The sequence below is a fragment of the Patescibacteria group bacterium genome (assembly GCA_041664365.1).
GTDB lineage: Bacteria > Patescibacteriota > Patescibacteriia > UM-FILTER-42-10 > UM-FILTER-42-10 > JAHJEX01.
Genome location: JBAYKW010000006.1, coordinates 1 through 57,671 on the forward strand (window position 1 = coordinate 1; position 57,671 = coordinate 57,671).

The 57,671-nt window shown below is 43.9% G+C and carries 53 protein-coding genes and 2 tRNA genes; 29 read left to right on the plus strand and 26 right to left on the minus strand.

Annotated elements, in window-relative coordinates; genetic code table 11:
- Window positions 1–100: 100 nt before the first annotated feature.
- From WCW66_04345 to recA, 5 genes are all read left to right on the plus strand, one after another.
- A complete protein-coding gene (locus WCW66_04345; GenBank protein ID MFA6391949.1) occupies window positions 101–3,541 on the plus strand; it encodes a DNA-directed RNA polymerase subunit beta in 3,441 nt (1,146 codons plus the stop codon).
- 49 nt (window positions 3,542–3,590) lie between these two features.
- Window positions 3,591–7,457, plus strand: a complete 3,867-nt coding sequence (rpoC, locus tag WCW66_04350; protein ID MFA6391950.1) for a DNA-directed RNA polymerase subunit beta' — start codon at window positions 3,591–3,593, stop codon at window positions 7,455–7,457.
- A gap of 137 nt (window positions 7,458–7,594) precedes the next feature.
- Window positions 7,595–9,853 (plus strand): DNA translocase FtsK 4TM domain-containing protein, encoded by a 2,259-nt coding sequence (locus WCW66_04355; GenBank protein MFA6391951.1) that lies wholly within the window; start codon window positions 7,595–7,597, stop codon window positions 9,851–9,853.
- A 5-nt stretch (window positions 9,854–9,858) separates the two neighbouring features.
- Window positions 9,859–10,548 (plus strand): helix-turn-helix domain-containing protein, encoded by a 690-nt coding sequence (locus tag WCW66_04360; protein ID MFA6391952.1) that lies wholly within the window; start codon window positions 9,859–9,861, stop codon window positions 10,546–10,548.
- Between the two features lie 32 nt (window positions 10,549–10,580).
- A complete protein-coding gene (gene recA, locus WCW66_04365; protein MFA6391953.1) occupies window positions 10,581–11,600 on the plus strand; it encodes a recombinase RecA in 1,020 nt (339 codons plus the stop codon).
- A gap of 58 nt (window positions 11,601–11,658) precedes the next feature.
- On the opposite strand, the gene efp is transcribed toward recA, so the two are convergent.
- From efp to WCW66_04390, 5 genes are all read right to left on the minus strand, one after another.
- On the minus strand, window positions 11,659–12,219 hold the full coding sequence (efp, locus tag WCW66_04370) for an elongation factor P (GenBank protein ID MFA6391954.1): 561 nt from the start codon (window positions 12,217–12,219) through the stop codon (window positions 11,659–11,661).
- A gap of 22 nt (window positions 12,220–12,241) precedes the next feature.
- A complete protein-coding gene (gene rpsR, locus WCW66_04375; protein ID MFA6391955.1) occupies window positions 12,242–12,481 on the minus strand; it encodes a 30S ribosomal protein S18 in 240 nt (79 codons plus the stop codon).
- Between the two features lie 12 nt (window positions 12,482–12,493).
- Complete coding sequence (locus WCW66_04380) at window positions 12,494–12,925, minus strand: single-stranded DNA-binding protein (GenBank protein ID MFA6391956.1); 432 nt, start codon at window positions 12,923–12,925, stop codon at window positions 12,494–12,496.
- Between the two features lie 21 nt (window positions 12,926–12,946).
- Window positions 12,947–13,552 (minus strand): 30S ribosomal protein S6, encoded by a 606-nt coding sequence (gene rpsF / locus WCW66_04385; protein ID MFA6391957.1) that lies wholly within the window; start codon window positions 13,550–13,552, stop codon window positions 12,947–12,949.
- Window positions 13,553–13,692: 140 nt separating this feature from the next.
- Entirely contained in the window at window positions 13,693–13,998 is a 306-nt protein-coding gene (locus tag WCW66_04390) for a hypothetical protein (protein MFA6391958.1), read from the minus strand.
- On the opposite strand from WCW66_04390, the gene WCW66_04395 reads away from it, so the two are divergent.
- The 3 genes from WCW66_04395 to WCW66_04405 all read left to right on the plus strand — a co-directional run bounded on the left by WCW66_04395 (window position 13,997) and on the right by WCW66_04405 (window position 16,724).
- Entirely contained in the window at window positions 13,997–14,530 is a 534-nt protein-coding gene (locus WCW66_04395) for a hypothetical protein (protein ID MFA6391959.1), read from the plus strand. The genes WCW66_04390 and WCW66_04395 overlap by 2 nt on opposite strands.
- An 89-nt stretch (window positions 14,531–14,619) precedes the next feature.
- Window positions 14,620–15,114 (plus strand): hypothetical protein, encoded by a 495-nt coding sequence (locus tag WCW66_04400; GenBank protein MFA6391960.1) that lies wholly within the window; start codon window positions 14,620–14,622, stop codon window positions 15,112–15,114.
- Between the two features lie 302 nt (window positions 15,115–15,416).
- The gene (locus tag WCW66_04405) at window positions 15,417–16,724 is read left to right on the plus strand and encodes a PQQ-dependent sugar dehydrogenase (GenBank protein MFA6391961.1); all 1,308 of its coding nucleotides are present in this window, start codon (window positions 15,417–15,419) and stop codon (window positions 16,722–16,724) included.
- Window positions 16,725–17,064: 340 nt separating this feature from the next.
- Here WCW66_04405 and WCW66_04410 read toward each other — a convergent pair whose 3' ends face one another.
- The 5 genes from WCW66_04410 to WCW66_04430 all read right to left on the minus strand — a co-directional run bounded on the left by WCW66_04410 (window position 17,065) and on the right by WCW66_04430 (window position 20,906).
- On the minus strand, window positions 17,065–17,286 hold the full coding sequence (locus WCW66_04410; GenBank protein MFA6391962.1) for a hypothetical protein: 222 nt from the start codon (window positions 17,284–17,286) through the stop codon (window positions 17,065–17,067).
- Window positions 17,287–17,372: 86 nt separating this feature from the next.
- Window positions 17,373–19,094, minus strand: coding sequence for an ATP-binding protein (locus tag WCW66_04415; GenBank protein ID MFA6391963.1), 1,722 nt, complete (start codon window positions 19,092–19,094; stop codon window positions 17,373–17,375).
- Window positions 19,081–20,133: a DNA (cytosine-5-)-methyltransferase gene (gene dcm, locus WCW66_04420; GenBank protein ID MFA6391964.1), complete on the minus strand. Its 1,053-nt coding sequence runs from the start codon at window positions 20,131–20,133 to the stop codon at window positions 19,081–19,083. Before dcm ends, WCW66_04415 begins: the two co-directional genes overlap by 14 nt.
- 97 nt (window positions 20,134–20,230) lie before the next feature.
- Window positions 20,231–20,644, minus strand: coding sequence for a hypothetical protein (locus WCW66_04425; protein MFA6391965.1), 414 nt, complete (start codon window positions 20,642–20,644; stop codon window positions 20,231–20,233).
- On the minus strand, window positions 20,637–20,906 hold the full coding sequence (locus WCW66_04430) for a hypothetical protein (protein ID MFA6391966.1): 270 nt from the start codon (window positions 20,904–20,906) through the stop codon (window positions 20,637–20,639). Before WCW66_04430 ends, WCW66_04425 begins: the two co-directional genes overlap by 8 nt.
- Before the next feature lie 264 nt (window positions 20,907–21,170).
- Between WCW66_04430 and WCW66_04435 the strand changes: the two genes are divergently transcribed.
- Window positions 21,171–21,935: a MerR family transcriptional regulator gene (locus tag WCW66_04435; protein MFA6391967.1), complete on the plus strand. Its 765-nt coding sequence runs from the start codon at window positions 21,171–21,173 to the stop codon at window positions 21,933–21,935.
- Between the two features lie 125 nt (window positions 21,936–22,060).
- On the opposite strand, the gene WCW66_04440 is transcribed toward WCW66_04435, so the two are convergent.
- From WCW66_04440 to WCW66_04450, 3 genes are all read right to left on the minus strand, one after another.
- Window positions 22,061–22,384, minus strand: a complete 324-nt coding sequence (locus WCW66_04440; protein ID MFA6391968.1) for a hypothetical protein — start codon at window positions 22,382–22,384, stop codon at window positions 22,061–22,063.
- Between the two features lie 131 nt (window positions 22,385–22,515).
- Complete coding sequence (locus WCW66_04445; GenBank protein MFA6391969.1) at window positions 22,516–23,451, minus strand: Fic family protein; 936 nt, start codon at window positions 23,449–23,451, stop codon at window positions 22,516–22,518.
- A 342-nt stretch (window positions 23,452–23,793) separates the two neighbouring features.
- Entirely contained in the window at window positions 23,794–24,102 is a 309-nt protein-coding gene (locus tag WCW66_04450) for a hypothetical protein (protein MFA6391970.1), read from the minus strand.
- Window positions 24,103–24,401: 299 nt separating this feature from the next.
- Here WCW66_04450 and WCW66_04455 point away from each other — a divergent pair, with 299 nt between their 5' ends.
- The 5 genes from WCW66_04455 to WCW66_04475 all read left to right on the plus strand — a co-directional run bounded on the left by WCW66_04455 (window position 24,402) and on the right by WCW66_04475 (window position 26,151).
- Complete coding sequence (locus WCW66_04455) at window positions 24,402–24,674, plus strand: hypothetical protein (protein ID MFA6391971.1); 273 nt, start codon at window positions 24,402–24,404, stop codon at window positions 24,672–24,674.
- Window positions 24,675–24,857: 183 nt separating this feature from the next.
- Entirely contained in the window at window positions 24,858–25,118 is a 261-nt protein-coding gene (locus WCW66_04460) for a hypothetical protein (protein ID MFA6391972.1), read from the plus strand.
- Window positions 25,119–25,175: 57 nt separating this feature from the next.
- Window positions 25,176–25,385: a hypothetical protein gene (locus WCW66_04465; GenBank protein MFA6391973.1), complete on the plus strand. Its 210-nt coding sequence runs from the start codon at window positions 25,176–25,178 to the stop codon at window positions 25,383–25,385.
- Between the two features lie 33 nt (window positions 25,386–25,418).
- Entirely contained in the window at window positions 25,419–25,625 is a 207-nt protein-coding gene (locus WCW66_04470; protein ID MFA6391974.1) for a hypothetical protein, read from the plus strand.
- Between the two features lie 136 nt (window positions 25,626–25,761).
- Window positions 25,762–26,151 (plus strand): hypothetical protein, encoded by a 390-nt coding sequence (locus WCW66_04475; GenBank protein ID MFA6391975.1) that lies wholly within the window; start codon window positions 25,762–25,764, stop codon window positions 26,149–26,151.
- Between the two features lie 55 nt (window positions 26,152–26,206).
- On the opposite strand, the gene WCW66_04480 is transcribed toward WCW66_04475, so the two are convergent.
- Both WCW66_04480 and WCW66_04485 read right to left on the minus strand, forming a co-directional pair.
- Window positions 26,207–26,572, minus strand: coding sequence for a DUF1048 domain-containing protein (locus WCW66_04480; GenBank protein ID MFA6391976.1), 366 nt, complete (start codon window positions 26,570–26,572; stop codon window positions 26,207–26,209).
- The gene (locus WCW66_04485) at window positions 26,565–26,876 is read right to left on the minus strand and encodes a PadR family transcriptional regulator (GenBank protein MFA6391977.1); all 312 of its coding nucleotides are present in this window, start codon (window positions 26,874–26,876) and stop codon (window positions 26,565–26,567) included. The genes WCW66_04480 and WCW66_04485 overlap by 8 nt, the downstream gene beginning before the upstream one ends.
- A 631-nt stretch (window positions 26,877–27,507) precedes the next feature.
- Here WCW66_04485 and WCW66_04490 point away from each other — a divergent pair.
- The 3 genes from WCW66_04490 (at window position 27,508) to WCW66_04500 (ending at window position 29,546) form a co-directional block, all read left to right on the plus strand.
- The gene (locus tag WCW66_04490) at window positions 27,508–28,038 is read left to right on the plus strand and encodes a hypothetical protein (GenBank protein ID MFA6391978.1); all 531 of its coding nucleotides are present in this window, start codon (window positions 27,508–27,510) and stop codon (window positions 28,036–28,038) included.
- 398 nt (window positions 28,039–28,436) lie between these two features.
- Entirely contained in the window at window positions 28,437–28,907 is a 471-nt protein-coding gene (locus WCW66_04495; GenBank protein ID MFA6391979.1) for a hypothetical protein, read from the plus strand.
- A gap of 252 nt (window positions 28,908–29,159) precedes the next feature.
- Complete coding sequence (locus WCW66_04500; GenBank protein MFA6391980.1) at window positions 29,160–29,546, plus strand: hypothetical protein; 387 nt, start codon at window positions 29,160–29,162, stop codon at window positions 29,544–29,546.
- 120 nt (window positions 29,547–29,666) lie between these two features.
- Here WCW66_04500 and WCW66_04505 read toward each other — a convergent pair whose 3' ends face one another.
- From WCW66_04505 to WCW66_04525, 5 genes are all read right to left on the minus strand, one after another.
- Complete coding sequence (locus WCW66_04505) at window positions 29,667–30,161, minus strand: GNAT family N-acetyltransferase (GenBank protein MFA6391981.1); 495 nt, start codon at window positions 30,159–30,161, stop codon at window positions 29,667–29,669.
- Between the two features lie 11 nt (window positions 30,162–30,172).
- Window positions 30,173–30,856: a serine protease gene (locus WCW66_04510; GenBank protein MFA6391982.1), complete on the minus strand. Its 684-nt coding sequence runs from the start codon at window positions 30,854–30,856 to the stop codon at window positions 30,173–30,175.
- A gap of 22 nt (window positions 30,857–30,878) precedes the next feature.
- A complete protein-coding gene (locus WCW66_04515) occupies window positions 30,879–31,151 on the minus strand; it encodes a hypothetical protein (protein MFA6391983.1) in 273 nt (90 codons plus the stop codon).
- Between the two features lie 30 nt (window positions 31,152–31,181).
- Window positions 31,182–32,273 (minus strand): hypothetical protein, encoded by a 1,092-nt coding sequence (locus WCW66_04520; GenBank protein MFA6391984.1) that lies wholly within the window; start codon window positions 32,271–32,273, stop codon window positions 31,182–31,184.
- 304 nt (window positions 32,274–32,577) lie between these two features.
- On the minus strand, window positions 32,578–33,627 hold the full coding sequence (locus WCW66_04525) for a hypothetical protein (GenBank protein ID MFA6391985.1): 1,050 nt from the start codon (window positions 33,625–33,627) through the stop codon (window positions 32,578–32,580).
- Between the two features lie 535 nt (window positions 33,628–34,162).
- Here WCW66_04525 and uvrC point away from each other — a divergent pair.
- Window positions 34,163–35,926, plus strand: coding sequence for an excinuclease ABC subunit UvrC (uvrC, locus tag WCW66_04530; GenBank protein ID MFA6391986.1), 1,764 nt, complete (start codon window positions 34,163–34,165; stop codon window positions 35,924–35,926).
- A 52-nt stretch (window positions 35,927–35,978) separates the two neighbouring features.
- The gene (locus tag WCW66_04535) at window positions 35,979–36,125 is read left to right on the plus strand and encodes a hypothetical protein (GenBank protein MFA6391987.1); all 147 of its coding nucleotides are present in this window, start codon (window positions 35,979–35,981) and stop codon (window positions 36,123–36,125) included.
- Between the two features lie 55 nt (window positions 36,126–36,180).
- Here WCW66_04535 and WCW66_04540 read toward each other — a convergent pair whose 3' ends face one another.
- Entirely contained in the window at window positions 36,181–38,289 is a 2,109-nt protein-coding gene (locus WCW66_04540) for a UvrD-helicase domain-containing protein (GenBank protein ID MFA6391988.1), read from the minus strand.
- Between the two features lie 162 nt (window positions 38,290–38,451).
- On the opposite strand from WCW66_04540, the gene secG reads away from it, so the two are divergent.
- The 6 genes from secG to WCW66_04570 all read left to right on the plus strand — a co-directional run bounded on the left by secG (window position 38,452) and on the right by WCW66_04570 (window position 47,553).
- On the plus strand, window positions 38,452–38,667 hold the full coding sequence (gene secG / locus WCW66_04545; protein MFA6391989.1) for a preprotein translocase subunit SecG: 216 nt from the start codon (window positions 38,452–38,454) through the stop codon (window positions 38,665–38,667).
- Between the two features lie 60 nt (window positions 38,668–38,727).
- A complete protein-coding gene (locus WCW66_04550; protein ID MFA6391990.1) occupies window positions 38,728–40,638 on the plus strand; it encodes an ABC transporter substrate-binding protein in 1,911 nt (636 codons plus the stop codon).
- A gap of 264 nt (window positions 40,639–40,902) precedes the next feature.
- Window positions 40,903–40,989, plus strand: a tRNA-Leu gene (locus WCW66_04555).
- Window positions 40,990–41,058: 69 nt separating this feature from the next.
- Window positions 41,059–41,173 (plus strand) — tRNA-OTHER (locus WCW66_04560).
- A 48-nt stretch (window positions 41,174–41,221) separates the two neighbouring features.
- Window positions 41,222–42,997: a ribonuclease J gene (locus WCW66_04565; protein MFA6391991.1), complete on the plus strand. Its 1,776-nt coding sequence runs from the start codon at window positions 41,222–41,224 to the stop codon at window positions 42,995–42,997.
- A 194-nt stretch (window positions 42,998–43,191) separates the two neighbouring features.
- On the plus strand, window positions 43,192–47,553 hold the full coding sequence (locus WCW66_04570) for an FG-GAP-like repeat-containing protein (protein ID MFA6391992.1): 4,362 nt from the start codon (window positions 43,192–43,194) through the stop codon (window positions 47,551–47,553).
- 143 nt (window positions 47,554–47,696) lie between these two features.
- Here WCW66_04570 and WCW66_04575 read toward each other — a convergent pair whose 3' ends face one another.
- Complete coding sequence (locus WCW66_04575; GenBank protein MFA6391993.1) at window positions 47,697–48,143, minus strand: hypothetical protein; 447 nt, start codon at window positions 48,141–48,143, stop codon at window positions 47,697–47,699.
- Between the two features lie 271 nt (window positions 48,144–48,414).
- On the opposite strand from WCW66_04575, the gene trpS reads away from it, so the two are divergent.
- Window positions 48,415–49,404 (plus strand): tryptophan--tRNA ligase, encoded by a 990-nt coding sequence (gene trpS / locus WCW66_04580; GenBank protein ID MFA6391994.1) that lies wholly within the window; start codon window positions 48,415–48,417, stop codon window positions 49,402–49,404.
- A 74-nt stretch (window positions 49,405–49,478) separates the two neighbouring features.
- On the opposite strand, the gene murI is transcribed toward trpS, so the two are convergent.
- From murI to WCW66_04595, 3 genes are read right to left on the minus strand one after another with little or no spacing between them, the layout of a single operon-like run.
- Window positions 49,479–50,288 carry a glutamate racemase gene (gene murI, locus WCW66_04585; protein MFA6391995.1) on the minus strand — a complete coding sequence of 270 codons (810 nt, stop codon included), beginning with the start codon at window positions 50,286–50,288 and terminating at the stop codon, window positions 49,479–49,481.
- A gap of 12 nt (window positions 50,289–50,300) precedes the next feature.
- Window positions 50,301–51,788, minus strand: a complete 1,488-nt coding sequence (locus WCW66_04590; protein ID MFA6391996.1) for a phosphomannomutase/phosphoglucomutase — start codon at window positions 51,786–51,788, stop codon at window positions 50,301–50,303.
- Window positions 51,789–51,836: 48 nt separating this feature from the next.
- Window positions 51,837–53,042 (minus strand): polymer-forming cytoskeletal protein, encoded by a 1,206-nt coding sequence (locus tag WCW66_04595; GenBank protein MFA6391997.1) that lies wholly within the window; start codon window positions 53,040–53,042, stop codon window positions 51,837–51,839.
- A 216-nt stretch (window positions 53,043–53,258) separates the two neighbouring features.
- Between WCW66_04595 and glyA the strand changes: the two genes are divergently transcribed.
- Window positions 53,259–54,554 (plus strand): serine hydroxymethyltransferase, encoded by a 1,296-nt coding sequence (glyA, locus tag WCW66_04600; protein MFA6391998.1) that lies wholly within the window; start codon window positions 53,259–53,261, stop codon window positions 54,552–54,554.
- Window positions 54,555–54,710: 156 nt separating this feature from the next.
- A complete protein-coding gene (locus WCW66_04605; protein MFA6391999.1) occupies window positions 54,711–55,535 on the plus strand; it encodes a bifunctional 5,10-methylenetetrahydrofolate dehydrogenase/5,10-methenyltetrahydrofolate cyclohydrolase in 825 nt (274 codons plus the stop codon).
- On the opposite strand, the gene WCW66_04610 is transcribed toward WCW66_04605, so the two are convergent.
- Window positions 55,519–55,977 carry a putative toxin-antitoxin system toxin component, PIN family gene (locus WCW66_04610; GenBank protein MFA6392000.1) on the minus strand — a complete coding sequence of 153 codons (459 nt, stop codon included), beginning with the start codon at window positions 55,975–55,977 and terminating at the stop codon, window positions 55,519–55,521. The two genes, WCW66_04605 and WCW66_04610, sit on opposite strands and share 17 nt — an antisense overlap.
- Before the next feature lie 197 nt (window positions 55,978–56,174).
- Here WCW66_04610 and ychF point away from each other — a divergent pair, with 197 nt between their 5' ends.
- On the plus strand, window positions 56,175–57,239 hold the full coding sequence (gene ychF / locus WCW66_04615; protein MFA6392001.1) for a redox-regulated ATPase YchF: 1,065 nt from the start codon (window positions 56,175–56,177) through the stop codon (window positions 57,237–57,239).
- The last annotated feature ends 432 nt before the right edge of the window (window positions 57,240–57,671 follow it).

Sequence of the window (57,671 nt, forward strand, 5' to 3'; positions counted from 1 at the left end):
AATAGCTGTTAGTATCTATTTATCAACAATCTAATAAAAACACGACTGGAATAGTCTTAACGATTCTTCCTCGCAAACAAATAATGAGGAAGTTGTTTTAATGGCCGACAACCAAAGATCCATAAGTCGCAAGTATTTTAAGAAATTTGACCAACCTGTACCACTGCAGGACCTAATCGACATCCAAACGATGTCGTATTCTTGGTTTATGAAAGAAGGGTTAAAGGAGCTTTTTGATGAAATCTCCCCGATTGAAGATTTTACCGGCCGGGAACTGGAACTTTATTTCACCGACCACTATCTGGACGAACCGCGTTTTGATGAAAAGACTGCCAACGCCAAGAATCTTACTTACGAAGCAGCATTAAGAGTAACAGCGCGCCTGGTTAACAAAAGAACCGGCGAGATTAAGGAACAGGAAGTATACTTAGGTGATTTTCCACTCATGACCGAGCGCGGGACTTTTATTGTCAATGGAATTGAAAGAGTAGTAGTCAGCCAGCTGATCCGTTCAGCCGGCGTTTTCTTTACATCAGAAATTGTTAAGGGCAGAAGACTTTATGGAGCGAAAATTATCCCGAACCGCGGTGCTTGGCTCGAGATTGAAACAGATTCTAATAATGTTATCCATGTAAAAATTGATCGGAAACGTAAAGTCCCGGTAACTGCATTGCTCCGTGCTTTCGGATATTCAAGTAATGAAGAGATTAAGGATATTTTTAAAGAAATCGATACAAACCCGGATATTCGGTACATCGACGCGACAATTGCGAAAGACATTTCCCGATCGGAAGCGGAAGGTTTGAAAGAAGTTTATAAAAGAATCAGGCCGGGAGATTTGGCGACGGTAGATAATGCCAGGTCACTGATCCATTCTATGTTTTTTAACTTTGACCGTTACGATTTCGGAAAAGTTGGACGCTACAAATTGAATCAACGTTTTGAATTTGATTTTCCGCTGACCAAAGAAAACCGTATTTTAAAAAGAGAAGATCTGATCGCAATCGTTAAAGAAATTGTCAGGTTGAATACATCGCAGGAAGAGGCGGATGATATTGATCATCTTGGTAACCGACGTGTCAGAGCAATCGGTGAATTAGTACAGAATAAATTCAGAGTCGGTCTGGCCAGAATGGAAAGAATCGTCAAAGATCGTATGAGCACCAAAGATGTTTTGACCCTGACCCCGAACCAGCTGATTAATGCGCGTCCGGTGATTGGCGCGGTCAAAGAGTTTTTTATGTCTTCACAGCTTTCACAGTTCATGGACCAGACCAATCCTCTGGCCGAACTGGAACACAAGAGAAGATTATCAGCGATGGGTCCAGGCGGACTGTCCAGAGAGCGAGCGGGATTTGATGTTCGTGACGTACATCGTACTCACTACGGCCGTATCTGCCCGATCTCCACACCAGAAGGACCAAATATCGGATTGGTCGGACATTTAACTACTTATGCAAGGGTAAATGAATTCGGATTTATTGAAACTCCATTCAGAAGAGTCCTGCATGATATTCCAAATAAAGTAAGTGTTACTGAAGGCAAAACAACCAGAGAAGATGTGGTAGATAAAAGCGGTAAGGTTGTAATGAAAAAAGGTGAAGTGATTGATGCCAAGAAAGCCAAGGATCTGGAAAAAACGGATGTTGAAATTGTACCAATTATTCCGGTTGTTACGAATGAAATAAATTATGTAGATGCTTTTGAAGGAGAGCGCCGGGTTACGGTTGCGGCAACTTGTCCGATTGATGAAAACGGCCATTTTATAAATGAAAGAGCGGAAGTAAGAAAACTCGGACAGCCGACAGTTGAATATGTCCACAATATTGACTATATGGATGTGGCGCCAAATCAGATTATCAGTGTTGCCACAGCTTTGATTCCATTCCTTGAGCATGATGACGCGGTTAGAGCACTGATGGGAACAAACATGCAACGTCAGGCAGTATCCTGTGTCCGACCGGAAGCTCCGCTTGTCGGAACCGGTGTTGAGTCGCAGGCTGCTAAGGATTCCGGTCAGGTAATAATTACCAAAAAAGCCGGCATGGTGGCTTCAGTTTCCGGTGCGGAAATTCAAATATTGGAAGACGACGGCAATCTGAAAATGTATGAACTGGGGAAATTTGTCAGATCAAACGCGTCCACCTGCATGAACCAGAAACCGATTGTTGAAAAAGGTCAGAAGGTAAAGGTGGGAGATGTGATTGCCGACGGAGCGTCAACCGACCGTGGCGAATTGGCTCTTGGTCAGAATATCCTGGTTGCTTATATGCCTTGGGAAGGTGGGAATTATGAAGATGCTATTTTAATATCAGAAAGACTGGTCAGAAATGACCGTTATACTTCGATTCACATTGAAGACTATACAATCGATGTCCGGGATACAAAACTCGGAGCAGAAGTTATCACCAGGGATATTCCAAACGTTTCGGAAGAGAAATTAAAAGACCTGGACGAAGAAGGAATTATTCGAGTTGGGGCTAACCTATCATCCGGTGATATATTGGTCGGAAAAATTACACCAAAAGGTGAAACGGAATTATCAGCTGAAGAAAAGTTACTGAGAGCAATCTTCGGTGAAAAAGCCAAGGATGTTAAGGACAGCTCGCTCTATTTGGAACATGGTGAACACGGAAAAGTTGTTGGAATTAAAATATTTTCCAGAGACAAAGGTGACAAACTGCCGTCCGGTGTGATTAAGAGCATTCAAGTTTCGGTCGCTCAGCTGAGAAAAGTGCAGGTGGGAGATAAGATGGCCGGTCGTCATGGAAACAAAGGCGTTATTTCCAGAATTGTGGCAGTGGAAGACATGCCGTTCCTGGAAGACGGAACTCCGGTAGATATTATGTTGAATCCGCTCGGCGTAGCATCCCGTATGAACCTGGGACAGATTTTAGAAACTCATTTAGGACTGGCTGCAAAGACACTTGGTTATTATGTTGCTACTCCGGCTCTGGATGGAATTGATGAAGAAGATATCCGCAAAGAATTAGAAAAAGCAGGGTTCCCAAGAGAAGGAAAAATGGTTTTATACGACGGTAGAACCGGCAAACGTTTTGATAAAGAAGTAACCGTCGGTTATACCTACATGTTAAAACTGAATCATTTGGTTGAAGATAAAATCCACCAACGTTCAATCGGACCGTACTCACTCGTTACTCAGCAGCCACTAGGCGGTAAAGCGCAATTCGGCGGACAGCGTTTCGGAGAAATGGAAGTATGGGCACTCGAAGCATACGGCGCTGCTAATATGCTCCAGGAAATGTTGACGATTAAGTCTGACGACGTGCCAGGACGTTCCAAAGCTTATGAAGCGGTAATTAAGGGTGAACCGATTAGAAACCTGAATGTCCCTGAATCCTTCAATGTCTTGGTCAGGGAACTGAAAGGGCTTTGCTTGGATGTCGATTTGATTACACTGGATGATCCGAAAGGTGAAAAGGGTTCTGCGAAGGAAGAATTAGTAAAAGATGAAAGTGGAGAGCCGGAGGAAGAAAAGAAAGAAGAGGATAATAAAGAAAAAGAAGAAGAAAAGGAATAAAACGGGTAATTAGTAATTAGTAATTGGTAGTCCGTCCAACTATAAAAATATGATTCAAGAGAAAGAAACAAAACTAGAGTTTAACGCCATTCGTTTGAAGCTTGCTTCCCCGGATGAGTTGCATGATTGGTCACACGGTGAAGTGCTCAAACCGGAGACCATTAATTATCGCACTCAAAAACCGGAAAAAGATGGTTTGTTTTGTGAAAAGATTTTTGGTCCTTCCAAAGACTGGGAATGTTACTGCGGAAAATATAAAAGGATCAGATATAAAGGTATAGTCTGCGACAAGTGCGGAGTGGAAGTCACACGCTCAATAGTGCGTAGAGAACGCATGGGTCATATTGATTTGGCGGTTTCCGTTTCACATATTTGGTTTTTAAGAGGAGTCCCGTCCAAGATTGGTTTGGTACTGGATCTTTCAGTACAGAATTTAGAGAAGGTAATTTATTTTGCCAGTTTTATTATTACAAAAGTTAATGACGATCTGCGGCAGGAAACAATTTTGCAGATAGATTCTGAATACAAGAGCAAGAAGAAAATAATCGAGGCGGATTTTAACCGCAGAGCAAATGAATCCAAACAGCTGGAGGCAAAGTTAATTGCTGAAAATAAAGATACCAAAGCGCAGGCTAAGCTGATCAAGGAAGTTGAGCAGGAGCTGATTAACAACGCGGTTAATCGTGACGAAAAAATCAGAGACCTGCAGGAAGCGGTTGACCTTGCCCGTAAAGAACTGAAAGAACTGAAACCATTGCAGATTATTTCTGAAAATAAGTATCAGGATCTTTCCCTGAAATACGGACATGTTTTTGAGGCAGGTATTGGTGCAGAAACCATCAGAAGACTGCTGGAAGATATAGATCTGGATAAATTAATTGTTGCACTAGAAATTGAAACAGAAGAAAGCAGTAAAAATCAGAGAAGGCGCGTGGTCAGAAGGACGAAGCTGATCAAGAACATGAAGAAAAATAATATCCGTCCGGAATGGATGATTTTGACGACAATCCCGGTGATTCCTCCGGACCTCCGGCCGATGGTGCAATTAGACGGCGGAAGATTTGCCGCATCCGATCTCAATGATCTATACAGAAGGGTGATTAACAGAAATAATCGTTTGAAGAGACTATTAGATTTGAATGCCCCGGAAGTTATTACCAGAAATGAAAAAAGAATGCTCCAGGAAGCGGTGGATGCTTTGATTGATAATAATGCCCGTCACGGAAAGACCGTTACCGCATCAACCGGACAGAGACGCCAGCTGAAATCTTTAGCGGATATGTTAAAAGGTAAACAAGGACGATTCCGACAGAACCTTTTAGGTAAGCGTGTCGATTATTCCGGTCGTTCAGTAATCGTAGTCGGTCCTCATTTGAAACTGTATCAGTGTGGTATTCCGAAAAAGATGGCTTTGGAACTTTTCAAACCCTTTGTCATCAGCCAACTGATTAAAAGAGAATACGTTCATAATGTCAGAAGTGCCAATAGGTATATTGAATCCGGACGCGACGAAGTTTGGGATATTCTGGAAGAAGTTACAAAAAATAACCACGTTTTATTAAATCGCGCGCCGACATTGCACAGACTCGGTATCCAGGCTTTCCAGCCGGTATTGATCGAAGGCAATGCTATTCAGTTACATCCACTCGTCTGTCCTCCATTTAACGCGGACTTTGACGGAGACCAGATGGCTGTGCATGTGCCTTTAACCCAAAAAGCAAAAGCGGAAGCAAAGGATAAAATGCTTGCGACTCACAATATTTTGAAGCCGGCAACCGGTGAACCGGTGATTACCCCTTCACAGGATATTGTTTTGGGCTGTTATTATATGACTACCATGCTGGATGAAGACAAGCCGGCCAAGAAATTTTTCTCCGCTGAATTTGAAGCGATACTTGCTTTTGAATCTGATTCGATAGAAATGCAAACCAAGATCGGATTATTGAAAGACGGCAAACGAATTGATACAACTGTCGGCCGGATTATTTTCAATCAAATTTTCTCCGATGACGTGCCTTATCAGAATAAGGTCATGGACAAGCGGAATATTAAAGAAATTATTCAGAAAGCCTTGAACAAAGACGGTTCGGAAGTTACATCCGTATTGCTTGATGATATCAAGGAAATGAGTCTGAAGTATCTGACCCTCTCCGGTTTAAGCTGGGGCATGGGTGATACACCGATTCCGGCCGGAAAAAAAGAGGCTATCGAAGCAGCAGAAAAGAAAATTGATGAAATTCACGGTCAATATGAAATGGGCCTTCTGACCAAAGAGGAACGCTATGCCAAATCGATTGATGTATGGGCCAGCACCAAGAATGAAGTTCAGGAAATAAGTAAAAATGCTTTAGACCCGCTCGGTTCTGTTTTCGCCATGATTGATTCCGGTGCTCGTGGATCTTGGGGACAGATTACCCAGATGATGGGTATGAAAGGATTAGTTACAAACCCAGCCGGTGAAACTATCGAACTGCCGGTCAAAGGAAGCTTTAAGGAAGGTTTCGATGTACTGGAATATTTTATTTCAACTCATGGTACCAGAAAAGGACTTTCCGATACAGCACTCAGAACGGCTAATGCCGGGTATCTGACCAGACGTCTGGTGGATGTCGCTCAGGATGTTGTTGTCCGTGATGAAGACTGTGGAGATACCGATGGTTATGTTATGACCAAAGAACAAAGTGAAGAAATAGGTGAAGATCTGGCCAAACGTGTTTTGGGCCGGGTCAGTTTGGATGATATTATGTCCGGTAAAAAAGTTATCGTGAAAAAAGGCGATCTGGTTACAGAAAAAGAATACGAAAAACTCAAAGAGATTGATCTCCAAGAAGCCAGAGTACGTTCCATAATAAATTGTAAGAGTGTCCGTGGAGTCTGCAGAAAATGTTACGGATATGATTTGGGTTATAATAAACTGGTAGAATTGGGCGAAGCAGTCGGAATCATCGCTGCACAGAGTATTGGTGAACCGGGAACTCAGCTGACCATGAGAACCTTCCATACGGGAGGCGTTGCCGGTCAGGATATTACCCAAGGTTTGCCAAGAGTTGAAGAACTGTTTGAAGCACGGCCGGTTAAAAAAGCGGCGATCATCAGTGAGATTGACGGACAGGTCAGTGTCAGCGAACAGGATAAGCAGAAGGTAATTAAAGTTATTGCAGAGAAACCGGTAACAGAAGGTTATGATATTGAAAAATTATTCAAAAAAGTAGGATTCACAATCAAAGTAAAAAATGGCGAATCTGTTGATAAGGGCGATGTGATAGCGGAAAATGATAAGGGTAAGGTTATCAAAGCAAAAGCCCAGGGAAAGATTAGTATTGAAAAATCAATTGTAAAAATATCCGGTACGGAAGAAAATGTCCATGAATATGTAATCCCGGTCGGTTTCTCGCTCTGGGTTAAAGATGGAGATCTGGTTACCGCCGGTCAGCAATTGACGGAAGGAAGTTTGAATATTCAGGATCTGTATCGACTAAAAGGCAAAGATGCTGTCCAAAGATATATCATCAAGGAGATTCAATATATTTATTCTTCCCAAGGTCAGAAACTTAATGATAAACATATTGAAATAGTGGTGCGCCAGATGTTCTCCAGATATTATGTAAAAAATGCTGGTGATACAGATTTACTGTCAGGTGATATTATTTCAGAGGATCAGTTAATTGAAGCTAATCTCGCGATCAAGAAGGGTGAAAAGAAGGCGTCCGGAGAAAACCTGCTCCTCGGTATTACTAAGGCATCACTATCCACCGACAGTTTCCTTGCAGCAGCTTCGTTCCAGGAGACAGCCCGCGTGCTGATTGATGCTTCAATTTCCGGGAAGGTTGACAAATTAAGAGGTTTGAAAGAAAATGTAATTATCGGAAAACTGATACCGGTCGGGACTGGATTTAAACCGAGAGAAAAAGCATAGACCTGTAGCTTTCCAAATAAATATATAAAAACGGGCGTCCTCTTTAAAGGCGCCTGTTTTGGTCTCTAAATCATAAATAATTACTTTGACTTTTACTCATTTTTCATGTTAAAATGAACATTCAATCAGTATAAAAGATGGCAAATACTCAACCCAAAAAGCGAATAAAAAAGGAAGTCCCCGAAGCGGAGAGGCAACCCATTTTAAACCCCGGAACACGTCGGGGGATTACTATTGTCGCACTTTTTGTCGTGGCGGCGATCAGTATTTTGAGTTTTTTTGATCTGGCCGGGAGTGTTGGGGTCTATCTGGATCAGTTATTGAAAATCGTTTTCGGATGGGGTTCATTTGTCTTCCCGATCATCCTCATTATATTCGGTTACCTTTTAATTTTTCCGGACAGATACAAGTTGAAGACTTCAAATTATCTGGGTGTCTTTTTACTGTTACTTTCCTTTTCAGGTATTCTTCACCTTTTTGTCGGATTAGATACCGCAGTGGAAGCAATCGAAGAAGGACGGGGCGGTGGTTACCTGGGTCTGATGATCAGCTTACCGCTTCTGAAGATTATGGGAATTTGGGCGACCTCTATTGTTTTGATCGCGCTATTCTGTATCGCGATTTTGGTAGTATTCGCGACTTCTCTAAACAGGCTGATTGAAGGCGGCAGTGCCGTCGGGTCGGTGATTATCCGGATCCGGGATTTATTCAGCAGAACCAAATATCGCATAATATCCAAGAAGCAGGAGAAGGAGGACGTCCAGGATGAGGAAGAGCGTTCCTTCAGTAGAAAAACGATTGCTCAAGATGCGGTACATAATGAAGTGAAAGAGGATGGGGTTATTACAGAAATTAATGAAGATGTGGAAACCGGTGATCAGATGAAGATTTTTAATAAAAGCAAAAACAGAGTGAAGATCGATATTCCGATTGACCTTTTGGAGGGAAATTCAGCCAAACCAACGAGCGGTGATATCAATTTGAATAAAGAAAAGATTAAAAAAACTCTGCAGAATTTCGGTATTGAAGTTGAGATGGGTGAGACGAATGTCGGCCCGACCGTAACGCAATACACACTCAAACCGTCCGAGGGTGTAAGGATCTCACAGATTGATACTTTGCAGAATGACATCGCGCTGGCCCTGGCCGCCCATCCGATCAGAGTGGAAGCGCCGATCCCGGGCAAATCGCTTGTTGGAATTGAAGTGCCGAACCAAAAAGTGGCGGTGGTCAAACTGAAGGAGATTATTCAGAGTGATGGGTTTAAAAAGAGAGAATCCGATCTTAGTATTTCTTTAGGCAAGGATGTGTCGGGCAATCCGTGGGTGGCAGATTTGGATACCATGCCCCATCTTTTGGTTGCCGGTGCCACCGGATCCGGAAAGAGTGTTTGCATCAATTCGATAATCATCAGTCTTTTATATGAGAATTCACCGGACAACCTGAAACTTATATTAGTGGATCCAAAAAGGGTGGAATTAACAATTTATAACGGCATACCGCATTTACTGACCCCGGTGATTACGAAGGCGGATAAGACAGTCAATGCCCTAAACTGGGCGGTGGCGGAAATGGATCGAAGATTTGAATTATTGGCACAATCGGGTCAAAGGAATATCAAAGGATTCAACGCGGGGGTCAAAGTGGGCTTGCCGTACATCGTAATCGTTATCGATGAATTGGCGGATCTGATGAGTGTCGCTCCGGTGGAAGTGGAGAGCAGAATTATCAGACTGGCGCAAATGGCCAGGGCGGTCGGCATTCATTTGATCGTCGCAACCCAGAGACCGTCCGTGGATGTCATCACCGGTTTGATCAAAGCGAATATCACCTCCCGTATCGCCTTTACGGTTGCATCGGGTACAGACTCCAGAACAATATTGGATTTTGCCGGTGCGGAGAAACTGCTGGGCAGTGGAGATATGCTTTATGTTTCACAGCAACTTTCCAAACCGAAGCGTTTGCAGGGGGCATTTGTTACGGAAAGAGAAATTAGAAACATTGTGGACTTCCTGAAAGAAAAAGGTGAGCCGGAATATAATGATGAAGTAACGGTCCGGCACGGTGCCAATGTTGGTGAAAAAGGTGAAACATTTTCTGATGAAGAAGATGAATTAATCGATGATGCGCAGGAAATAATCATGGAATCACAAAAAGCCTCCGCCTCTTTCCTGCAGAGAAGGATGAGGATCGGCTACGCGCGCGCCGCACGCATTTTGGATATTTTGGAACAGAAAGGGATTATCGGCCCGGCGGATGGAGCCAAACCCCGTGATGTTTATGTAAAGGATAAAGAGGATGTAGATATTGTCACTGACCAGTACGACGAGGTGGAAGGTGTTGTCGAAGACGAGGCAGTTGGTAAGGATGAGACTGACGAGGAAAATAAACTTTAAAAAAAATGGGAAGTTTCAAAGGCAAAGAAATACGCGAAACTCGCACGCTGGGTGATAAACTTCGTGAAGCACGGGAAGAAGACAAAATCTCCTTAGCGGATGCCGGAAATGCAATACAGATACGCAAAGAATATCTGCAGTATTTAGAGGAAGGGGAATACAGTAAACTGCCGGGGGAAGTTTATATCAGAAATTTTCTGATCAAGTATGCTACTTTTCTACATTTGAATCCCAACAGGGTGATCGAAATATTTGAAGCGGAAAAAAAGATCTTTAAGAATATTACTCCCCTGGAAAAACATCCGACCAACGGCAGAAATGTGGTAAGAAATCATCCGATTATCAATCCGAAATTTTTCCGGAACGGAATGGTAATTCTGATCATTATCTCCCTATTAATCTATTTTGGCATAGAGGTAAGCCAGATTATGTCACCGCCCTCACTGGAAATATATTCTCCCAAGGAAGATAATGTGACAACAAATGAATTTTCCTACGAAATATCCGGCCAAACGGAAAAAGAAACAACAGTTATGATCAACGGTGAAGAAATACTGGGTGATCCAAACGGATATTTCGAAGCGGTTGTCGCACTGAAGGAGGGGATAAATATTCTGGAAATAACCGCCGTCCGCAAAAGCAGTAAGGCGAACACAATTTACAAAAGAATCAGAGTGGAGCCGGGAGAAATTTAAATAATATATATCTTATTTTTAATTAATATACAATGACAAAAAATCCAATAGCAAGATCCGACGAAAAAGATAAAGCCGCGCAGGTGGCGATCGACCAGATCAAAGACCGGTTCGGCGCCGGAGCGATTATGAAATTGGGCGATACGCAAAAAGTAAAAGTTGATTCCATATCAACCGGCTGTGTTTCCCTGGATATCGCGCTCGGCGTGGGCGGGGTTCCGCGCGGAAGAATTATTGAAATCTACGGTCCGGAATCATCCGGTAAAACAACCCTGGCCCAGCACATTGTCGCTGAAGTGCAGAAGGTCGGAGGAACAGCTGCTTTTATTGACGCGGAACACGCGCTGGATCCGGGCTATGCCAAAAAGATCGGAGTGGATACGGAAGAACTGCTGATTTCACAGCCGGATAACGGTGAACAGGCCTTGGAGATATTGGAAACTTTGGTCCGTTCCAACGCGGTGGACGTAGTAGTGGTGGACTCGGTCGCGGCACTGACACCGAAGGCGGAAATTGAAGGTGATATGGGCGATTCACACATGGGACTGCAGGCCAGACTGATGAGCCAGGCTCTCCGAAAACTGGCCGGCATCATCAGTAAGAGCAATACGGTCGTAATCTTTATCAACCAGATCCGTATGAAGATCGGTGTATTCTTCGGCAACCCGGAGACGACCACCGGTGGTAATGCGCTAAAATTTTATTCCTCCGTCCGGATCGAAGTACGCCGTTCGGCGCAGATTAAAAAAGGCGAACAGATTATCGGTAACCGCGTAAAAGCAAAAGTAGTAAAGAATAAAGTAGCCGCCCCTTTCCGAACGACTGAATTTGATATTATGTACAATGAAGGGATCTCAATGGCGGGTGATCTGATCGATACTGCCATCCAATACGGAGTCATGAATAAAAACGGCAACTCTTACAGTTACGGAGAAGCAAAACTGGGAGTAGGCAGAGAAACAGCCAGGGTAGCCTTGAGAGATGACAAGAAGCTGATGAAAGAAATCAAGGAAAAAGTTCTGCTCGCGGTTAAGAATACAGAAGAAAAATAGAAAATCTTTATAATCAAAAACCCCCACACTTATCTTAAGTGTGGGGGTTTTAGTTTTATTATACTTGATTGACTCTTTCTACGTATAAACCCGATTCTGTATTCACCCGGATTGTATCACCTTCTTTGATAAACAGCGGGGCCTGCACCGTATAGCCGGTTTCGACAACCACCGGTTTATAAACACTGCCCTGCGCGGTATCGCCTTTCACTCCCGGCGCGGCTTCAGTTACTTTAAGATCTACTTTGGTTGGGATATTGATTGATACCGGTTTACCGTCGAAATTCAAGACTTCAATATCGGACTCTTCTTTGACAAAGTTGGAAATTTCCCCGATCTGCGCTTTCGGCAGGACAAACTGTTCAAACGAATCATTATCCATGAAATAAAAGTCATCTCCTTCACGGTACAGGAAATTTGCTTTGGTACGGGTGAGATCCGCTTCTTGGATTTTGTCTCCGCCCCGATAAGATATTTCTAAGATACCGCCGGAAATGACGTTGCGCATTTTTGTGCGCAGTACCGCTCCGCCGCGGCCCATTTTCAAGTGGTCGGTGGAGATAATAACGAAAGGTTCGCCATTTTCCACGACTACGGTTCCTAATTTGACTTCATTCATTCCTAGCATATTTTTCTCTAGATTATCTGGTTGTATAAGGAATCAGTGCCATAAACCGGGCGCGTTTTACCGCCTGGGCCAATTTGCGCTGATGTTTGGAGCAGGTTCCGGTTTTCTTTCTTGGCAGGATTTTGGCATAGGAGGAAAGAAATCTCTGGAATGCTTTGGTGTCTTTGTAGTCAATTTCCGCAATGCCGTTGGCACAGAAATGACAGACTCTGATTTTTGGTAAACTATTGGTTGTTGTTGTTCGTGGTCTCATATTTATAGGGGGTTAAAAAGGAATATCTTCAACATTGATCTCTTCTTCATCTGACGGAGCCTGTGGCTGTGGTACTGCTTCCGGTCGGGATGCTGCGCTGCCTTCTGATTTTTCGCCCGGCCTGCCCAGCATGATCATGTTTTCGCCGACTATTTCTGTGCGATAACGTTTCTTTCCGTCATCACCGTCCCAGGAACGGGTCTGCAATCGGCCTTCGATGTAAACCTGACCGCCCTTTTTCAGATACTGGCCGGCTATTTCCGCCAGCTTGCCCCAGGTGACAATGTTGTGGAACTCGGATTTTTCCTGCTTCTGTCCGCTTTTGTCCGTCCAGTTGAAACTGGTGGCCAGGGAAAATGTGGTGACGGTTTGTCCGGAAGGAATCGTCTTGGTTTCCGGATCGCGGGTCAGTCGCCCGATGATTGTTGCTTTGTTTAAGTCCATAGTATTTTTGGTAAAGGTTAATTATGTTCCTAAAATATCGTCATCGAGAATATGATCCAGTTTCTCGTCCAGTTCCTCGAGCGATACTTTCTTCTGTTCCTTCTTAACCTGTCTTTCTACTTTTTCCTCTTCCACTGGTTTCGGATCCGCAAACGGTATTCGGTTAATTACCGGCTCTTCAGCTTCGAATAATGGTTTGACTTCTACCGGCTTCTCGATTCTTCTTTCCTTGGCTTCTTTCGCCCGTTTCTCCGCTCTGGCGATCGCCAGTACGTCCCGGACGGTTATGATGTATCTGGTTACTTCGTCCATGATTGCCAGTTCTTTCTCCATTGTGCGCAGATTAGCACCCGGCAAATCAAAATCTACCTGCACGTAATAACCATAGCGCTGGTTTTTGATCGGGTAGGCTAGTTTTTTCTTGCCTAGGTTGTTGTCGCGGACGACGGTGCCCTCGTTCTTCTTGATCAGTTCGAACACTTTGTCGCGAACAAAAGGAATCTCTTCCTCAGAAATTTTGGAAGAGATAATTACTAAAAGCTCGTAATTTTGCATATTTTGACCTCTTTCTTGCCTGTCCATCTTGAAATGGTCGTTATCTTCCAAGACATGGGATTGAGCAGGCATTAATTTATAAGTTGTAAAGTTCCCCGCAATCTTACCAAAGGCGGGGGAAGGTGTCAACCCCGTTAGAAATATCGATTTCTAACGGGGTCAAGGGTTATATCCCGCAGGCGCGAATTCGAATTCGCGCCTGCGGATAGGGTTCAGTTCTGCAGAAAACCCGATTGCTGTAACCCCAAACTGGTCGCATGTCGGAGCGCGATAATTGGACTGACCTGTCCGCCGTATCCGCCGGCCGGCGGAGAATGCGGGTCAGTCACCACACCCCCTGCGCCATTGACATAAATGGCAATCTGTATTAAAAGGTAGTCAACTGCCAAGCAGGAGTGCGAATAACGTGCTTCAAGGCAAAGCAGTGGCCGGCGAATAATGTCGGTCGGCTCTTTCACGAACGGATGCTCCAGGGCGAATATCGTTCCGGCATCTGACAAACAGTGGAGGTAACTCATGTTTCTCTGGCATCTCATCTGTATGAGCTACGGTTGGAGACGCCGCAAGTGGCAGAGGATCTTCTTCCTCGCTCTGCTCACGCCGCTCATCATCAACGGCATCTTCGGAAACATCTACGACTACTCGAAGTCGTGGAGCTACGCTGTTCTCTTCGGAGAGCTGGTGCTCTTCCTGTCCATTGACCGCGTAGTCAAGCGCCAGTTTCGTCGGGCGCTCAAGCGGAGGCTGAGGCCCGTCTGGGATTTTTTTGAGGGTAGTGCGCTTTCCGAAGAGAAGATCATACAGAGAACTGTTGATGTGTTTCTGGAAGCGATGGCTTGGCGACTCAAGCAACTGACCGAAGATCAGCGGTTGATCGCAACACGGGAGAAGAGTTTTCCCGGTCTCTGGACAGCCAAGCTGATGATCATCAACAATCTGGTTGCCGTCGCGTTGAAGGATTTCTGGCGGGTCCACTGGCTCGCTCGCGCCCTCGGTTTCAAGGTGAAGCTTCGCTGGTGGGGCTACCTCCCGAGCGATAACGCCGAATAGGCATTACATACGGGCTCGCTGAACCACAGAGGAGACAAATCATGTTCATTTGGCGTCTCATCTGCCTGAGTCGGAGGCGTAGCGGGAGAATGAAGTTCTTCTTTCTCTTTCTGCTCGCGTTCCTCCTGATCAACATGGTCCTCTTCCGCATCTTCAGCATCTTCGACTTCGTGTTGTGGAGGGCTCTCACGATGTTCGGGGAGTTGGTGCTCTACATCATCATCGATCGCGTCGTACTCTTCCTTCACTTCCGCGCGCTGTGGAAGAAGCTGACACCGCTCCGCGTTCTGTACAACAGCGACCTGGAGTCCAGGGAGGAGGTGATGGCCATCTTGGAAAGCTGCACCTTCCGGTACTTGACCGCGATGGCCTGGCGGATCGAGTGTCTGACCGAAGATCAGCGGATTTTCTCGGAGAAGACGAAGTACTTCCCCGATTCCTGCGCAGGACAGGCGATGGTCACCAACGACCTAGTCGCTCATGCGCTGAAGGACTTCTGGCGGGTCCACTGGCTTGCTCGCAGTCTCGGCGTGGATGTGTACAACAGCTGGAAGTACTACGTTATGCCGGATGACGTCGAGTAGGTATCGCACGAAGCTCGGGCTCGAATCGTACACACGATTTGACCCGGGCATTTTTTATTTTACCTAAAACAAAAGCAACCGGTTATTATTCAAACCGGTTGTTCGTCGGAGCGCGATTTCTAAACACTTATGGATTCCCGCTTTCGCGGGAATGACAGGGGGATACTAATTGTCATCCTCGGACTTGATCCGGGGATCCATTATTTTTTTGAATAAGTACAATAACAATTGATATGGTTGGTCAATCCGCGCAAATATGCTACATTAAAAACCAGACCCTTTAATCATTAACGAAAAAATTAATGACAAAAAGTGCCAAGGTTAGTATTTTCATAATTATCATTGTGCTAATTTTAGCCGGAATTCTCTGGTGGCTAAATACCAACACCTCATTTTTATCGCTCGGCAATAACGAACAGGAAATTATTAATAACAATTTCAATAACCAACCGGTAAATACAAGTAATACAAACACAGCCGAAAACACCAACACCGAACCACAAGCCCCCGCGCCGGATCTGACTGAGCTTATCGAACAGGATCTGCAAATCCCCGCCCAGTACCAAACCGGAACATTTGCTACGGCGCGCAAGTTAAACTTACCCGCCGGGTTTACTATCAGTCTGTATGCCGCGGGGCTTACCGCACCGCGCTTTTTTGACTTTGACGAAGAGAACAATTTAATCGTCGCGGACAAAGGCGCGGGTAAAATATTTCTGCTGAAAGATACAAATCAAGACGGCACCGCGGATGAAAATATAGTGATTGACTCAGACCTCAAGACAATGCACAGCGTGGACTTTTACAAAGGGGATTTGTTCGCCGGAGAAGAGCATCAAATAATAGTCTACCGCGACTTACAGCCGGACGGCACTTACAGCGCCAAAGATGTATTAGTAGCAGACCTGCCGTCAGATGGCGGTCACTCCACCCGAACGGTGCTGGTCGGTCCGGATGAGAAGCTGTATGTATCAGTCGGATCAAGTTGTAATATCTGCGAGGAAAAGGACGAACGCCGTGCCGCCGTCATGCAGTATGACCTGGACGGATCAAACGGCCGGGTGTTTGCCAAGGGCTTACGGAACGCGGTTGGCATAGCTTTTTACAAAGGGGATTTATGGTCGGTGACCAATGGAAGGGACCGCTTGGGTGACGACATCCCACAGGAGGAAGTGGATATTCTGGAAAAAGGCAATCATTACGGCTGGCCGTACTGCTATGGCAAAGGTGTGGTAGATCCCAGCTTCCCCGCACGCGCCGAGTTCTGCGCCAACGATACTACCGATCCGGTTTATCTCATGCAGGCCCATTCCGCTCCGCTGGGAGTTACCTTCAATGCTGAGAACAGCGTTTTCCCCGTACAACTTCAGGAAAACATGTTTGTTGGCTTTCACGGTTCCTGGAACCGCAGTGTTCCCACCGGATACAAAGTCGTGCGCATCAACACGGGCGACGCCAAAGCCGAGCCGGTTAACTTTATTACCGGGTGGCTTGATGAAAACGGGGATGTCTGGGGCAGGCCGGTGGGAGTCGGTTTTGACCAAAACGGCGTTTTCTATATTTCGGACGATGAAGCCGGCGCAATCTACCGCGTAACCTATACCGAATAGTTTCGGAATATAAAGCTTTAGCTTTATAAAAAAAGGTAAGGCTAAAGCCTTACATTCCATGTTGTTTTATTTTTTAGGGTAAGTTACCACCACACCCAAATTGGGTGTGGGGGCTTTCCAAAAAACCCAGATTTAATAATCCCAAACCGGTCGCATGTCGGAGCGCGCGGGCTGGTTTTAATTTGGATTCCCGGGCCAAGCCCGGCCAATTTGAATAAATCTAAGCCATACATATTTAATGCAAAAATTGGACGGGCAAGCCCGAGAATAACAGACTTACTCCCTCCTTGTCATTCCCGCGCAGGCGGGAATCCACCATTACTATAGCCCGACTATTGTTTTAGCGGGAATCCACTTTTTTCTTGCCCTTGCTCTTTCTCTTATCAAAATTCCAGACAGAAGCAAACATTCCAATAACGATTAATATAAAGCCAACTGTGAGTAACCAGGGCGATTCATCCAAATTCCCATATCCTGTCATTCTTGATCCGAGGGACATAAAGGCAACAAGACATCCTATTCCTAGAAAGAAGATGATAATTGAAATTGTGAATTTGTTCATGATGCTTAATAATTTTGCTCGCCTTTTACATTTTATGTGAAGGGGAAAGGACATTAAAAGCGTAAATCTCATTTGCCCCAAAAATACTATTTATTTGTTTTATTGCTTAATCTTTCAACATAGTTAATAACATTTTTTATTTTATCCCACTTCATAACCTCTTCCGTTATCTCATTTGTGTGCATAATAGAATTTCTAACAGGCCCAATCTCTTTAGTGTCTTGTTCAAGTCCTTTTCTATATTTTTTTGGTTTCTTATGATTTTTTTGAATTTTTAAATCAATTATTTCACCAAGATGAAATAAGTGGAGATAATTTAAATAGTGTTCCATTTTGGTAATTTTTCCTTTTAGCGCATGCCTTTCTTCATCTTGTTTTCTAAAGTTTCTAACTTCATTCAGAGTATTAATTATATCTTTTTCTTCTTCGCATCCATTTGCATCCAATTGTGCTTCATCAATACCTTTAATTCTTATGTATTCCCTAAAAATATTTTCTAAAATAAAGAGATCTTGATATACCATAGTATTTTTATACGAAAGCGCTCTAAGTTTTTCTTGGAGACTTTTTTTTGTGTTTTTTTCTACAACATTTTTATTGATTTCTTTTTGAAAGTCTTTCATTCTTCTATTTCTACTATCGTTCATTCTTACTTCATAAGGTGGTCTATTATCTACATCAATATCCCCCTCATCATTCTCTTTGTTTCTCCAAGGTGTCCAATCCTTTGATATAATATATTGTATTTTTTTTAATTCATCTAGAAATTTGTGGTAAAGAGGGTCATCCTTTATAATCCCTTCCCTGGAACTTGTAAATCTATCATTTTCATCATCTTCAAATCCATCAACATGTACTTCGCCATATAAATATTCCTCAACTATTTGCTTATTTGTTATTTCTTCAAAAAGGTTTTCCTGTCTTAGTCTACCATTACAAAATAAATTTATTCCAGCCTTGTAATCTCCGCCAGAACCGCTTAATAATAAATTTCGAGGGTGTTTAACTGATGCTATAAATCCTTTTACAGTAATATTTTCTTGCTTAAAATTAAAAGACGTGTTTTCAATTATTTTTGAATTGGCTAAATATTTGTACAGTTTTTTTCTTTCTGTATTTTCTGTTTCTAGAAACCAAATAAATTGCGTTTTGTCGTGTAGCTCTTGCAAATCTTTTTGAGAAATTCGTTTGTTATTAACTTTTATTATAAACTTATCATTCTTTTTTAAACTAAAAACGAAATTAAACTGAGTAGCAAGATATTTTCTAATAATTGCTTCGCTGTTTAACTTTGTTTTCATTTTTTCAAAAATAATTTTTGTGCCAGAGCTTTTTTTGATTGGGAATAATTTTAAATTTTCTTGAGATAAGTCTTCTAGGTTATAAGACCCATCTTTCTTTATTTCTTTATCAAGTTTTGTGTTATTAATTATTCCACCGATTATCTTATTTTCTTTTTTCTTGGATAAGATTGTTACTTTTTGTGAAATAGATAACATTGCTAGTTTGCCGATGCCTTTTCTACCAATAACACTCCTTTTTGATTTGTTGTCTTTATCCTCTCTTCTTGAATAGCCGACTTTTAAAAATCTTTTTTGAAAGTCATAGCTATCCATTCCCTTACCGTTGTCCTCAACAATCAATACGCCGTCTGTTATTGTTATTTTTACTTCTGTTGCCTCAGCATCCCAAGCATTTGAAATCGCTTCTGCTACTACTGTGGCAAAACTTCTATATAATCCTCTCCCAAGGTGATTTAGTACTTCCAAGGAAAATTCAAAATGGAATGGTTTACTATTTTGTGACATTAATATTATTAATATGTTTTTTAATCGTGTTTCCAATAATTTCACCAAGAACAGGGGGTACTGAATTACCAATATGCCTGGCGATAGTAGTCATGGATTTTATCGGACCAAAATCATAATTCACTGGAAAAGTTTGAAGCAGAGCACCTTCCCTTAAAGAAAGAGCCCTATTCTGTGTGGGGTGCCCAAAGCGTCCGGATCCTAAGTTAAAAAATTGAGTTGTTATTGTTGGTGCGACATTATCCCAACCCATCCGTCCATAAACTGATGTGTAAGTTTGCCCACTTTCTTTTTTATAGCAATCCGGTAACAGTTTTTTTTCCCAGTCTCGCCACGTACCATTTTGTTTTGATTGTTTTATTCTCTGAATGTTAATTTTAGAAAGGTTCTTGGCTTTATGTAATGGGTCATACTTAGAGGTTTGGCCAGCTTTGATTGGTGGCAATTTTTTTATAATTTCTTTAACAGTTACAAATGTTTCTTTAGTATGTGTTGGCTTTGGTATTTTTATTTCTCCAAGCCTTGAGGCAAGTAAAATTAATCTGCTTCTATTTTGCGGAGCACCGTAATCTGGTACGTATACTATTTTATAATCAATATGATAATTATTTTTTTCAAGTACGTCTAAAAACTGTTTAAATATGTTAGTCTTTACTATTCCGCGTACATTCTCCATTGATACTATTTCAGGAAGTGTATCATCTATTATTTTTCCAAAGTAGCTGAGAAGATCCCACCTGTCGTCGTGATTTTTAACTTTATTTTTGAAAGAATGGGAAGAAAAAGGTTGACATGGCGCACAGCCGACTAATACTTTGATAGCATTTGGGCTATATATTTTTTGTATTTCACCAGATCCATATTTTGTTAAATCAGCATTAATAAATTTTGTTTTATTATTCTTTTCGTATGCATATTTACACGTTTCATCATTATCAATACCAGCTATGACATTAATCCCAGATTTTTTCAATCCATAAGTCAATCCTCCTATTCCACAGAATAAGTCGATAGTCTCAATTTTAATTTTTGTTTGCATAGAATCTATGCGGTTACTAAATGTTTTATAAAATAATTTTCATAACAAAGCGGAAAAAACACCTCATTGTCCCTGCTATAAAAGGAATTAAAAATTTTTATCCCCAAGTAGCGGGCTTATTTTTTAGCTCTTCAATTTCCTTTTTTACTTCATCAAGCGCACCCACATTAGATGTACTTGGGTTTAATTCAATTTTGGGCTTTGCTTTGATCTTATCGACCAGATCTTTTGTGCTTTTGTGCGATCGTTTCCAAGCGATGCCGAAAATAATTGCGAGAACCAGTCCCAATATGCCAAAAATGTAGTTCAAAAGTAATGACCAGGTAAACTCGGGTGCATTTTGTTTGGTGGTTTCAGCGATTGCATTTATAAATGTTGGTAACCCAAAGAAAAGACTTGCAATGCAAACGTCTCTCCATAGAGGTTGCGCTTTTTCAACGATATTATTCAGTTCATCTTCAGTAACTGAATAGCAGGTTCTGTCCGGATCGTGATGTATATAATCAGTCATCTTTCTTTTTTGCGTTAACATCTATACCAAGAGCTCCTAATGCGAACAAGCGCAAATTGCCACAATTGTTGCAAATTAACCCAGCACACGGTATTTGTGGCTGAGGAAGACGGAAGCCTCCGGATAAATCTGAAACGGGAGCTGAAACCGCCTGATCGACAACGGCCCAATTATTTTTGTGGCATATTTCGCATTGAGGCATAGCGCCTTTTTCTTTGAGCTTATCTAAAATAAGCTGTTTGTAGTCATTTGGTAGTGGCATTTTGTAATTATATTATTACATTTGGTTTAACAAATTTCTGTTTGATTCACTATTGCTATTTATTATTTGGTACTTATCTTATTTAAGCTATGATATCAGTTTAACACCAAGGTAGTAACTGGGCAATAATCACAAATAACCCCACCTTTTTGCCGAAAGCGGGGAAGCGCTTGACTATGACGTAGCGTGATAGTGTATGTTATAATAAGGTGGTCTTATACATATATAGATAGGTCGACACCCTAAACCATTATCTGCATTAATATGCCTTATACCGTAAAACAACTGGCCGATCTGGCGGGAATCAGTGTACGGACACTGCATTTCTACGACCAGGCGGGAATCCTGAAACCGGACCGGACGAAAGCCAACGGCTACCGGTATTATGAGGAAAAGGAGCTTCTGAAGCTCCAGCAGATTTTGTTTTTTCGCGAGCTGGATTTCTCCATTCAGGAGATAAAGAAGATTATCTCCGCGCCGGATTTTGACATGCGCACGGCGCTAAAGGGTCAGCGCAAACTGATTGAGCTCAAGAAAAATCGTCTGGAACGATTGGTGGAAACCATCGACCGGACTATTCAAAAAATTAATAAGGAAAAAAATATGGCAGACCAAGATTTATACGGCAACTTTTCCAAAGAAGAAATGGACCGTTACACGGAAGAAGCCCGAGAGAAGTGGGGCAATACCGATGCTTATAAACAGTCCCAAGAGAGAGTGAAGAAAATGGGCAAAGCGGGTTTAAACCAAGTGCTGAAAGAATCGGGACTCTTAACTCAAGAAATCGCAGAGTGCATGAAAAAGGGCGAGGACCCGAAAGGTGAGACGGTGCAAAAGCTGATCGCCAGGCACTATGACGGACTGCGGGCTTTCTACGAGCCAAACTTCCAGATCTACCGTGGGCTGGCCGGTGCGTATATCGGCGATGACCGCTTCAAAGCCAACTATGAAAAAGTAGCGGAAGGGCTGGCACAGTATATGCACGACGGCATGATCCATTACTGCGACACGCACGAATCGGAAAAGTAATCTGGCAGTATCAAAAAAACAGGCGCAGGTAATCCCCGCGCTTGTTTTATTTATAATTTACCGACAGCTATTCGGTGAGGTTGGTCGGAATGCAATGAAGAGAATAAGTTGATTTAGAGGTACTATTACTTACCATATTTATCGATAAGAAAACCCAACGCTGAACCAAGAATTAAAGTCATGATAAAAATCGGAATCAGTGAAAATGGTTCTTGCCAACCAATGATAATAGCCGAAGGCAATAAAACAAGGAATGAGATAATTATACCTTTTGCAATACCTTTTATTTTAAGATTACTTGTCGCGATTAAAAAACCAGAAATTATCCAAAGCGAGAAAGCCGACAGGTTGGCGTCCCAGGTTAATTTTTGAAGAACCATGGGAACAACATCAATGATTCCGGCTAAAGTCCCAAGTAAAATCCCAAGTTGGGTTTTCTTCATATTCATAATGGTATCCTCAATTAATTAAAACTTAAATAACTTTCTCTGAGTGTCTCAAAATCAATAACGCCATATACAGACGAGCGTATGCCCGCCTTGACTCGCCGTCTGCGGCGAGGCAGGCTACGTTGCTAATTTTACCTTTTTCTTTCCCGGCCTTTTATATATCTATCCAAAGCCTCTTTTGAGCTTAGCCAATTTCGTCCTTCTTTGTAGGCCTCGAGTTTGCCCTGTCTTACTAGTAAGTTTAAATATTTAGCTGAGTAAGAAGTTTTTTTTGTTAGTTCCTTCAAAGAAATTAATTTTTCCTTATTTTTTTTAGAGGATAAAGTCTTTAAGTATATATCAAAAGACCGCTCAACTGTTTGAGCTATGAAGTTAACTAGTGATGCATAATCACCGGTATCGGCTTTAGCCAAGACGTTGTAGTATTTTTTTCTATCATTTTTTAGTATGATAGTTAGAGGATAGCCACTTTTCATCAATATTAGATTCATAGCTAATCTAGCCGTACGGCCATTGCCGTCAAAAAATGGGTGAATCTGTACCAATTTGTGATGAAATAAAGCAGCCAGTTCAACCGTTGGGATCTTGCTGTTATTTTTTAGCCAAACTAATAAACTTTCCATTAATTTCGGCACTTCAATAGCATGGGGTGGTGTATGCTTAGCACCCATGATAAAAACATTGGCAGTTCTGTATTTTCCAGCTTGTTCTTTTTCTGTTTCTTGGACAACAATTTGGTGGATAGAGCGGATTAACCTTTCAGAAATAGTATTTTGTTTGTTTTTATCAACCAAATCATAGAGATATTCTAAAGCTGCATATTGGTCTTTAGTTTCCAGGTGGTCTTTTAGAGGCTTGCCTTTAACTGTAATGCCCTCATTGATAACTAAAAAAGTTTCTTTGAGGGTTAGACTATTACCTTCTATAGCATTAGAATTATAGGTCATTTCTAACCTTAGTTTTTCTTGCAGTTTTTTGACTGCTACTTTAGGCAATGGCCGTTGTTTATTTAATTCTTTTCTTTTAGCTTCCAAACGAGAGGCGATTGTTTTGTGCAGATATTTCATAGTAATTGTTTAATATGGTATAAGTAGTTTATTACAGTATACCATATTAAGGAAAAAAGTAAAGTTAGCAATGTAAGCGGACCCTGAGCGCGACCCCGAGCGTATTCAAGGGGGGGGGAAGTCGAAGCGGCCGGGAGCGATTTCTGCACAACTGGTTATTATACAAAGCTGACTTCACGGTGAAAGTAACATAATCCCTACTAGGAAGCAATAATCATAAAAAACCCCAGCTTTTTCTGAAAGCGGGGGGACGGAAAAGTAATCTTGTATTATAAAAACAGGCGCAGGTAATTCCGCGCTTGTTTTTGTCCCATCATTGGGGATTTTATTGGATATTAATTTCTATTTTTCTTTATTAATCCACTTTTTATCAATTGCATCTTCCAGATCAATATCCAATAGGTGTGCGTTTAATATCGCCATACCAACAACATCTGCAAGTTCTTTTGATAATTCTTTTTTGGATATTTCTGCAGATACAAGCTTTTTGGTTCTGCATTTTTTTCTATGTATTAATATGGCTTGCGCAAATTCTCCCAACTCTTCAACTAATTTAATTAATGCGAAATCCTCGTCTATTTTTATGTTATGCCTTTCTCCATACTGCATGGCATTTTTTACTACCTTTTGTTGTAATTCTTTGAATTCCATAATTAAAAAAAATAATAATTAATTTCTAATAACCATTTATTATGCGAAACTTGTTATGTAAAGTTAACAATCTTAGTCTAGCACCAAGGTTATGAGTGGGCAATACATACGAAAATCCCACCTTTTTGATGATGGCGGAGACATGGACTATTGACCCCGTTTGAGGAATTCCGCAAACGGGGTTGACATAACCGATATCTAGTGTTACCATGTCCGGTTCGTGTTTGGTGTGTCCCGCTGCCTTGATCACTTGTTGTAGCAATACAACAAACAGCTCTTAGGAGCCTTAGGAGGATGCAATGTCACGATCCGTGTTCCGCGTGGACGAAAAAACCGAATGCGCGGTCGGTTGGGATGATCCGCTCGGCACGTTTTTCGGTCAGATCTACAAAGTGGACCAGGAAGGCGAGCGCGTCGAGGAGGACGAGGACGGCAACGACGGGACGATCCTTTGGGTCGGCACGAAGCCGGCGGAGATCCGCACCGTGGACGAGCTTGCGCGCAGGCTCCTGCCCCACGCTATCCTCACGCACGCCATCCACGCCGAGCTCTTCTCCATCGAGTGCGACTAGCACAACTCCTACCGAGATCCAAGGAGTATAAATAAGGGTCTTCTTTTTTTGCAAAAAAACACAGTTGTTGAGTAGTTCGTTATGTGTTTAGATATTACCTATGTTCATTGACACTAGTAGGTTTTTGTAGTAAAAGTTAGGAACCTGCACAATCACGTTTTCCAAATCGGGGGGAGGTGAATCATGTCGGAGCAAAAGGTTGTTCCAGTCACCGAAGGAGATGGGGGCAATGAGCTGAGGGCGGTACGTTTTCAGATCACAGACATCCTGTTTCAGCTTATCGCGAGGAGACTGGAAGAACTTGTGGTTCAGGATGTGGCTCGACAGGCTAAAACACCGTGGGAACAGCTTCAGGGGATAAAGGTAGAACGGATCGAACTGCGCCCCTCTCTCGAGGGACCCTTGATGTTCGTTAATCCGTACTACGATGATGATGATGACTAAGCTCCGACGGCTTCCAGTCGCGCAAGTAGCCAGGATTCAATGTCAGGAGGACGTCCCATGTCGTCGGAACTCAGGGCAGTGATCATCAAGTACACTGCCATGCAGCTCGGTACGAGCGAGAGTAAAGTCACCTCGGACACGGTGATTCCGGACATCTACTGTCTGGTCAGATTCGTGTCCATTGAGACCGAGCGGTACGCGAAGAACATCAAGGATATCACCGCGAAGCACACCGTGGCGGAGGCCATCGCATTGTTCGAAGAGTAGAGGGCGTTTGAAAGACGAATGAGGAGGGTGTTCATGGACTCAAATCTCAGGGCAGTGATCATCAAGCGCACCGCCCAGCAGCTTGGCGTGAGCGAGGATGATGTCGCTATGGACACGGTGATCCCGAACATCCACGCCCTGGTCACAACCGTGGCCGCCGAGACCGGCGAGATCGGTTTCTGCAATGACATCCGAAAGAAGCACACCGTGGCGGAAGCCATCGCATTGTTCGAAGAGTAGGGGTCGGAAGTCTAGACCCCTTTTTTTATTTGGATTGACGGAAAATAAGCATTTATGATAAGTTGATATACCCTTGGCCGTTTCATTGGACTTGGGCCGGTATCGTTGAGGTATTGGCAAAACGAGGGAGAGATCCATGTTCAAAGCCCCACGGCCTTACTTTGAGGGAGCGCCTACTACCCCTGAGGAGCGTGCGGTTCTGCAAAATGCCGGCTACGTACACATCACCGGCCTTTGGTGCCACACTCGTGACCATGGTATCAGGGAAGACGGCTACTATGTCGGCGAGAAGCTTTTTCACAGTCATCTGGGAACATGGCATGACTACTGCGAGCAGTCGGTGATCGTCACCGAGCGGGGCGAGGTCTGGCTGAAGAGCGGCAGTGGCGTTGCCTCTGTCGTCCACCAGTTCTGCCCGAACGGGCAGAGTGACTACTGGCCATTCGGCCTGGTTAGGCACCAGCCGATCGCCGCGATTACTCGCCGGAGAATCGATCCGAATGATGGTCTGATCTACGTCCCTTGATTGCACATCGCCGTTCATACGGCACCCCGCTAATCCAAACTAGCTGGGTATTTTTTTAGTCTTTGTTTTCAATTTTCTTCGCAACTGTGTGGTTGAGGTCCTTGCGCCAGTTGTCTACATATGTTTTTGCCCCGCCCAATAGACCGTCGCAGAATGCGGCTACGTCTTGGCCGGTGATATCCAAAACTTGCTTGCTGTCTGCTGCGCCTTCTTCAAAAAGTCCTAGCACACCATCAAGAATATCTATTGTATCCATTCCGCTGCCGGCGGAGAGTTTCCACATATATTTTTTTATCTCATCATATGCAAAATGGTAGTCGTTGGGTAGCTTTTTGGCGCGTGCTTCCATTCTACGCCATCTCTTTTTATCTCCGGTTACTTTTTTCCAGAAGTCGTTGACTGTTTTTAGTATGTTAGCCATTTGATTGTTCCTTTAGTTTGTTAATACTTTTTGTGACGAACTGCCATTTTGCCCAGAAGGTGGACAGTTCTTTCCGTCCCGCGCTGTTGAGCGTGTAGAATTTGCGCACCGGTCCGACGTCGGACGATTTTTTCTTGATGTTTACCAGCTTGCCATTCTCGAGGCGTAGCAGAATGGTATAGACCGTTCCTTCCACCACGTCCGTGAAACCCAGCTCGCGGAGCATGGATGCTATTTCATAGCCGTAGGTTTCCTTCCGGCTGATGATTTCCAGGATACAGCCCTCGAGTACGCCTTTTAACATTTCTGTAATGTTTTCCAAAGTATTTCTCCTTTCAATTAAACTTGCTTAATATGTAGTATCACTTACTACCACTACATAGTATCACGTAGTAGATTTGGTGTCAAGGGATAGGATTTAGGCCCGCCCGGCTCGCCCTTGGCGATGCCAAGGCGGACGGGGGATAGGGGTGAGGGGTTAGGTTTTTTTAGGGTAGGGTTGCGTTCCGCGCTCCAGAAAACCCGATTACTATAATCCTAGACTGGTCGCTTGTCGGTGGACGTATTCTGAAAACATATGGATTCCCACTTTCGTGGGAATGACAGAGGGAGGGGTAACACTTGTTATCCTCGGGCTTGGCCCGGGGATCCATGCAATTAATCTGATGCTGATATTAGCTAAAATTAGCCCTTTCATTATTGACCTCGTTAGAGAAGTTTCTCTAAACGGGGTTGACAAAAACCCAATTTAGGTCTATACTCTGCAGTTAACATTGAGATACTATGTAATAAATTTAAATCTCCTTGTTTGAGCCTGTGATCAAGAACAATCATGTGTTCTAACAAGGAGATCTACTCCTTGATAATACCGGCTTCGCAGTCCTACTATATCGATTCTTCACGAGTCCGAGGGTCCAAGTCCGAAAGGGTCAGTCATGCAAAACAACGCAGGGTCCAAAATGACATTCGCCGAGTCTTCGTCGGCGTACTGGAGGAAGGACACTGTCCCTAAGCTGATCCCTACGCAGGTCATTGTGACCTTCATCGTGTGGGTGCTCTTCGCCGTCACGGTCAGTTCAATTCCCATCGAGTTGGATGGCCCCGCCATCATGCTCACGATCGCCATCGCGGTGCTCATGAGTGCGTGCGCGGTTATGACGGCTACCAAGGTCGCGTTTTCCGCCGGCTGGATTGGAACCGTGGCCGCCATGGCGTTTACCACGATCGCCACTGTCGCTGGTGCGAAGTCCCGTTGGCTTGGAGAACTCGATGCATTCAGGTGGCCAGCTGCGACGGCGATTACGTTCTTAATCGCGCTTGCGCTCGCGCTGGTGATTGGGAGCATCTGCTTCGCCATCGATGACGGTGACCATGCCGGCTGGGCCCTCAAGAAGAGGATCAGTTTCGCGTGCGTCGTGCAGTTTCTTGTCACGACGATCCCCCTCATCCTCATTCTTTGGAGGTAATATCGCACATTTCAAGACCGGAGCATGTCTTTCAAGAACTGCTCACCCGCCAGGTAACTGACGGGTTTTTTCTTTGCCAAAAAAGTTATTCCTTTAAACGGGCTTGACCCCGTTAGAGAAGTTTCTCTAACGGGGTTGACAAAACCCTGTTTTAGGTGTACATTATGCAGTTAAATAGAATTCTGCAAAGAAACTATATTAACGAATTCAAATCTCCTTGTTTGAGCCTGCGATCAAGAATAATCGTGTGTTCTAACAAGGAGGTTCGCTCCTTGATAATACTGGCTTCACGGTCCTACTGTAATCGCTTCTTCTCGAGTTCAGAGGGTCCAGGTCCGAAAGGGTCAGTCATGCAAACGACGAGTTACGCTTACAACCACACAACCCGCGGGAGCATAATGCTCCTGCACATCTACCAGATCATCATGACGGTGGTCGTCATGGCGGTCTACCTTCTCGCCTACGACAAGATGATTGCCACTGCTGGCCCGCTGGGTCCATTGACCGAGTGTGGGTTCGCGGTGGCTGTCGCCTGCGCGGTCCTTACCGCTTCTGCGGCAGGGGCGACGGCTCACGTCGTCTATGGGCGAGGAATCTGGATGGGGATCATCCTGTTCGTCATCGCAGTCGCCGGGGCATTCGGTACTGCATTCATGACGATCGCTGCGATGGTCGTGGCGCCACCGTTGGTGCCGGCTATCATGATCGTTTCAAGTGCAATTGTCGTGTCACTCGTGGTGTGGTCCTTGGCCGATATCGGGTCAAAAATCACCCACTCCAGGGACGAGACGCCGAGAAAGATTCTGTCTGCGATCCTGCAGACGATCGTCATCAGTGCCTTCGTCCTGACGCTCAGGCTCTGGTGGTAGTCTCTCCGCGAGATGTCCATCATCCACCACCCTCATCGTTTGGAGGTGATACATGTACATTCAAGACCGGAGCACGTCTTTCAAGAACTGCTCACCCGCCAGGTAACTGACGGGTTTTTTCTTTGCCCCCCACACCTGTGAACAAGTGTGGGGGGTTGACATAAAATCACCTTTGTGATAAGTTGATATGCTTCTGGAGGCTTTGTCGAACCTGCCGGTATCGCTAATGCCGGCAAAACGAGGGAGAAAACCATGTTCAAAGTGCCACAGCCTTACTTCGAGGGCGCACCGACGACTGCCGAAGAACGCAGGGTTCTGCAATGTGCCGGCTACATACACATGACCGGCCTGTGGTTCCTTACCCCTGACCGTGGCCACGGCGTCCACGTTAATTACATGGGCCAGGGCATCGTCCAGGAAGAGATGGGCACGTGGAATGAATTCGACGGACAGTCGGTGATCGTCACCAAGCGGGGCGAGGTCTGGATGAAGACCGGCAGTAGTGTGACTTCCGCCACCGCACTGCTTTGTCCAAACGGACGGAGCGACTACAAGCCTTTCACCCAGACTGACCGGCCGATTGACGGAATGATCCGCCGGATCGCCGATCCGAACGACGGCTTGACCTACGTTCCTTGATCGCACACTGCCGTATACACGGCACCCCCGCTCATACAAACAGCGGGTATTTTTTTACAAAAAAATAATCCCAGTCTAAGGATTATTAATAGTATTACGTATTACAATTACAATTTACAATTATAATACCTTGGCGTAGAGATAAGCGTCATGCAGTTCATCACCGCGCCTGGCCGCTTTGCGCATTAGTCCTTCTTTTTTGTATCCGCATTTGATTGCTACTTTTTGACTGCCGGTATTTTTCGTATTCATTTTAATTTCAATTCTAACCAATCCCAGTTTCCGGAATCCAATTTTCTCCAGCAGTTTCACCGCTTTGGTGGTGATACCCCTGCCCCAATAGGTTTCGTCCAGAAAATACCCGATCTCCCCGCACAGTTTGTTATCCGGGTTGATTTTAATCCCGCAACCGCCAACCATCTTTGTGCCGTACATGATAGCGAAGTGCTGGTTCAGGCTTTTTTTATTCTGCTTGGCGTGTTTCTGCAGGATTTTTCTTTCCTCCGCAACTGATTTCGGGCAGATCCGGAAATAAATAAAATTGGGGTTGTTGAGAATCTCATAAAACCTTTTCGCGTCGGATACTTTTTGTTTGCGGATTGTTACTTTGAGCATTAATTAGTCGGCTATGTTTTTTTAGTACCTTTTTTTACAATTTTTTTCTCAATGCTTTTTAAATCCTGCAGAATATGTTGATATGATCCTATTGATCTCATAACACATAATCCCGGAAGTGTCTCACCAGTTGCTCTGTTCGGTACATATGCTGAAATTATGCCGGAGAACTTTGGCTCACCATTTTTATCAGCATAAAAAACGGGTCCGCCACTAACTCCATTAATTGCGACTCCGTCAACTAAATATGATTCTTCCTTGGGAATGTGGCAACTGATATGACCGGAAAAAAAACAAAGATCATTAGCAGCTACGGACGGAAAACCGCACCAACCGACTTCAAAACCTTGTTGAAGAATTTCGTCTTTGTCTATCAGGTCCAAAGGTTTTGGTATTATTGGAAGATCCTTATTTTTAAATAGGATAAATGCCACATCTTTCTCAGGATATCTTGTAATTGTTCTGTCGTTGTGCTTTAAAAGGACAGATTTTCCTGACTGATGGTGAATAATTCTGATTGGTTCCTCCCAGTCATCTTCATGAGAAATAACATGATCCGCAGTAGCAATACCAAGGAAATTGGTTTTTTCAGAATAAAAAATCTGAAATCCGGTTCCTGATACACTCGGAGTTTTGATTTTGAAAATATATGGTGTAATTTTCATTAAAGGATTATGCCAGTTTATTTGTTCCATAGATTTTATATAAGAATTAATTTTATTTGTTATTGTGATATGAATTTAACCACCATTTCTTAAATAAAGGAATTGTTAAAGTGGAAAGAAAAAATGCAACGGCAGGGACAATCGCATTAATAAAAGGTTTAGGCAATTTTGCAAAAAAGAAAAAGATAACTATAACAATATAGGTCAGCAGTAGGATAATAAATTTACGGATCCAGCTGGTTTCCCATGCTTTATCCGCCTCTACACGTTGATTTCGCTTTTTTATTTCTTCTATTTCACGTTGTAAATCGTCGAATGATGGCATAAATATGTACAGATTATCGAAACGGTGTGTTTAACTAGTTGTTGTTTGTTTTGAATCCTGCTGGATTCGTCGGCAACGTTCCAGATGGTAATCATAAAAAATACATCCCTCGCCGATACAACTGGTACGCGGGCAGACTTCCGCCAGACGGTTCGGGTCAATTGCTTTTTTCAAAATCTCTTTTATTTCATCTAAACTAAGTCTGGTTGGTGTCACGCCTTCCGGTGCGATCCCGCCGTTCTGAATGCTGTTGGCGGTCGTATCGTAATACCATTCTTCCACCCCTTTCAGGCGGGCAGATTTTGCCAGTTCATCAATACTGGTGATTTCCAGAACTGCATCTTTTTTGCGGGCTTCTTCAATACGTAACATGACAGCGACGTCTTTAAGATTGATATCGCGCATTTGCCTGGTGATCAGGTTCGTGTGTCCTGAAGATAATCGCTGTACTACCACATCCGCTTTGGTGTCCGGGTTTGCCCTTAGGAACCCCACCAGACTGACGTCGTCATTTTCCACGACTACTATTTTAACCAGCTTCTTGCCCTGAAACACTTCAAACTGGTCGGTCTTATTATCCTGCTGGAGTTTTTCCCATTCCTGCGGGAGGACAGTCATTCTTTTCCTCTCTTCTCTATAATGTGAAACAAAAATCGGCATAACGATATTGATAATCTTCTGCGGTTCACTCTGGTATTCGCGGTTCAGATTCATGATCAGACCGGAAAGTCCAAAGGCCCGGTCGATCGGATCATTGGAAATAATTCCCTTACCTTCCAGATCGTCTCTTTTGACGTAAGTTAGTAGTTTCTTCAAAGCGGGGTCGTTTTCCACTTCCAAGTATTTTGCCACCAAAGTGGTGGCACATTCGCCCGTGTTGTCTTTGCCACCTTCCTGGGTATGGTGGTCGAATTTTCCTCCTCCCATATCAATCAGCAATATCCCTTCAGCTTCATAATCGTCGGTAGTCTTACCTTCCGGCACGCTGTTCCAGAATTCTATTTTACTATTTCTGACCCCCGGGAATTTTTCTTCACCAAAAAGCTTCAATAACATGATCGCCACAATGTTGTCCGGATGCGGACGGGGGAAGATTACAATTGTATGGATTGGTTGGGGCATGGGAGGTAGTAACTAGTAATTGGTAAGTTGGTAATTTGTAAATAGTAATCGGTAAACGGTAATTGGTAATATTATGTAACCATTGCGAGCGAACACAGAGAGCGACGCAATCCCGATACTAATTTGGAATGATTATTAATGAGTAGCGGGATTGCTTCACTCCGCCTTGGCGGAGTTCGCAATGGTTTCTTTTGTAAGTATAACGCAAAAAGCTTTATAAAAAAAGTAGGCCCCCGGGAGTAAACATCTAGCAGAATTGCAGATGAATACTCGAGGGGGCACAGTAGGAAAGAACTTGGAACGTCTAGCGGATGCACTCCTGAACCAGCTCAACGATCTTGAGCGAGTGGATGCACGACGCCGGCGTGTGACTGCCGGTCCGGGACCAGTTCTGGAGGGAGTTGAACTCCCTCACGAAGAACCAGATCTTCTCCGGCTTGATTGCGTAGTTGGGGCTGGCGAAGCGTTCCTGGATCAGGATGGACTCGAACAGCTTCTCGAGATGAATCCGGGACGCAACGCGCTTGTTCGTCAGGATCGAGATGTTCCCTGACCTGCGCCTGATGACCAGGAGGTCAGCCAGGTTCAGATCGAAACATGCCGACGCTACGTCCTGGTTATCGGTCTCGAGAAGAACTCCCCGGAGACCATTGCCGAACGTGAACGTCCGCGACTTCTTGAAAATCTCCACTGCACGCAGTCTTGCCTGGTGGCGGGCCTTCTGGTGTTTCGACCAGATCTCCCGCCAGAACTTGACCTCGGAGAGAATCTCCTTGTCAGTGGCGCCGTTGATGGCCATGTTGCGGATGTATCCGGAGAGACTCCAGCTACTCTTGTGAGCATGGAACCGCCAGTACTCAGCCATGACCTCGTCGCTACGCAGCTCCGGGTCAGGCTTTCCGCGCGCCATCAGATGCGCGTCGATGACCTTGAACATCTGGTTCAGAACATTCTTGTTCGCGAATCCCATCTTGCACATCGACAAGATGATCAAGGCGAACGCGTAGGGCAAGCCCTTCAGCTCACCCGTCTTGTTGTTCTGGTTGGCGAGTGCCACCAGTTCCAACGGTGCGGGGTGGTTGATGCCGAAGTCGTGAGCCACGACTCCGGAAGAGGAGCCGAACCCACGCTCGCGGTACATGTTGAAGTCCACGTCCACGAGGTAGAGGTTGCGCGAACGGGCGCTCTTCTTCTGAGCGTCCGTCAACCAAACTCGGTCGGCGAACTCCAGGGTCGTGTCCTCGAGTTTCCACCCGAGTGTGTGCATCGCCAAGTAAAGCGCGACGACCTTATCGAATTTCAAGGCCGCGCTGAGAAGTCCCTGATACCGCATCATGGGGTTTCCTCCTGCCATGACAGAGGTTGTTTGTCCCGTTGTTGGGACTTTGTTCCGCGTGAGCAGAACGTTGTCGAAGAGCATACTATGTCTCCTCGTATGAATCGGCAATTTAGAATTGTCGGCTCAAACGAAAAGCTTTCAGGTACCAATGGAGAGATACTGAAAGCGCCGATTGTTGACATAGCTCTCTCCAGAATTCTATGTTAACAGGCCAGTATATACCTAAATTGGGTTTTTGTCAACCCCGTTTGGGACAAAGGGAGAGCAAGCTCTCCACCTACATTCTTGCATCAGTACTTTTTAGCTAATATTAGCAATTAATTAATTCTATGGATTACCGCTGGAGTTTATCCCCGCGAAGGCGGGGACGGGAATGACTTGTTGTTTTGATTGTCATCATCGGGCTTGACCCGGGGATCCATTACAATAATATATTGAACCAGCGCTCCGACAAGCGACCAGTTTGGACAACCAAAATCGGGTTTTCTGCAGGGCGGAACGCAACCCCACCCTTAACCTTTAGACAATAGACAAGTATAATTAAAACACTATGCAGAAAAAACTGGAAAACATACCACAGAAGCCGGGTGTCTACTTTTTCAAGGACCAGAAGAATAACATTCTTTATATTGGCAAGGCAACTAACCTGAAAAGCAGGGTGCGTTCGTATTTCCAGAAATCCGCTTCTTTGGAAATCACTAAGCAGATCATGGTGCAGAAGGCGGTGGACGTGGACTATGTAATAGTGGATTCGCCGACGGAGGCACTGCTACTCGAATCCAGTTTAATTAAAAAATACAAACCGCCCTATAATATCAGTTTGAAAGATGATAAATATTTTGTGTATCTGAAAGTAACATTGGATGAAGAGTTTCCGCGGGTGCTGACGGTGCGCCGGGTGGAAAAAGATAAAAACCGTTACTTCGGTCCGTACGCGTCCGCCACGGCGGTGAAAAATACTTTGCATCTTTTGAAAAGAATTTTTCCGTATAAAATTTGTAAAAATCCGCCGGAGCAGCCGTGTCTGGGATATCATATCGGCCGGTGTCTGGGACATATTACGGATACAAATACGAAAAAAGATTATCAGCAGATCGTCCGGGGGGTGATCAATTTTCTGGAAGGAAAAAATACCAAAATTGTTTCCGATCTGAAAGCGGAAATGAAACTGGCATCCAAGCAGAAGAAGTTTGAAAAGGCGGCCCGGCTGCGCGATCAGATTTTTTCCATCGGGTCGGTAATGGAACGGCAGAAAGTGGTGTCCACCAAAAAAGAAAACCAGGACTTTGTCAGTATCGCCCGCACTGAAAGCATTGCCGCGATCAATCTGTTCATGGTGCGGGAAGGAAAACTGATTCACCAGGAAAGTTTTCTGCTGGAGCATGTGAAAAACCGACCGGATGAAAAACTGCTGGAGTCATTTTTGAGCCAGTATTATTCACAAGTTTCCCAATTCCCGAAACAGATTTTTATTCCCGTAAATATCAGCGATTTTGAAATACTGGAACAGTTCACCAAAGCTAGAATCACCGTTCCGAAAAGAGGACGCAAGCAGAAACTGATTAAACTGGGAGCGATCAACGCCGAGCAGTATTTGCGCCGGCATGAACTGGAAGTTGCCGGCCGTGATCAGATCGGCATGAAAGCAATTCAGGAGCTTGCGGAGAAACTGGGCCTGAAAAAACCCCCGCACCGGATCGAGGCATATGATATTTCCAATATCCAAGGTACCAACGCGGTTGGATCCATGGTGGTTTTTACGGATGGAATGCCGGATAAAGCGCAGTACCGTAAATTTAAAATCAAGACCGTTAAAGGTGCGAACGATCCGGCAATGATGCGTGAGGTATTGAGTAGAAGGTTTGAAAAAGTAAAAGCCGAAATGAAAAATCGCTGGTTGTTGCCGGATCTGGTTATTCTGGACGGAGGTAAGGGGCAACTGAGCTCGGGGGTTTCGGTCTTGGCGCGTGGCGGAATTAAAATCCCGATTGTGGCACTTGCTAAACAAGAAGAAGAAATATTTGTTCCGGGAAAAAGCGAATCAATCAGGATCTCCCACGATTCGGAAAGTTTGAAAATACTGCAGAGGATCCGCGATGAAGCGCACCGGTTTGCAATCGGATTTTATCGTTCAAGACACAGGAAGGCGACACATCGGTCGCTTCTGGACGAGATTCCGGGAGTCGGACCTGTCTCTAAGAAAAAACTGATCCGGGAATTCGGTTCGGTGCAGGGGATTCGTGATGCTGATGTTTTGCAATTGGAAAAAGCGGTGGGTAAAAAATTAGCAAAAATTGTGAGAGAATATTTATAATGTAACAAGGGGTGTGGACTGATTAGTCCACACCCCGCTCAAGATAAATAGAATGCCAAAGAAAATAAATATAGAGGAAGAAAGTGAAGAACTGAAAGCAATCCGCCGTCAGAAAAAGAAAACACCCCGTATGAAAGTTTCGGGGAGTTCAGTTCGGCAGCTTGCGAGGATAATTAAAGAAAAGTCTGTAAAAAAGTAACCATTGCCCGATACCTTTATTTCATTAATGCCCGGCCTGCAATGTTTGTCCGATCTTACCCTTGTATATATTTATTGGGTATTTCGGTGATAAAACGGGAAGGGACGGACATTCTGGTACTGCCCCAGATTGTTCTTTGTTCAGTATGCGTGATGTATACCCTTTTTCTGGCGCGCGTGATCCCAACATAGCACAGCCGTCGCTCTTCTTCTATTTCACCGGGCTCAAACAGGCTGTTAGTATGGGGGAAGAGACCTTCTTCCATGCCGGCCAGAAAAACAACGTCGAATTCCAAACCCTTAGCGTTGTGGGCGGTCATCAGCGTTACACCCGGCTTAGTGCTGTCCAGAAGGTCAATGCCGTTAACTAAAGACACTTCTTCCAAATATTGATGGATTCCATCCAATCCTAGAAGGTTATCAAACTTTTTTGCCACGGATTTCAACTCCATAATATTTTCCCAGCGGGTTTCCCCCTCTGATGTACCGTCCTGCGTAAATTTTTTGTAGCCGGTTTTTAAAAGGATCAGATCGATAATTTCCCCAGGTGTCAGACTATTTGCTTTGAACTTGATATCTTCAACCATTCCGCCAAAATTCTCGAGCGCCAGTGCCGCGCGTTTGGACAGGTCCGGGATTGATTGCGCTTCCATGGTTGCCTGCAGGCAGTCAATATTTTTCTCGGCGGCGTACCCGCATAAAACAGACAGCGTCTTTGCGCCGATTCCGCGGGTTGGTTCGTTGATGATTCTTTTCAAGCTGATGGAGTCTTTCGGCTCTAAAAGTATCCTTAAATATGCCAGCACATCTTTAATTTCTTTACGTTCATAAAACCGTACGCCGCCGACAATCTGGTAGGGCACCCCGTAATCCAAAAGCGATTCTTCCAGTGCCCGGGACTGTGCGTTGGTTCGGTACAGGACGACAAATTTTGATAAATCAACTGTATTTCCCCGGATTTTCTGCTGGATCTCATTTCTGACGGACGGGGATCCGATGCGCATGCTTCTTTTAATTCCCTCTACGCGCATTATTGTATCTAAAATTCCCATTCCTTGGGATTCTTCTGATTCATAGACTATTTCATCGCTATCGCTTTCATTTTCTTCTTCGGGATTCAGGCCGAATATTTCTTTGATAATGAAATCACCTTCGTCACTTTCATCTGTTACCTGCTTCACCACTATTTTGTTGCCTTCCACCTCATCGGTCCAGAGTTTTTTGTCTGTACGTGACGCGTTTTTGGCAATTACGTAGTTGCTGGCATCAACAATCGTCTTAGTGGAGCGGTAATTCTGTTCCAGGTGGATTACTTTTGCATCAGGATAGTCTTTTTCAAAATCCAGAATGTTCTGAATATCGGCTCCGCGGAAGGAATAAATACCCTGCCAGTCATCACCGACTACGCAGAGGTTACGGGACTGCTTAGCCAGTAGATTGGCGAGAACATACTGAGCATGATTGGTGTCCTGGTATTCATCCACCATAATATATTGAAAACGCTGCTGGTATTTTTCCAGCACCTCCGGGAATTTTTGGAAAAGTTTGACAGTCAGCATGATCAAGTCGTCAAAATCCAGGGCATTCAGGTTTTTTAGCTGTCTTTGATATTCAATATAGGCATCCGCGGCGATCTTTTCCAGATGTTCCTTGGCTCTGGACTGGAATTCCGCAGGTGTCAGCATATTATCTTTCCCCTGATGACAGATCATGCTTAAAATAGTGCGCGGTGAATATTGTTTCGGATCAATATGGAGAACTTCAAACACTTCTTTCATTACCGAATTCTGATCATATTGGTCATAAATAATAAAATTGTTGTTGTAACCCAGCGCTCCGATTTCTTTTCTCAGTATTCTGACGCAGAAGGAATGGAAAGTTCCGACCCAGGGCTGCCTGTCATTGAAAAGCTGGGAGGGACTGAATTTTGTATGCAAAAGCTGTTCCACCCGCTGACGCATTTCAGTAGCTGCTTTGTTGGTGAAGGTAACTGCGAGGACTGATGACGGCTGTACTTGGAGTACGTCTATTAAGTAAGCAATCCGGTGGACCAGCGTGCGGGTTTTACCGGAACCGGCTCCCGCCAAAATTAAAACAGGGCCATCGGTCTGTTTTACTGCTTCCAGCTGTTTATTATTTAAATCTTTGAGGATAGGGTTTTCCATATTGGTTAACCTACTATATCATATTGAGTTAAAAAATCTACTATAAATAAAGGATATGCCATACCTTTACAAATAGCGCCCCATATGTTAGACTAGAAACCAATCGCTTTCCGGTAATTAAACATAGGACAAGATTAATTCTTTATTTTTTTTGCGAAAGAAATGCAAAACATCCTAAATATTGTTCAGTTAGTAGTGGCGGTTATGCTGATAATCGCGATTTTACTTCAAAATAAAGGGGCCGGCCTCGGTGGTGTTTTCGGCGGAGATGGAAACACATATTCAACCAAGCGCGGCTTTGAAAAAAACTTACATATTATTACTATCGTGCTGGCTGTGTTATTTATCGGGCTGGCACTGAGTAATTTCATCATTTAATTTATATCTTCCTGTCGGAAGAATTACTTATTCTTAGGTATCCACAAGGACTTATTCAGAGTGGGAAAAGATAACAATACAGCGGAAGAAAATCCATCAGTTGAAAAAAATCCTGAAGGTAGGAATAAATTTTCAAACATGTTTTCAGTTATTAAAAAAAGCAAAAAAAATAACGACGGTTCTTCAGATAAAGACAAATGGATAAAAAAGCATAAACTGATGGAGAAAAAACTGGTAACTTCGCTGAACGATAAAAAAATTCCGACCTACCGCCAATTCAAATATCTACCGCGCTATTTTACCAAAAAAGAATCTACCATTGTACAGATTGCGCTGACTGTTTTCATTATTTCGTTCCTGTTTGTTTTGGTCAGGGTTTATCAGACCGTAACCCATGTTGTTCCTCAATCCGGCGGAAAGTATACGGAAGCATTGGTCGGATCGCCAAAGTATATCAATCCGATACTGTCTCAAACCAACGACACGGATATGGATATCGCCAGATTAGTTTTTTCCGGTTTATTGAAAATTGATTCAGATTTGAAATTAGTAAACGATCTTGCGGAAAAGTACGAAATATCCGAGGACCAGAAAGAATACACGGTGTATTTGCGCAAGGATCTGAAATTCCATGACGGTCAAGACCTGAACGCTGATGACGTATTGTTTACCTTTGAAAGTATCCAGGATACGAGCTATCGAAGCCCGTTATATCTGAATTTCAGCGGTGTGGGATTGCAGAGGATTGATGATTATACAGTCAAATTTGTTTTGCAGGAACCTTTCACTCCGTTTTTATCCAGTTTAACTTTTGGTATTTTACCGGAACATATTTGGGCCGAAATATCGCCGGAATCAGCGTATCTGGCTGAATATAATTTGAAACCAATCGGTTCCGGGCCGTTTCAATTCAATAATTATACAAAAGACAAAAACGGAAATATTAAATCATACGAACTAAAGAAATTTGAAAGTTTTTATGATAATAAACCGTATTTGGATCAGATTACTTTTAAGTTTTATCCGGATCCTATATCGGCAATGGACGCGGCAAAGAATAAGAATGTTGATGGCGTGAGCTTTGTCGCCAATGAATATAAGGAAGAACTACAAAAAAGAAATGGAAATATAGAATATCATTCCCTACGTTTACCCCAGTATGCCGCGGTGTTTTTCAACCAGAAGAATGAACTGCTGAAGACCAAAACCGTGAGAGAAGCGCTGGCCTATGCTGTTGATAAGCAATCAATCCTACAGAATGCGTTAAACGGGGAAGGCGAGATAATCAATGGTCCAATATTGCCGGGTTATGTCGGTTATAATCCTGAGATTAGAAAGTATGAGTTTAACCTGGATGAAGCTAGGCGGATTTTGGAGGAAGATGGCTGGAAGTACCCGGATGCTGTTGACGGTGAGCCGGCGCCTACGGTCCGCGTTAAGGACGGCGCGGAACTGGCGTTCGCGATTTCTACTATTAATTCATCGGAATATCTGGCGACACTTACGATAATTAAACAAGCATGGGAAAGTATTGGGGTACGTTTAGAGGTAAAGGAATATTCAACCAAAGATATTCAGAAAAGAGTGATTAAGCCACGCGCATATGAGGCGCTGTTATTCGGAGAAATAGTCGGAACTGATCCGGATCCGTATCCTTTTTGGCATTCTTCGCAGAGCAGGGACCCGGGCCTGAATCTTGCAGTGTTCTATAATAAAGATATTGATCAGCTGTTGGAAGAGGCCAGAAAAACGAATGATGAAGAACAACGTCGACTGAAATATTTGCATTTCCAAAACATTCTAGCAGACGAGATCCCCGCGATCTTTTTATACAATCCGGTTTATACATACGGTTTGGATGAAAAAGTCAAAGGATTGGAGGGTCAATATATTTCCGTCCCCTCAGACCGTTTCTCCGGTATTTTAAATTGGTTTATCAAAACCAACCGTAGATGGGGAAAGGAGTCTTAGTATTGTGACAAATTAAAATCAGGGGATGTGGTGAAACTGCCATAAACCGCTAAAGGGTTCATGGCAATCCAGTTGTACGTGATTATTAGACTAACATTTTTAGTGTACGGTTTTTAAAAATTAGGGGATGTGGTGAAACTGGCATACACGCAGCGTTCACCTGCCCGCCCGTCCATCACGCATATGCGGGATGGACGGACCCGCCATCTTGCCAGATTTATTGGTAAGATATATCTTTTCAAAGTTAAAGTACATAAAAAACATGCCGAAGTGGTGAAACTGGTATACACGCAGCGTTCAGGTCGCTGTGGGCGCAAGCCTGTGGGAGTTCGACTCTCCCCTTCGGCACCAAAATTCTATTATTCACTATGGCAAGGCCCGCCCGCCAGAGTGCCTCTGGCACGTCGGGCGCGGCAGGCGGGGGTCGCTGTGGGCGCAAGCCCGTCCAATTTCTAAGAACACATATCAAATCTTTCTTTGACGCAAAAATTGTACGGGCAAGCTCGTGGGAGTTCGACTCTCCCCATCCCCACCAGAAAATTATTTGAAAGCTATATTATTTGAATTAAATCATTATCAATTTATGAATCCAAAAAACACAAAACATCGTTCAAAACAAAATAACCGGATCAGAGTTTATCGCGCAGATACCGCCGAGATAAAGCAGGATAAAAAAGAAGAAATGAATAAAAGAGGCGAGCCGGTACTGAAAGTTATTGTCATGGGTGGAAATGAAGAAGTGGGTCGCAATATGACGATTCTGGAATACGGCAAGGACATTATTATCATTGATATGGGTCTGCAATTCCCCGAGGAAGATATGCCGGGGATTGATTATATTATCCCGAATATTTCTTACCTTAAGGGTAAAGAAAAAAATATTAAGGGGGTAATTATCACTCATGGTCACTATGATCATATCGGCGCTATTCCACATATCATGAATAAAATCGGAAATCCGCCGATTTATGGCAGTCCGTTAACACTCGGTATTATTGCCAAAAGACAGGACGATTTCAAACAAAGCGGAAAATTGAATCTGAATCCGGTCAGCAATAAGGATATTTTAACTATCGGCCGGTTTAAAATTGAATTCTTCGGCGTCAGTCATAATATCCCGGGGTCATTTGGCGTAATTGTTCATACTCCGGTTGGTCCGATCGTGCATACGGGAGACTTTAAACTGGATCTTCAGCCGGTCGGTGACGTGGAACCGGATATTGCCAAGATTGCCAGACTAGGTGAAAAAAATGTGCTGGCTCTATTGTGTGACAGTACCAACGCAACCCAGCCCGGTCATCAGTTCACTGAAACTGAAATCCAGGGGAATCTGGAAGATATTATCCGAATGGCTCAGGGCAGAATTATTGTCGGAACATTCGCCTCCCTGTTAATGAGGGTTCAGCAAATTATCCAGTTGGCGGAAAAATACAACCGCAAAGTTGTGATTGACGGATACAGTATGAAAACAAATATTGAAATTGCTCAAAAGCTTGGGTACTTAAAAATCAACAAAGGCACTTTACTGCCAATGAGTGAATTACAAAACTATCCAAGTCGCAGGATTCTGGTACTTTGCACTGGTGCTCAGGGTGAGGGTAGGGCAGTACTGATGCGTATCGCCAACCGCGAACATAAGGTGATCAGAATTGAGCCGGAAGACACGGTTGTATTTTCATCTTCCGTCGTACCGGGTAATGAAAGATCTGTTCAGAGACTGGTTGATACTCTGTACCGCGAAGGCGCGGAAGTAATCAACTATAAAATGATGGACATTCATGCGGGCGGACACGCGAAGCAGGAAGACCTTAAATTGATTATTAAACTGATCAATCCAAAATATTTTGTTCCGATTGAAGGCAATCATTCATTCTTGAAAGTCCATGCTAAAGTAGCAATGTCTGTCGGTTTTGATCCGAAGAAAATATTCGTCGCCGATAACGGACAAATCATGGAATTTACCAAGACAACCGGACGACTGACCTCAAAAAAAGTTCCATCTGATTATGTGTTTGTGGACGGGTTGGGCGTGGGTGATGTTTCCAACGTGGTTCTACGTGATCGTCGGATGATGTCTGATGACGGTATGCTGGTTGTAATAGCCACAATCGATGCAAAGACCGGCAATCTGATCGGCAATCCGGATATTATCTCCCGCGGGTTTGTATATATGAAGGAGAATAAAAAACTAATCTCAGATACCCGGGAAAAAGTGAAGAATTTGCTGAATGACAAACATCCGAATTCATCGGCCAACGATGCTTACATAAAAAACAAAATCAGGGATGATATCGGTCAGTTCCTATTCAGCAAAACACAAAGGAGACCGATGGTTTTGCCGGTGGTGATTGAGGTGTAATTAGTGTGAAGTTGACAACTGACGATTTATAGTGTATAATTGCTAGGTAAACATTAATTTAACCTAATGTTTAAGGAGGCAAACACAAAAAATAACAAATTGATTCAAGTTTTTTGTTATAAGGAATAAGCTGCTGCTACATAGCAGCTTTTTTATTTTATTAAATACGAATTAAATAATTAATAAATAAGTACATGAAAAGTCTCAAAAAACTCGCCAAGTTTGGTGGTATCAGTTTTTTTGCGGTTGCATTACTTCTTTCCGGAGCGAATATTGCTGCTGCGGAAGACTATCAAGATCCCCCTATAGATACGCGTGTCACTTCATTCACTGTTACTCCCGAATCGACGGCATTGGGAGCAACTACCACCTACAACATCAGTCTTACTTTAAATACGGCAGTAGCGGAGATACCGCTTTGGACCAGCGGGACGGGTGTGCCATTAGGAATAAGTTTTAATACCAGCGGGGGATGTCCACCCGAAGTAGATTGGCAAGCCTGCGGAGTTGATTTATCAAATGCCGCAATCTCAGGCTTAGCTGGAAGTGTTATTCCTGATAGTTCTCAAAATTATATTTATTTTTTCGCCGATGATTCTCTGTCCGCCGGGACAATTAATTTCTCTATTACAGGTGTAAAGAATCCTTTATACGGTGGCGGTTTATTCTTCGGTAAAATACAAATTCAGTCACCGCAGTTGCCACCGGGAGAAATGTGGCCGGAAGCGACTTCACCTAATTTTATTTTGGGAGCCGTATCATTTTACGGCAAGGTGCTGACTCCGAGTGGAACTCCGATTAACGGAGTCGGTGTCAATGTACGCAATGATAACTTTTCGGTTAACAATAGCTCCGGCGCTGACCCGGACGGAAATTTTGCAATTCCTTCCACGGGTATGACAGCAGGCGGTGCATATTTTATTGAAATATGGCTGCCGAACGGTACTCAAGGATATATTGCTCCAAATGCCATTCAAAAAACTTATTCTGGTTCAGCGGAAAACGTCGGAACTATTACATTGGCTGTCGCATCAAAAACAATTACGGGAACGGTTAGTTATGACACCGGCGGAGCGGTGACAACAGCAAGTGTCAGAGCCTGGAATAATAATGGGGCAAGTTCCCAGGCGGATGTAAATGCTAGTGGTCAATATACTATGACAATCGGCGGTGGAACTTGGGAGCTGATGATAGACAAGCAGTATGGACCAAATGGACCAGTAGAAACAGACTGGGTATATAATAATCAGCAAAAACAACAGATATCATTCGCAGACAATAATAGTACTGAAGCACAAACAGTTAATTTTTCAGTGCAAAAAACAAACGCGGTTATTAAAGGATGCGTAAAAACTCCTGATGGCAATAAACTTCAAGGAGGCTGGGTGGACATCCGGTCCGGTGAGGGACAGGGAAACGGTGCCGGTATCGACGGTCAATCCGGTTGTTTTACTGCCAATGTCAAAGACGGGTCTTACAAGTTACAGGTATTTCCTAATAATCAGGATCCGAGCATGGCTAGATTCTATCTTCCTGAAAGAGATATATCAGTTGGAAATGGAGAAACTGTTAATCTTGGTAATCTGGTAATGCAAGAGAAAACTTCCCAAATTACCGGTAAGGTATCATTGCAGGATGGAACGGGTGTCGAGGGTATCCGAATCGGTTGTTGGCAGAATAACGGTTCCGGGTGGGGCGAAGCACAATCCGGTACAGACGGAACTTATTCTCTCTGGTTATCGCCGGGGAAATGGCAATGTGAGGCACAAACCTGGGGTGATTCCTTATATATTCCCATCCGCACAAGCGGTCCGATGAGCTTGTATGAATTAAATGCTAATCAAACAATCACTGGAGTAAATCATTTAGTCCAGATGGCGGATGCTACATTGACAGTAAAAACAGTTGATAAAGACGGCAAGGCAATTTCCGGCAATGCCTATGGCTGGGCTTATGCCAGAGTCAAAGGTTCAGGATATGAAAAGGGTTCAGAATTTGGCGGTAATCTTGATCGGGGTACAGCAAGTATTAAACTGATCGGCGGTAGTACATTCATTGTCGGTGCAAACATGCCACCGGACCAGGGCGGATATTTGCTTGATAAAGAAGTGGAAATTGCCGTTCCAAAAAACGGATCAAAAGAAGTAACGCTTACGTTGATTGTACCGGATGCCGAAATTTACGGATTCCTGAAAGATCAGGACGGCAAAGTGATAACCGGTGTTGAGGCTGATATATATGCCAACGTTGCGGATAAGATGGGTCCGAACAGTAATCCCGGTGCCTTTGCCAGAGTGAATACGAAAGACGGCAGTTATAGCCTGAAAGTACGCGGAGGATATAAATATGTTGTTGGATATTGGTTCCAGATGAACGACCAATTTGTTCAGACTCATCCGGATTATTCTCCATTTACGGTTTCAGTAGGCGGGCGAGTACCAAAAATCCTTACCGCGTTCCGTGCTAATTCGTCTGTTGATGTGACACTGCTCGATCCGAACGGCAAAAAAATTGATTTTGGATTTGTTTGGTGTTCTAATCAATTTTCCATGAAAGATAAAGTACGAGGGGATTTCGAGGGCGGTAAAGTAATTGAAGCGGGTGGTGATGTAAGAAATGGAATAGCGCATATTCCGCTGATCTCCGGCGAATATGAATGCGGAGCAGGTATGAAAAGCGGAGACAATTCCTATATGCCTCCGGAAAATGAAGCCATAAAACTGAAGTCCGGTGATGCTAAAAAAATATCATTAGAATTTCGTAACGCAGACGCCACGCTGTCAGGGTTAGTAACGCGTGATGATGGCGGTGCAGTGCCTTTCGGCTGGTGTCATGCCTGGCAGAATGAGGGTGGATTTTCAGGTGCCGAAGTGTTTGATGGTACGACCAGCATACCTCTGACAATTGGAACATGGTATGTCGGATGTGATTCAAAAATTGATGATTCCGATAAATTTTTCCGATCGGATGAAATGCAGGTAGTTGTTTCTGAAAAAGGAAAATTAAGCAAAGATTTTGTTCTGTCTGAAGCATCGTTCAGTATCCCGGAAGGATTGACCGTAGTCTTTGATTCAACAACACTGAAAACTATTAATCTGCCGGACGGCACAAGCCTTTCTATTCCGGCAAATGCGCTGGCCACTGAGGGAGACGTCACAGTAATTGCTACGCCGAATGTGAATGTGTTCCAGACATCAGACACCAAGATTCCGTTCTATGCCTGGGACTTTGAGGCGCTTGATAGCAGTCAGCAACTGATAACTGAATTCAACAGTAATGTAACTATTTCCATTCCATATGATCAGGATATTCTGGAGGAATTGGGGATTGAAGAAGAAGGATTAGTCGCAAAGTATTACGATGACACTGCGGGTTCCTGGAAATTGCCGACCGGCGTTTCCCTGGATACGGAGGGTAATGTAATTGTCGTCCAGGTAAATCACTTTACAAACTACGCGGTTACAACGGGTGAATCCGTAGGTTCTGCATCCGCTGAGAACGGTCCGTTTAACCTGGTTGCCACTCCAATGTCAGAAGGCGGTCCGCAGGTTGGCGTCTTCGATAAGGACGGCAACATGATCGCAACCTGGTTTGCTTATTCCTCTACACTGCGGATGGGTTTAACCACTGAAGTTGCTGATCTGGACGGGGATGGTAATCCGGAAATAATCACGATTCCGGGTGAAGGATTTGACGCTCAGTTGCGTGTGTTCGATAAAAATGGAAACGTGTTGAGCCAATTTATGGCATATCCAACAGGATTCAGAAATGGTGTCAGCGTAACCGCATATGATTTGGATGGCAACGGTGAAAAAGAGATTATTACTGTTCCCAAAGACGCGGCCGCTGATGTAAAAGTATTTGATCGTGACGGTAAACTGCTGGCCCGCTTCAATGCTTATGGTTCAGAATTTACCATGGGGGCAGAAGTTGAGGCAATGGATCTGGACGGTGATGGACAGGGTGAGATTGTCGCATATCCGACAGCCGGTTCCGGACAAGTTCGGGTATTCGACAAAGACGGCAATGTTGTAACTCAATTCAATACTTACGGTGAAGGTTATCGTAATGGCATTCACGTTACTCTTTCTGATCTGAATGGTGACGGTACGGTTGAAATTATTACTTCAACTAAAGACACTGTCGCACATGTTAAAGTATTCAACAAAGACGGCGGTCTTCTGGCCCAGTTTATGGGTTATGCCGCAACCTTTGTCGGCGGTACCAAAACCTATACCGGTGATGTTGATGGTGATGGTGACAAGGAAATAGTGTTACTGCCGGACACCAATGGTTCCGCTCAAGCCAGAGTATTCGACAAAGACGGCAACCTGCTATCCCAATTCTTCGCCTACCCTTCAGACAGTAAAGGATCTTTCTCTGCCGCTGTCGGTGATCTGGACGGTAACGGAGTTGCTGAAATAAGCTTTGGTCCGGGATCAGGGCTGGGACCGCAAGTACGCGTATTCGACAAAGACGGCAATGCACTGTCCCAGTTTTTCTCACTGCATTCCGGGTACCGTGGCGGTATCAATCTGTCGTTGATTAATCAATAAATTTAATTCTTCTCTAAGAAGAGAGAATCTAGAAATAAAAATCCTCCGCAAAGCGGAGGGTTTTTATTATATAAGCATTTAAAAATAAAAAGTGGCCTGATAGATAAAGTCTCTACCAGGCCCACGAACTATTGCGTACTGGGTTATTTCCCGAACAGCTTCTTGCGAAGCTCGTAGCTTTTCCCAGCAATACCATAGAAGACCACGTCTGCCATGATCTTCCCAACGAACACTCCGACAAGCGGATTGCCGAAGAGTTTTTGCGCGCCGAGCATGCAGGCCGGCCGGATCAGCGAGCTGTCGAAGAACTCGGCGGGGCCGAATTCCAAGACCAGGTTCCGGATCGTCCGCCAGATGATGCGCAAGAACGAGATGTCGTCCTTGCGGTGAAGACGGATCTCCCGAACGAAGGCGAATCCGTAGAATCCGACGTTCTCGCCAGCAGTGCCGGCGTAGGCGGTCGTGATCGGATTCGATGTGGACTGCTGGGCAATCAAGGCGCCAAGCATTGCCGTGATTGTTCCGCAAACCTCCTGCCAGCCATAGCGCTTAACCAGCATGATCAGGAACTGCCTGGTCTTGTATGGCATTGCTCGCAGAAATCGGACAGTTTGTTCAGCCGTCCCAAGTAACCACCTGGTCAGCCCGTGCCTTAGTTTTGGCACTTCTCTCTCCTTAGGAAGGAGCAGTCCTAATTGTTAAATAGGGGTTCTACCCTATATTAACCAAACAATATATCAGATATCCATGCAAATGTCAATACCAGTGGAGGTAAAAAATTAATTATGAGATTAGATTGGAAATATTATTTTTAATTGGAATATGTCGATTTTTTAAAAAAAATGTGTTAGACTGTAATATATGAAAGAAAAGAAATATATTTTTAGTGGCATTCAACCTTCGGGAGCAATCCATATAGGTAACTATTTTGGTGCTATAAAGCAGTGGGTTGAACTGCAAAAAGAATATACTGGGATTTTTAGCATTGTTGATTATCATGCCATTACGGTTGATTATGATCCGCATAAGCTCCAGAGGCGGATTTTAGAAGCGGCAGCAGACTATATTGCTGCCGGAATCGATCCTAAGAAAAGTATGATCTTTGTGCAATCAGATGTTCCGGAACATGTGGAACTGGCGTGGCTTTTTAATACTATTCTGCCGGTCTCTGAATTACGCCGTATGACTCAGTACAAGGAAAAATCCGGACAACAGCAGTCAGCAAGCGCGGGACTTTTAAACTATCCTATCCTGATGGCGGCGGATATTCTGCTGTACAAAGCGATAGGCGTTCCGGTTGGAGAAGACCAGATTCAGCATGTAGAATTAACCCGTACGATTGCCCGAAATTTCAACCGGAAATTCGGCAAGGTATTTATTGAGCCGAGCGTGATTCTGTCGCGCGGGTCACGGGTAATGTCCTTGTCGGACCCCAAGAAAAAAATGAGCAAAAGTTTAGGTGAGAAACATTACATCGCGCTTTCTGATAGTCCCAGCGTGATGCGTAAGAAGTTTATGAGTGCGGTTACAGATACAGGAGTAACAATGCACGAAAACAAAAAAAGCCCCGGGGTTTATAACCTTTTTGAATTGCTGGAACTGATGACGGATGCGCAGACTGTAGCGGGATTTGAAAAACAATATCAAACCGGCAGTCTTTCTTATAGAGATTTGAAAGAAACACTCGGTAATGCGGCGGTTGCGATGTTTGCGCCTTTCCAGAAAAAAAGAGCAGAATTATTATCGGACGAAAAAAAGCTGAAGAAGATATTGGCAGACGGTGCAAGTAGGGCGCGAAAAATCGCTCAAAAAACTTTACTTGAAGCAAAACAGAAGATGGGGATTGCCTAGTTAAAATACAAAGAGACGCTTTATCAGCGTCTCTTTTTGTTTCCAGTTTTTACTTTTAATATTGAGTTTCAGAATCAGCCCAGTCCTATCGTTTCTGCATTTATTTTTCTGCCTAAGTATTTTTGTGCTGCCGATTCAAACCTGGCGCTGTTTTCAGTAGTATAAAAAATTCTTTTTGGCGGTTGTGTTTGAGACGGTTTTGCAAATTGCGGATGCTTTTGTAGGTAGATTGCCAGTTTTTCGGCTACAATTTTTCCACTGTCCAAAACTTTAGCTCTTTTGCCGAAATAGTTTTGAATATCCTTCTGCAGCCAGCCATAATGCGTACAGCCCAAGATAACCGTATCAGGCTGGTAATTTTTCAACGGTCTGATATATTTTTTCAAAATCATTTTTGTCTCCGGACGTTTTTCCCAGTTTTCTTCAATTAGAGGCACTAGTAGTGGGCAAGCTTGCTGGACTACTTTAATTTTACGGTCTTCATTCTGCAATTCCCTGACATAAGATTTTGATTCTACTGTACTGCGGGTACCCATAACTGCTACCATCTTTTTTTTGGTTGTAATTGCCGCCTCTTCAGCCAGTGGCCTGATTACACCCAGGACGTTTTTGTCCGGATATTTTTTCGGTAAGTATTCCTGCTGCAGTTTTGGCAGTGCTTCAGCAGAAGTAGTGTTGCAGGCCAATATAATCAAATCACACCCTTGGGCAAACAGAAAATCCACAGCTTCTCTAGCATATTGATAGATTACTTCCTGACTGCGATTGCCGTACGGAGTACGGGCGTTATCGCCGAGATAGATATAATCATATTGCGGCAGGGTTCCCTCTATATTTTTATAGATTGTCAGCCCACCAAATCCTGAATCAAAGATTCCTATCATATTTTTCCTTCTTTATACCCAACCTAATCGTCCGGTCAGGCTCATTACTTCTTTTCTGTCTAATTTGTCTTCAATCTCCGGGAACTGTTCCAGGAAATCGGCAACAACATTTTTCATTTCGATAACCCGCTCCTTAGTATCTGCTTCAAAACGGACAGTAAGATACGGGCTGGTGTTGGATGCGCGAACGATCGCCCAGCTTTTATCATCAAAACTCATTCTTACGCCGTCGATTGTGATCGTTTTATATTGTTTGGAGAAATGCACCTGCACTTTTTTGATCACATCGAATTTAACTTCATCAGCGCAGGGCAGTTTGAGCTCGGTAGTTCTGACAGTAACCGGGAAGTCTTTAAACAATGCGGAAAATGGCTCATTCGACTCCGCCAGCAGTTCCAGAATTCTGGCACCGGCATACATACCGTCTTCACTTCGGAACAGTTCTTTAACAAAATAGATGTGTCCGGATACTTCTCCGCCGAAGATGATATCGGGATCCTTCCGGAACGTGTCTTTGATCGGCGCATGACCGGTAATATGCATCAGTGGTATTCCCCCGAATTTTGGAATCAGCTCTTCCATCAACCTGGTGCACTTAACATCATACAAAATTTTCTTTCCCGGATCGGTTTTCAAAGCTTCCCGCGCGAGCAGGAGAATCATCATATCGGTATCAACATATTCGCCGTTTTCATCCACGAATCCTACCCGGTCGCCGTCCGCGTCCAGTCCGATCCCGCAATCCGCTTTCGTTTCCACGACTTTTCTGCCCAGCTCCTCCATATTGTTCGGCATTTCCGGATCCGGCACATGATTCGGGAAGGTCGCGTCCGGTGTGGTGTATAGTTCCACAACTTCGCAGCCGAGTTTGCGGAAAAACTGCGGGGCAAAAAGACCGGCACTGCCGTTACCGCAGTCAATTACAACCTTCAGTTTACGTTTAATGTTCAGTTTTTTTGTCATGAATTCCTCGTAATCCGGATATACTTCTTTCTTTTTCAGTACACCTTTTTCCGCCTGGATAAAGTCCTCTTTTTCCACCATTTCTCTGACCACCTGCAGTTCATCACCATAGATTGGCAATACACCCTTGCCGTTCATTTTAAAACCGTTATAGAAATATACGTTGTGACTACCTGTAACATTTACCCCGCCGTCAAATTCGTAAAAACCGTTGGCAAAATAAACCAGGGGAGTCAGCGCGATGCCGACATCGGTAACATCGCACCCGGTGGAAAGAATACCGTTAATGAACCCTTGAGTCAGTTCGTTGGAAAACGGGCGCAGTTCCTGCCCGACCACGATATTTTTGCCGTTATATTTTCTTTGGATATAAGTTCCGTAAGCTTTGCCCAGTGCTTCGGCTACTTCCAGCGTAATATTAATCCCCGGGAAAGGGCCGTACCATTTTTCAAACTCTGCGATTGCATCTTTAGAAAATTCTTTTCCCGCGATGCCACGGATATCATACAGGCGGAAGATTGTTGGTGATACATTCATATTTTTTCGGATAAAATATGGCCGAGAAATTCCCGGTCATATTACTGATTATTTATTGCTTTCTGCTAAGTATTGCTTTTTGGTTTCGATGATTGCCCCGAATGCCCAAATTGCTGTCAGTATATTGATGAACCATCCGATTATCGGGATAGAAGTGATTACATAAACAAATGTAACGCCGATAATCATGGCGAGTAATAAAGAAAATGATTTGTCTTTTTTCTTCTTACCTTTAATATTCAGCAGCGCCCAACGGCCGATAAACAGTCCGACAAATATTTTACTGACGTATAATAGAATCATATAGATGACCATTACGATTATGGACAGCGGTATCCCGATAACAGTAAACAGCAGTATAAAGCATGCAATCGGAACTGTAATAACCAGTACTATCCCCCAGCCGAAACTTTTCAACGGCTCGGTTTGCATATAGTCTATTACTCTTACACTGCCTTTTTTCAGCATTGAAATAATAATCAAACCCACGATGAACAAACCGAAGATGCTGGTGATTTTAAAGAATGCCCCAGTTATTCCCGCGAGTTTAAAAAAGTCACTTTTATTGATCGGTTCTATGATTGATTCTTTTTGAATTATTTCTCCGCCGACTACAGCCAGATCGGAAACATTCGGCTTATTTATACTTGAGTAGGAAAGATTACCGGCAATGTTTGCTTTTTCGGTCAAAGTGATATTTCCATTTTCATCATTGGTATAAATATTCGCATTGCCACCGATTTTTGCGGCAATATAACTGGTGCTCGCTCCTCCGTCCACATGTCCGCCTACAGTGCCTTTCAGATTCATAGTTTCTGCGCCATACACCAGGCTCCAGCCGATTGAATTGGTCGGAGAAGTTGAAAAAGACTGGGCAAGCACATTGGTGTTTTTTCCGATTACCGCGTCTAGATTTACTGTGCTGCCGGCAACTCGGACATTCCCCATTACTTCGCCTTTGATGTTAATCGTGTTTCCCGCGGCAATCACATCACCCTGCACTACAGAATTAATAGTGATAGTAGTCCCGGCTACGATTATGTCGCCGTTAACCGGACCGTTGATTTCAATGTTTTCTCCAAAGCCGACAAAATTGTCATTAATTGTCTGATCCGAACCGATATAAATGTCTTTTTGGGTAAACATTTGCGTATCGGTAAATGCGGCAAGAGAAGTTTGGGGCTGGCTGAAAATAATACCCAAACTGGCTATAAAAACGACCGCAATTATAGAAAACCTTGTTCCACGTTTCATATTATAATATTAATGATTATACTCGCAATTATTGTAGCATTTTTCATTGGATTTATAAAGAGATCCAGGGGTGTTTGAATAATGTTTATAGATGTGCTAGCCTGGTAAGACAAACATGATCTAATTTTTCAACAATTTTCCATAAACCTTCGCCTTATCTGCGCGCGGGTTTTATTTATTGCATTTTTAAGATATTATTCAAGTGAAAGGAAAAATATGAATACAAATGATTTAAGGGAAACAGACAAAATAGTCGCAGAAACACTGGAAAAAGAGCTCAACCGTCAACGCAACGGAATAGAGCTGATTGCTTCGGAGAATTTTGTCTCCCAAGCAGTGATGCGGGCTCTAGGCAGTATCGGCACTAATAAGTACTCGGAAGGGTATCCCAATAAGAGATACTATGGCGGTTGTAAATATGTGGATGAAATAGAAAGCCTGGCGATTGAGCGGGCGAAAAAGTTATTTAATGTTGATCATGCCAATGTACAACCCTACTCCGGTTCGCCGGCCAACCTGGCGGTTTATTACGCATTGTTGAAACCGGGCGATACTGTCTTGGGCGCCAAACTCTCCTTCGGCGGACACATGACCCACGGCTTGAAGGTAAATTTTTCCGGCACGATCTATAACTCGGTTAATTATACTTCCGATCAGAACGGCTATCTGGATTTTGATGAAATCCGCAGTCTGGCCAAGGAGCATAAACCTAAACTGATGATTGCCGGTTTCACTGCCTACCCCAGAATTATTGACTGGGATAAATTCCGGGAGATTGCGGACGAAGTCGGTGCGTTTTTGCTGGCGGACATTTCCCATATTGCCGGACTGATCATCGGCGGACAGCATCCTTCGCCGACCAGAATCGCGGATGTTACCATGACCACTTCACATAAAACTTTGCGTGGACCGAGAGGAGCGATGATTCTATCCAACGGCACAGTTTCCAATTCCAACAAACCGGTGGAGCTGACCAAGGAAAATATCCCGACGCTGATTGACCGGGCTATTATCCCTGGTCTGCAGGGCGGACCGCATAACCATACGACAGCGGCGATTGCCGTCGCGCTCAAAGAAGCGATGCAGCCGGATTTCAAGGAATACGCGAAGCAGATTGTGTTGAATGCGAAAGCTTTGGCCAAATCTTTAATGGATGAAGGTATGGAACTGGTGACCGGCGGAACGGACAACCACTTGATGCTGGTTGACCTGACTAAAACGGGTATCACCGGCAAGGAAGCCGAAGTGGCGCTGGGAGAAGCCGAGATCTTTGTAAACAAAAATACCGTTCCCCACGATCTGCGCAAACCAACTGATCCGTCCGGCATCCGTCTGGGCACTCCGGCACTAACTACCCGCGGACTCAAAGAAAAAGACATGGAAATGATCGGACAGTTGATTGCTAAGGTGATAAAAAATGCTAACGATTCATCAGTGAAGGACGAAATAAAAAAACAGGTGAAGGAACTGATGGATGAATATCCTTTGTATGAAGGTTTGAGTTATATCTAAAAAGTAAATTCGAAATTACAATTCCTAAATACGAAATAATATTCAAATTACAATAATTAAAACAACATACTCTTTAATTCTAGAGTATGTAAAATAAAAAATTGTAATTTGTGATTTATTTAGAAATTAGAATTTTGATCTTAGGATTTGAAGCATATGGTAAAAATTATCAACGGCCGGAAACTGGCAGTCAGTATTCGCCGGAATCTGAAAAGAAAAATTGCAAAATCAAATATCCAGCCCGGACTGGCTGCTATTTTGGTCGGCAATGACCCGGCGTCGGAAACTTATGTCGGACTAAAGGAAAAAGCTTCCGCCGAGGTCGGTATCTATTTTGAAAAATATCTGTTTCCTGCCAAAACTGCGCAGACAGCCATTATTCAAAAAGTAAAAGAACTGAATCGGGATAAAAAAATTCACGGAATTCTAGTGCAGTTACCACTGCCCGGTCGGTTGAATGAAAACAAAGTAATCCAGGCGATTGATGTCAGGAAAGATGCGGACGGGTTTCACGCGGAAAATGTAAAATTATTTCTGAGAGGGAAATCCATTATACAACCCGGCCTGCCATATGGGATTGTAGTGCTTTTGGTAAGTACTCATATTTCACTGAAAAATAAACACGCACATATTCTGGCGAAGAGCCCGATCTTCATCGGCCCTTTGAAAAAGATGCTGGAAGAAAAAGGGGTTAAGGTTACTTCAGGAAGAAAGATTATATCAGCAAAGGATGCGGACATTGTAATTAGTGCTTTGGGGAAACCGCATTTTGTCCGAGCAAAACACATTAAAAAAGGCGTGATCATTATTGATGTCGGATACAATCGGAAAGGAAAAAAAGTTGTCGGTGATGTACATCCTTCGGTAATAAAAAAAGCCGGCTATCTTTCGCCGGTGCCGGGTGGGGTGGGTCCGATGACGGTCGCTTTGCTTCTGGAAAATACGTACCAGCTGGCAAAGCATATCAGGCGCCATTCATAATCCCTTTGACCCAATCCTTCCACTCACCGTTATTGTCATCTTCTGCTTGAAAGTGACGCCAAAATTCTTGTGGCTTCACCATTTTTATATTTTTGTATTCGCCAAGGAACAGAAGATCATTGTCTTCCGTCACAATGAATCCGGCCTTTCCATCGACCGCCGCTTCAATCAGTTTATTATCTTCCTTGTCCCATTTCACTACATTCACCCTGGTTTTGTGCGGGATGTGCTTTGATTTTCTGTAGAAATCCTCCAGTATCTCAAGATAGGCTTTTTCCCTGATCAATTCCCTTGATTTCTGTCTGTTTTCCTTCAGCAGGGAACGGTTAAAGACCGCCTGAAGCTTCATTTGCCGGCAGGCTTCAATAATCCGGAAGGAGTAGCTGGATTCGTCCTGCACCCCGGTGATTAATACGTTCGTGTCTAAAACTATTCTGATCATGGTGTTATTCTATAGGTCTTGTTACAAGTTAGCAAATATCTGGTATGATTGGGTGGTAAATGGTAATCGGCAATTCGTAATTGGTAATTGTATTCTAATATCCATGTTACAATAATATGACTATTTACCAATTATAGCCGCGAATTAATTCGCGGCTAACCCTTACCCCTAAAACCTAATTCCTAACAACAACCACCATGTCCTTCTCTATCGGAATCGTTGGTCTGCCGAATGTCGGAAAATCAACCCTATTTATCGCTTTAACCAAAAAACAGGTAGATGCGTCTAACTATCCTTTTTGTACGATCGAACCGAATGTTGGAGTAGTGGCAGTGCCGGATGATCGACTGGATAAACTAACTAAAATCTACAATTCAGAAAAAACTATTCATACAACCATAGAGTTTGTTGATATTGCCGGACTTGTAAAAGGTGCGGCTAAGGGCGAAGGTTTAGGTAATAAATTTTTGGCGCATATCCGGGAAGTGGATGCGATTGTGGAAGTAGTACGTGATTTCAAAAACGACGACATTATTCATGTGAACGGAAAAATCGATCCGGAAGAGGATGTCGCGACCATTAATCTGGAACTGATTCTGGCTGATCTGGAAACTGTGAGTAAGCGGTTAGGACCACTCGAAAAACAAACCAAAGCATCAAAAGACAAGGACCTGTTAAAAAACGTAGAGGTACTGCAGAACCTGAAAAAGATTTTGGAAAGTGAACAGTTCGCTATAAGTATGGAAGTGAATAAAGAGGATATTAAGTATGTTAAGGAATTGAGCCTTTTAACCTATAAGCCGGTGCTATATGTCTATAATGTTTCGGAAGACGAGATCAATACCCTGCGGGACAACCGCAAAACACCCAATCTGGCTATTTGTGCCAAACTGGAAGCGGAACTGGCGACACTGCCCGAAGATGAAGTGAAAGAATACCTGGCGGAGATGAAAATAGAACAGACCGGACTAGAAAAACTAATTGTGGAATCATATAAAATGCTGGGGCTGGTTACCTTCCTGACCGCCGGTCCCAAAGAAACCCGCGCCTGGACAGTGAAAAAGGGAACGCTGGCTCCCCAGGCGGCCGGGGTAATCCATACCGATTTTGAAAAAGGCTTTGTCCGCGCGGAAGTGACCAACTGGCAGGATCTGGTGGAACAAGGCGGAGAACAGGGAGCGAAAGAAAAGGGCCTAATGCATCTGGAAGGCAAAGAATACGAGGTAAAAGACGGGGACACGATCTATTTCCGAATTGCCTAGTTGCTTTACTCGTCTAAAGTATGATAATATAAAAACAGGGTCACTAATGAGTCACTTCTTCTGAGGAGTCGGCATGGACGACGACACAACCAAGCGAACATCTGCTCCGCACAAGAAGAGGTATGTCCCTCCCCCCGCAACCAAGAACGGTCTGTTGACCAGAAAGGGGGCCATCGTGCTCCAGTCCCGCAGGGAAGCTCCCCGTACGAGGAAGTTCATGGTTGCCGAGTCAGCTATAAGCTAGAGAGGGGGTGATCATATCTCTCTCAAGGGTAGGCGAGAGCCTAAATCTAACCCTTGGGAGTACGAAGGGAGGTGATCCCGTCAGATCGTTTTCATGACCACAGGTCGTGTTTCAATACTCATGCGCCGAGGCTTATCTGGGAGGGAAGCTTCGGCATTTTTTCTAAATAAATAAAATTTACGGACCAC

Coding starts and splice junctions, on each gene's coding strand:
- WCW66_04345 (MFA6391949.1), top strand. CDS start 101: ATGGCCGACAACCAAAGATCCATAAGTCGCAAGTATTTTAAGAAATTT.
- rpoC (MFA6391950.1), top strand. CDS start 3,591: ATGATTCAAGAGAAAGAAACAAAACTAGAGTTTAACGCCATTCGTTTG.
- WCW66_04355 (MFA6391951.1), top strand. CDS start 7,595: ATGGCAAATACTCAACCCAAAAAGCGAATAAAAAAGGAAGTCCCCGAA.
- WCW66_04360 (MFA6391952.1), top strand. CDS start 9,859: ATGGGAAGTTTCAAAGGCAAAGAAATACGCGAAACTCGCACGCTGGGT.
- recA (MFA6391953.1), top strand. CDS start 10,581: ATGACAAAAAATCCAATAGCAAGATCCGACGAAAAAGATAAAGCCGCG.
- efp (MFA6391954.1), bottom strand. CDS start 12,219: ATGAATGAAGTCAAATTAGGAACCGTAGTCGTGGAAAATGGCGAACCT.
- rpsR (MFA6391955.1), bottom strand. CDS start 12,481: ATGAGACCACGAACAACAACAACCAATAGTTTACCAAAAATCAGAGTC.
- WCW66_04380 (MFA6391956.1), bottom strand. CDS start 12,925: ATGGACTTAAACAAAGCAACAATCATCGGGCGACTGACCCGCGATCCG.
- rpsF (MFA6391957.1), bottom strand. CDS start 13,552: ATGCCTGCTCAATCCCATGTCTTGGAAGATAACGACCATTTCAAGATG.
- WCW66_04395 (MFA6391959.1), top strand. CDS start 13,997: ATGTTTCTCTGGCATCTCATCTGTATGAGCTACGGTTGGAGACGCCGC.
- WCW66_04390 (MFA6391958.1), bottom strand. CDS start 13,998: ATGAGTTACCTCCACTGTTTGTCAGATGCCGGAACGATATTCGCCCTG.
- WCW66_04400 (MFA6391960.1), top strand. CDS start 14,620: ATGAAGTTCTTCTTTCTCTTTCTGCTCGCGTTCCTCCTGATCAACATG.
- WCW66_04405 (MFA6391961.1), top strand. CDS start 15,417: ATGACAAAAAGTGCCAAGGTTAGTATTTTCATAATTATCATTGTGCTA.
- WCW66_04410 (MFA6391962.1), bottom strand. CDS start 17,286: ATGAACAAATTCACAATTTCAATTATCATCTTCTTTCTAGGAATAGGA.
- WCW66_04415 (MFA6391963.1), bottom strand. CDS start 19,094: ATGTCACAAAATAGTAAACCATTCCATTTTGAATTTTCCTTGGAAGTA.
- dcm (MFA6391964.1), bottom strand. CDS start 20,133: ATGCAAACAAAAATTAAAATTGAGACTATCGACTTATTCTGTGGAATA.
- WCW66_04425 (MFA6391965.1), bottom strand. CDS start 20,644: ATGACTGATTATATACATCACGATCCGGACAGAACCTGCTATTCAGTT.
- WCW66_04430 (MFA6391966.1), bottom strand. CDS start 20,906: ATGCCACTACCAAATGACTACAAACAGCTTATTTTAGATAAGCTCAAA.
- WCW66_04435 (MFA6391967.1), top strand. CDS start 21,171: ATGCCTTATACCGTAAAACAACTGGCCGATCTGGCGGGAATCAGTGTA.
- WCW66_04440 (MFA6391968.1), bottom strand. CDS start 22,384: ATGAATATGAAGAAAACCCAACTTGGGATTTTACTTGGGACTTTAGCC.
- WCW66_04445 (MFA6391969.1), bottom strand. CDS start 23,451: ATGAAATATCTGCACAAAACAATCGCCTCTCGTTTGGAAGCTAAAAGA.
- WCW66_04450 (MFA6391970.1), bottom strand. CDS start 24,102: ATGGAATTCAAAGAATTACAACAAAAGGTAGTAAAAAATGCCATGCAG.
- WCW66_04455 (MFA6391971.1), top strand. CDS start 24,402: ATGTCACGATCCGTGTTCCGCGTGGACGAAAAAACCGAATGCGCGGTC.
- WCW66_04460 (MFA6391972.1), top strand. CDS start 24,858: ATGTCGGAGCAAAAGGTTGTTCCAGTCACCGAAGGAGATGGGGGCAAT.
- WCW66_04465 (MFA6391973.1), top strand. CDS start 25,176: ATGTCGTCGGAACTCAGGGCAGTGATCATCAAGTACACTGCCATGCAG.
- WCW66_04470 (MFA6391974.1), top strand. CDS start 25,419: ATGGACTCAAATCTCAGGGCAGTGATCATCAAGCGCACCGCCCAGCAG.
- WCW66_04475 (MFA6391975.1), top strand. CDS start 25,762: ATGTTCAAAGCCCCACGGCCTTACTTTGAGGGAGCGCCTACTACCCCT.
- WCW66_04480 (MFA6391976.1), bottom strand. CDS start 26,572: ATGGCTAACATACTAAAAACAGTCAACGACTTCTGGAAAAAAGTAACC.
- WCW66_04485 (MFA6391977.1), bottom strand. CDS start 26,876: ATGTTAAAAGGCGTACTCGAGGGCTGTATCCTGGAAATCATCAGCCGG.
- WCW66_04490 (MFA6391978.1), top strand. CDS start 27,508: ATGCAAAACAACGCAGGGTCCAAAATGACATTCGCCGAGTCTTCGTCG.
- WCW66_04495 (MFA6391979.1), top strand. CDS start 28,437: ATGCTCCTGCACATCTACCAGATCATCATGACGGTGGTCGTCATGGCG.
- WCW66_04500 (MFA6391980.1), top strand. CDS start 29,160: ATGTTCAAAGTGCCACAGCCTTACTTCGAGGGCGCACCGACGACTGCC.
- WCW66_04505 (MFA6391981.1), bottom strand. CDS start 30,161: ATGCTCAAAGTAACAATCCGCAAACAAAAAGTATCCGACGCGAAAAGG.
- WCW66_04510 (MFA6391982.1), bottom strand. CDS start 30,856: ATGGAACAAATAAACTGGCATAATCCTTTAATGAAAATTACACCATAT.
- WCW66_04515 (MFA6391983.1), bottom strand. CDS start 31,151: ATGCCATCATTCGACGATTTACAACGTGAAATAGAAGAAATAAAAAAG.
- WCW66_04520 (MFA6391984.1), bottom strand. CDS start 32,273: ATGCCCCAACCAATCCATACAATTGTAATCTTCCCCCGTCCGCATCCG.
- WCW66_04525 (MFA6391985.1), bottom strand. CDS start 33,627: ATGGCAGGAGGAAACCCCATGATGCGGTATCAGGGACTTCTCAGCGCG.
- uvrC (MFA6391986.1), top strand. CDS start 34,163: ATGCAGAAAAAACTGGAAAACATACCACAGAAGCCGGGTGTCTACTTT.
- WCW66_04535 (MFA6391987.1), top strand. CDS start 35,979: ATGCCAAAGAAAATAAATATAGAGGAAGAAAGTGAAGAACTGAAAGCA.
- WCW66_04540 (MFA6391988.1), bottom strand. CDS start 38,289: ATGGAAAACCCTATCCTCAAAGATTTAAATAATAAACAGCTGGAAGCA.
- secG (MFA6391989.1), top strand. CDS start 38,452: ATGCAAAACATCCTAAATATTGTTCAGTTAGTAGTGGCGGTTATGCTG.
- WCW66_04565 (MFA6391991.1), top strand. CDS start 41,222: ATGAATCCAAAAAACACAAAACATCGTTCAAAACAAAATAACCGGATC.
- WCW66_04570 (MFA6391992.1), top strand. CDS start 43,192: ATGAAAAGTCTCAAAAAACTCGCCAAGTTTGGTGGTATCAGTTTTTTT.
- WCW66_04575 (MFA6391993.1), bottom strand. CDS start 48,143: ATGCCATACAAGACCAGGCAGTTCCTGATCATGCTGGTTAAGCGCTAT.
- trpS (MFA6391994.1), top strand. CDS start 48,415: ATGAAAGAAAAGAAATATATTTTTAGTGGCATTCAACCTTCGGGAGCA.
- murI (MFA6391995.1), bottom strand. CDS start 50,288: ATGATAGGAATCTTTGATTCAGGATTTGGTGGGCTGACAATCTATAAA.
- WCW66_04590 (MFA6391996.1), bottom strand. CDS start 51,788: ATGAATGTATCACCAACAATCTTCCGCCTGTATGATATCCGTGGCATC.
- WCW66_04595 (MFA6391997.1), bottom strand. CDS start 53,042: ATGAAACGTGGAACAAGGTTTTCTATAATTGCGGTCGTTTTTATAGCC.
- glyA (MFA6391998.1), top strand. CDS start 53,259: ATGAATACAAATGATTTAAGGGAAACAGACAAAATAGTCGCAGAAACA.
- WCW66_04605 (MFA6391999.1), top strand. CDS start 54,711: ATGGTAAAAATTATCAACGGCCGGAAACTGGCAGTCAGTATTCGCCGG.
- WCW66_04610 (MFA6392000.1), bottom strand. CDS start 55,977: ATGATCAGAATAGTTTTAGACACGAACGTATTAATCACCGGGGTGCAG.
- ychF (MFA6392001.1), top strand. CDS start 56,175: ATGTCCTTCTCTATCGGAATCGTTGGTCTGCCGAATGTCGGAAAATCA.